This is a genomic window from Paracoccus rhizosphaerae (assembly GCF_026162645.1).
Lineage (GTDB): Bacteria > Pseudomonadota > Alphaproteobacteria > Rhodobacterales > Rhodobacteraceae > Paracoccus > Paracoccus rhizosphaerae.
Genome location: NZ_JAOTBE010000025.1, coordinates 1 through 50458, shown reverse-complemented (window position 1 = coordinate 50458; position 50458 = coordinate 1). Strand labels below are relative to the sequence as shown.

The 50458-nt window shown below is 68.1% G+C and carries 50 protein-coding genes and 1 tRNA gene; 22 read left to right on the top strand and 29 right to left on the bottom strand.

What is annotated here, in order from left to right; genetic code table 11:
* Window positions 1-335: 335 nt before the first annotated feature.
* The 6 genes from infB to pip all read right to left on the bottom strand — a co-directional run bounded on the left by infB (window position 336) and on the right by pip (window position 7435).
* Window positions 336-2879 (bottom strand): translation initiation factor IF-2, encoded by a 2544-nt coding sequence (gene infB, locus OC184_RS10680; protein ID WP_265507182.1) that lies wholly within the window; start codon window positions 2877-2879, stop codon window positions 336-338.
* 8 nt (window positions 2880-2887) lie between these two features.
* Window positions 2888-3508, bottom strand: a complete 621-nt coding sequence (locus OC184_RS10675; protein ID WP_265507181.1) for an RNA-binding protein — start codon at window positions 3506-3508, stop codon at window positions 2888-2890.
* 22 nt (window positions 3509-3530) lie between these two features.
* Window positions 3531-5213, bottom strand: a complete 1683-nt coding sequence (nusA, locus tag OC184_RS10670; protein ID WP_265507180.1) for a transcription termination factor NusA — start codon at window positions 5211-5213, stop codon at window positions 3531-3533.
* Window positions 5214-5216: 3 nt separating this feature from the next.
* Window positions 5217-5852, bottom strand: a complete 636-nt coding sequence (gene rimP, locus OC184_RS10665) for a ribosome maturation factor RimP (RefSeq protein WP_265507179.1) — start codon at window positions 5850-5852, stop codon at window positions 5217-5219.
* Between the two features lie 129 nt (window positions 5853-5981).
* The gene (tspO, locus tag OC184_RS10660; RefSeq protein WP_265507178.1) at window positions 5982-6440 is read right to left on the bottom strand and encodes a tryptophan-rich sensory protein TspO; all 459 of its coding nucleotides are present in this window, start codon (window positions 6438-6440) and stop codon (window positions 5982-5984) included.
* The gene (gene pip / locus OC184_RS10655; protein WP_265507177.1) at window positions 6437-7435 is read right to left on the bottom strand and encodes a prolyl aminopeptidase; all 999 of its coding nucleotides are present in this window, start codon (window positions 7433-7435) and stop codon (window positions 6437-6439) included. The genes tspO and pip overlap by 4 nt, the downstream gene beginning before the upstream one ends.
* Before the next feature lie 47 nt (window positions 7436-7482).
* Between pip and ubiG the strand changes: the two genes are divergently transcribed.
* Window positions 7483-8214 carry a bifunctional 2-polyprenyl-6-hydroxyphenol methylase/3-demethylubiquinol 3-O-methyltransferase UbiG gene (ubiG, locus tag OC184_RS10650; protein WP_265507176.1) on the top strand — a complete coding sequence of 244 codons (732 nt, stop codon included), beginning with the start codon at window positions 7483-7485 and terminating at the stop codon, window positions 8212-8214.
* On the opposite strand, the gene OC184_RS10645 is transcribed toward ubiG, so the two are convergent.
* From OC184_RS10645 to OC184_RS10630, 4 genes are read right to left on the bottom strand one after another with little or no spacing between them, the layout of a single operon-like run.
* Entirely contained in the window at window positions 8211-8690 is a 480-nt protein-coding gene (locus tag OC184_RS10645) for a MarR family winged helix-turn-helix transcriptional regulator (protein WP_265507175.1), read from the bottom strand. The genes ubiG and OC184_RS10645 overlap by 4 nt on opposite strands.
* On the bottom strand, window positions 8665-9534 hold the full coding sequence (locus OC184_RS10640) for a carbon-nitrogen hydrolase family protein (RefSeq protein ID WP_265507186.1): 870 nt from the start codon (window positions 9532-9534) through the stop codon (window positions 8665-8667). Before OC184_RS10640 ends, OC184_RS10645 begins: the two co-directional genes overlap by 26 nt.
* 14 nt (window positions 9535-9548) lie before the next feature.
* Window positions 9549-9812 carry a glutaredoxin 3 gene (gene grxC / locus OC184_RS10635; protein ID WP_265507185.1) on the bottom strand — a complete coding sequence of 88 codons (264 nt, stop codon included), beginning with the start codon at window positions 9810-9812 and terminating at the stop codon, window positions 9549-9551.
* 28 nt (window positions 9813-9840) lie between these two features.
* Window positions 9841-10602 carry a double zinc ribbon domain-containing protein gene (locus tag OC184_RS10630; protein WP_265507174.1) on the bottom strand — a complete coding sequence of 254 codons (762 nt, stop codon included), beginning with the start codon at window positions 10600-10602 and terminating at the stop codon, window positions 9841-9843.
* Between OC184_RS10630 and OC184_RS10625 the strand changes: the two genes are divergently transcribed.
* Window positions 10601-11440, top strand: a complete 840-nt coding sequence (locus OC184_RS10625) for a methyltransferase domain-containing protein (RefSeq protein ID WP_265507173.1) — start codon at window positions 10601-10603, stop codon at window positions 11438-11440. The two genes, OC184_RS10630 and OC184_RS10625, sit on opposite strands and share 2 nt — an antisense overlap.
* Window positions 11437-12468 (top strand): ferrochelatase, encoded by a 1032-nt coding sequence (gene hemH / locus OC184_RS10620; RefSeq protein ID WP_265507172.1) that lies wholly within the window; start codon window positions 11437-11439, stop codon window positions 12466-12468. Before OC184_RS10625 ends, hemH begins: the two co-directional genes overlap by 4 nt.
* A 28-nt stretch (window positions 12469-12496) precedes the next feature.
* On the opposite strand, the gene OC184_RS10615 is transcribed toward hemH, so the two are convergent.
* Window positions 12497-13096 carry a L,D-transpeptidase gene (locus OC184_RS10615; RefSeq protein WP_265507171.1) on the bottom strand — a complete coding sequence of 200 codons (600 nt, stop codon included), beginning with the start codon at window positions 13094-13096 and terminating at the stop codon, window positions 12497-12499.
* Between the two features lie 205 nt (window positions 13097-13301).
* Here OC184_RS10615 and dalA point away from each other — a divergent pair, with 205 nt between their 5' ends.
* Window positions 13302-13817, top strand: a complete 516-nt coding sequence (gene dalA, locus OC184_RS10610; protein ID WP_265507170.1) for a divisome-associated lipoprotein DalA — start codon at window positions 13302-13304, stop codon at window positions 13815-13817.
* 34 nt (window positions 13818-13851) lie between these two features.
* Here the strand turns inward: dalA and OC184_RS10605 are convergent, their stop codons facing one another.
* The 6 genes from OC184_RS10605 to hslO all read right to left on the bottom strand — a co-directional run bounded on the left by OC184_RS10605 (window position 13852) and on the right by hslO (window position 20270).
* The gene (locus OC184_RS10605) at window positions 13852-14373 is read right to left on the bottom strand and encodes a L,D-transpeptidase family protein (RefSeq protein ID WP_265507169.1); all 522 of its coding nucleotides are present in this window, start codon (window positions 14371-14373) and stop codon (window positions 13852-13854) included.
* A 63-nt stretch (window positions 14374-14436) separates the two neighbouring features.
* A complete protein-coding gene (locus OC184_RS10600; protein WP_265507168.1) occupies window positions 14437-15660 on the bottom strand; it encodes a class I SAM-dependent RNA methyltransferase in 1224 nt (407 codons plus the stop codon).
* A complete protein-coding gene (locus OC184_RS10595) occupies window positions 15657-17501 on the bottom strand; it encodes an ABC transporter ATP-binding protein (RefSeq protein ID WP_265507167.1) in 1845 nt (614 codons plus the stop codon). Before OC184_RS10595 ends, OC184_RS10600 begins: the two co-directional genes overlap by 4 nt.
* On the bottom strand, window positions 17498-18661 hold the full coding sequence (locus tag OC184_RS10590; protein ID WP_265507166.1) for a CCA tRNA nucleotidyltransferase: 1164 nt from the start codon (window positions 18659-18661) through the stop codon (window positions 17498-17500). Before OC184_RS10590 ends, OC184_RS10595 begins: the two co-directional genes overlap by 4 nt.
* Window positions 18658-19251 (bottom strand): NUDIX hydrolase, encoded by a 594-nt coding sequence (locus OC184_RS10585; protein ID WP_265507165.1) that lies wholly within the window; start codon window positions 19249-19251, stop codon window positions 18658-18660. Before OC184_RS10585 ends, OC184_RS10590 begins: the two co-directional genes overlap by 4 nt.
* Window positions 19248-20270: an Hsp33 family molecular chaperone HslO gene (gene hslO / locus OC184_RS10580; RefSeq protein WP_265507164.1), complete on the bottom strand. Its 1023-nt coding sequence runs from the start codon at window positions 20268-20270 to the stop codon at window positions 19248-19250. Before hslO ends, OC184_RS10585 begins: the two co-directional genes overlap by 4 nt.
* 152 nt (window positions 20271-20422) lie before the next feature.
* Between hslO and OC184_RS10575 the strand changes: the two genes are divergently transcribed.
* Window positions 20423-20875, top strand: coding sequence for an NUDIX hydrolase (locus OC184_RS10575; protein WP_265507163.1), 453 nt, complete (start codon window positions 20423-20425; stop codon window positions 20873-20875).
* On the opposite strand, the gene OC184_RS10570 is transcribed toward OC184_RS10575, so the two are convergent.
* The 4 genes from OC184_RS10570 to OC184_RS10555 form a co-directional block, all read right to left on the bottom strand.
* Window positions 20872-22152, bottom strand: a complete 1281-nt coding sequence (locus OC184_RS10570; protein WP_265507162.1) for a PP2C family protein-serine/threonine phosphatase — start codon at window positions 22150-22152, stop codon at window positions 20872-20874. The two genes, OC184_RS10575 and OC184_RS10570, sit on opposite strands and share 4 nt — an antisense overlap.
* Window positions 22153-22236: 84 nt before the next feature.
* On the bottom strand, window positions 22237-23478 hold the full coding sequence (ilvA, locus tag OC184_RS10565; RefSeq protein WP_265507161.1) for a threonine ammonia-lyase IlvA: 1242 nt from the start codon (window positions 23476-23478) through the stop codon (window positions 22237-22239).
* 38 nt (window positions 23479-23516) lie between these two features.
* The gene (locus OC184_RS10560) at window positions 23517-23936 is read right to left on the bottom strand and encodes a hypothetical protein (protein WP_378927291.1); all 420 of its coding nucleotides are present in this window, start codon (window positions 23934-23936) and stop codon (window positions 23517-23519) included.
* Window positions 23937-23945: 9 nt separating this feature from the next.
* Window positions 23946-24245, bottom strand: coding sequence for a thioredoxin domain-containing protein (locus OC184_RS10555; protein ID WP_265507159.1), 300 nt, complete (start codon window positions 24243-24245; stop codon window positions 23946-23948).
* 93 nt (window positions 24246-24338) lie between these two features.
* Between OC184_RS10555 and OC184_RS10550 the strand changes: the two genes are divergently transcribed.
* Together OC184_RS10550 and mog are read left to right on the top strand one after the other, a co-directional pair.
* Window positions 24339-25565, top strand: a complete 1227-nt coding sequence (locus OC184_RS10550) for an argininosuccinate synthase (RefSeq protein ID WP_265507158.1) — start codon at window positions 24339-24341, stop codon at window positions 25563-25565.
* A 94-nt stretch (window positions 25566-25659) separates the two neighbouring features.
* The gene (mog, locus tag OC184_RS10545) at window positions 25660-26196 is read left to right on the top strand and encodes a molybdopterin adenylyltransferase (protein WP_265507157.1); all 537 of its coding nucleotides are present in this window, start codon (window positions 25660-25662) and stop codon (window positions 26194-26196) included.
* A gap of 78 nt (window positions 26197-26274) precedes the next feature.
* Here the strand turns inward: mog and OC184_RS10540 are convergent, their stop codons facing one another.
* Together OC184_RS10540 and OC184_RS10535 are read right to left on the bottom strand one after the other, a co-directional pair.
* Window positions 26275-26994, bottom strand: coding sequence for an LrgB family protein (locus OC184_RS10540; protein WP_265507156.1), 720 nt, complete (start codon window positions 26992-26994; stop codon window positions 26275-26277).
* The gene (locus OC184_RS10535) at window positions 26987-27358 is read right to left on the bottom strand and encodes a CidA/LrgA family protein (RefSeq protein ID WP_322630198.1); all 372 of its coding nucleotides are present in this window, start codon (window positions 27356-27358) and stop codon (window positions 26987-26989) included. Before OC184_RS10535 ends, OC184_RS10540 begins: the two co-directional genes overlap by 8 nt.
* 169 nt (window positions 27359-27527) lie before the next feature.
* On the opposite strand from OC184_RS10535, the gene OC184_RS10530 reads away from it, so the two are divergent.
* The 4 genes from OC184_RS10530 (at window position 27528) to OC184_RS10515 (ending at window position 33425) form a co-directional block, all read left to right on the top strand.
* Entirely contained in the window at window positions 27528-30977 is a 3450-nt protein-coding gene (locus OC184_RS10530) for a chromosome segregation SMC family protein (protein WP_265507154.1), read from the top strand.
* A gap of 46 nt (window positions 30978-31023) precedes the next feature.
* Window positions 31024-31479 carry a RidA family protein gene (locus OC184_RS10525; protein WP_265507153.1) on the top strand — a complete coding sequence of 152 codons (456 nt, stop codon included), beginning with the start codon at window positions 31024-31026 and terminating at the stop codon, window positions 31477-31479.
* Window positions 31479-32228: a glycerophosphodiester phosphodiesterase family protein gene (locus OC184_RS10520; protein WP_265507152.1), complete on the top strand. Its 750-nt coding sequence runs from the start codon at window positions 31479-31481 to the stop codon at window positions 32226-32228. Before OC184_RS10525 ends, OC184_RS10520 begins: the two co-directional genes overlap by 1 nt.
* A gap of 72 nt (window positions 32229-32300) precedes the next feature.
* The gene (locus OC184_RS10515; RefSeq protein WP_378926082.1) at window positions 32301-33425 is read left to right on the top strand and encodes a GNAT family N-acetyltransferase; all 1125 of its coding nucleotides are present in this window, start codon (window positions 32301-32303) and stop codon (window positions 33423-33425) included.
* 66 nt (window positions 33426-33491) lie between these two features.
* Here OC184_RS10515 and OC184_RS10510 read toward each other — a convergent pair whose 3' ends face one another.
* Window positions 33492-33977 carry a peroxiredoxin gene (locus OC184_RS10510; RefSeq protein WP_265507150.1) on the bottom strand — a complete coding sequence of 162 codons (486 nt, stop codon included), beginning with the start codon at window positions 33975-33977 and terminating at the stop codon, window positions 33492-33494.
* A 73-nt stretch (window positions 33978-34050) separates the two neighbouring features.
* On the opposite strand from OC184_RS10510, the gene OC184_RS10505 reads away from it, so the two are divergent.
* The 3 genes from OC184_RS10505 (at window position 34051) to copM (ending at window position 36348) form a co-directional block, all read left to right on the top strand.
* On the top strand, window positions 34051-35253 hold the full coding sequence (locus tag OC184_RS10505) for an NAD(P)/FAD-dependent oxidoreductase (RefSeq protein WP_265507149.1): 1203 nt from the start codon (window positions 34051-34053) through the stop codon (window positions 35251-35253).
* A gap of 64 nt (window positions 35254-35317) precedes the next feature.
* A complete protein-coding gene (rsmD, locus tag OC184_RS10500) occupies window positions 35318-35887 on the top strand; it encodes a 16S rRNA (guanine(966)-N(2))-methyltransferase RsmD (protein WP_265507148.1) in 570 nt (189 codons plus the stop codon).
* A gap of 77 nt (window positions 35888-35964) precedes the next feature.
* The gene (copM, locus tag OC184_RS10495) at window positions 35965-36348 is read left to right on the top strand and encodes a CopM family metallochaperone (RefSeq protein ID WP_265507147.1); all 384 of its coding nucleotides are present in this window, start codon (window positions 35965-35967) and stop codon (window positions 36346-36348) included.
* Window positions 36349-36373: 25 nt separating this feature from the next.
* Here copM and OC184_RS10490 read toward each other — a convergent pair whose 3' ends face one another.
* The gene (locus OC184_RS10490; RefSeq protein ID WP_265507146.1) at window positions 36374-37543 is read right to left on the bottom strand and encodes a pyridoxal-phosphate-dependent aminotransferase family protein; all 1170 of its coding nucleotides are present in this window, start codon (window positions 37541-37543) and stop codon (window positions 36374-36376) included.
* Window positions 37544-37840: 297 nt separating this feature from the next.
* Between OC184_RS10490 and OC184_RS10485 the strand changes: the two genes are divergently transcribed.
* The 3 genes from OC184_RS10485 to dinB are packed head-to-tail and all read left to right on the top strand — an operon-like array spanning window position 37841 to window position 41306.
* Window positions 37841-39505 (top strand): ABC transporter ATP-binding protein, encoded by a 1665-nt coding sequence (locus tag OC184_RS10485; RefSeq protein ID WP_265507184.1) that lies wholly within the window; start codon window positions 37841-37843, stop codon window positions 39503-39505.
* Complete coding sequence (gene ygfZ, locus OC184_RS10480) at window positions 39502-40221, top strand: CAF17-like 4Fe-4S cluster assembly/insertion protein YgfZ (RefSeq protein ID WP_265507145.1); 720 nt, start codon at window positions 39502-39504, stop codon at window positions 40219-40221. Before OC184_RS10485 ends, ygfZ begins: the two co-directional genes overlap by 4 nt.
* Entirely contained in the window at window positions 40218-41306 is a 1089-nt protein-coding gene (gene dinB, locus OC184_RS10475) for a DNA polymerase IV (protein WP_265507144.1), read from the top strand. The genes ygfZ and dinB overlap by 4 nt, the downstream gene beginning before the upstream one ends.
* Here dinB and OC184_RS10470 read toward each other — a convergent pair.
* Entirely contained in the window at window positions 41303-41638 is a 336-nt protein-coding gene (locus tag OC184_RS10470; RefSeq protein WP_322630199.1) for a DoxX family membrane protein, read from the bottom strand. The genes dinB and OC184_RS10470 overlap by 4 nt on opposite strands.
* Window positions 41639-41816: 178 nt before the next feature.
* Entirely contained in the window at window positions 41817-42380 is a 564-nt protein-coding gene (efp, locus tag OC184_RS10465; RefSeq protein ID WP_265507143.1) for an elongation factor P, read from the bottom strand.
* A 359-nt stretch (window positions 42381-42739) separates the two neighbouring features.
* Here efp and OC184_RS10460 point away from each other — a divergent pair, with 359 nt between their 5' ends.
* The gene (locus OC184_RS10460) at window positions 42740-43066 is read left to right on the top strand and encodes a DUF6280 family protein (RefSeq protein ID WP_042251710.1); all 327 of its coding nucleotides are present in this window, start codon (window positions 42740-42742) and stop codon (window positions 43064-43066) included.
* A gap of 58 nt (window positions 43067-43124) precedes the next feature.
* Here OC184_RS10460 and OC184_RS10455 read toward each other — a convergent pair whose 3' ends face one another.
* Both OC184_RS10455 and OC184_RS10450 read right to left on the bottom strand, forming a co-directional pair.
* The gene (locus tag OC184_RS10455) at window positions 43125-44078 is read right to left on the bottom strand and encodes a 1-phosphofructokinase family hexose kinase (protein WP_265507142.1); all 954 of its coding nucleotides are present in this window, start codon (window positions 44076-44078) and stop codon (window positions 43125-43127) included.
* Window positions 44075-44482 (bottom strand): metallopeptidase family protein, encoded by a 408-nt coding sequence (locus OC184_RS10450; RefSeq protein WP_265507141.1) that lies wholly within the window; start codon window positions 44480-44482, stop codon window positions 44075-44077. The genes OC184_RS10455 and OC184_RS10450 overlap by 4 nt, the downstream gene beginning before the upstream one ends.
* Before the next feature lie 78 nt (window positions 44483-44560).
* Between OC184_RS10450 and gltX the strand changes: the two genes are divergently transcribed.
* The 4 genes from gltX (at window position 44561) to OC184_RS10430 (ending at window position 50197) form a co-directional block, all read left to right on the top strand.
* A complete protein-coding gene (gene gltX / locus OC184_RS10445; protein ID WP_265507140.1) occupies window positions 44561-45883 on the top strand; it encodes a glutamate--tRNA ligase in 1323 nt (440 codons plus the stop codon).
* A 186-nt stretch (window positions 45884-46069) separates the two neighbouring features.
* Window positions 46070-46146 (top strand) — tRNA-Met (locus OC184_RS10440).
* Window positions 46147-47094: 948 nt separating this feature from the next.
* The gene (locus tag OC184_RS10435; RefSeq protein WP_265507139.1) at window positions 47095-49842 is read left to right on the top strand and encodes a PAS domain-containing protein; all 2748 of its coding nucleotides are present in this window, start codon (window positions 47095-47097) and stop codon (window positions 49840-49842) included.
* Complete coding sequence (locus tag OC184_RS10430) at window positions 49835-50197, top strand: response regulator (RefSeq protein WP_265507138.1); 363 nt, start codon at window positions 49835-49837, stop codon at window positions 50195-50197. The genes OC184_RS10435 and OC184_RS10430 overlap by 8 nt, the downstream gene beginning before the upstream one ends.
* Window positions 50198-50458 lie beyond the last annotated feature (261 nt).

The following is a 50458-nucleotide window of genomic DNA, read 5'->3' as shown; positions in this document are numbered from 1 at the left end:
GGCGCTGAATCCGGATGGATCGGGCAGCTGGGTGATGGTAGTCTCTGGCATGGGCATATCCCTTTCTCGGTTGAGAATTGACGGCGTTCTGATCACCGCCATGATATGCCGCCCCCCCCCCCCCGAGGCATCACCAACTTTCGCTCATTACTCCCAGTTTCTGCTCCATGCGCAGTGTCTGGCGGATACGAAATCGGGCTGTGGTTTCACGGCCGACCCAAGTGCATGCCCTCCGTTGGCCACGCAAACCAACCTCAAGATCGGACAAGCGCAGCATCGGCTGCAAAGACAAAGGGCGGCCTGATGGCCGCCCTTGCTCGTCTTGAAGGGGAAGGTCAGAGCGTGCGCTCGACTTCCTCGCGCTCAAAGATCTCAATGACATCGCCCGGGCGGATGTCGTCGTAGTTCTCGAAGGCCATGCCGCATTCCTGACCGGACTGCACTTCCTTGACCTCGTCCTTGAAGCGCTTGAGGGTCTTCAGCGTCCCTTCGTGGATCACCACGTCGTCGCGCAGCAGGCGCACACCGGCGGACCGGCGAGCAACGCCCTCGGTGACCAGGCAGCCCGCGACCTTGCCGACGCCGGTGACCTTGAAGACCTCCTTGATCGAAGCATAGCCGATGAAGTTTTCGCGAACCTCAGCTGACAAAAGGCCGGATGCGGCGGCTTTGATGTCATCCACCAGATCGTAGATGATCGAGTAGTAGCGGATCTCGACCCCCTTCTGGTTGGCGGCATTGCGGGCCGGAGCGTTGGCGCGGACGTTGAAGCCGATGACCGGCGCACTGGACGCTTCGGCCAAGCCGATATCCGATTCGGTGATCGCGCCAACGCCATAATGAAGGACGCGGACGCGGACCTCGTCGTTGCCGACTTTTTCCAGCGCCTGGACGATCGCCTCGGCAGAGCCCTGCACGTCGGCCTTCACGACCACCGGCAGTTCTGCCACGTTCACGTCGGCCTTGGCCTTGGCCATCAGTTGTTCCAGCGTCGTCGCGGCACCGGCGGCGGCGCGCTTGTCCTTGGCCTGCTGGACGCGGTAATCCGCGATCTCGCGCGCCTGGGCTTCGGTCTCGACGACGTTCAGAACGTCGCCCGCCTCGGGCGTGCCGTTGAGGCCCAACACCTCGACGGGAACCGAGGGACCGGCTTCCTCGACGCGCTCGCCCTTGTCGTTGATCAGCGCGCGGACCTTGCCCCACTGTTCACCCACGACGAAGATGTCGCCGCGGCGCAGGGTGCCGTGCTGGACCAGGACCGTCGCGACGGGGCCACGGCCCACGTCCAGCTGCGCCTCGATCACGGCGCCTTGCGCGGCGCGCTTGGGATTGGCCTTCAGTTCGAGGATCTCGGCCTGCAGCGCGATCGCCTCCAGCAGGTTATCAAGTCCCTGGCCGGTCTTGGCCGAGACCTCGACATCCTGCACGTCGCCCGACATCTGCTCGACCACGACCTCGTGCTGCAGCAGGTCGGTACGAACCTTGTTCGGATCGGCCGAGGGCTTGTCGACCTTGTTGATCGCCACGATCATCGGGACACCGGCGGCCTTGGCGTGGTTGATCGCCTCGACCGTCTGCGGCATCACGGCGTCATCGGCCGCGACCACCAGGACGACGATGTCGGTGACCTGAGCGCCACGCGCCCTCATCGAGGTGAAGGCCGCATGGCCCGGCGTGTCGAGGAACGACAGCACGGCGCCGGATTCCGTCGTCACCTGATACGCGCCGATATGCTGGGTGATGCCGCCGGCCTCGCCCGAGACGACGTTGGCGTGACGGATCGCGTCCAGCAGCGAGGTCTTACCGTGGTCGACGTGGCCCATGATCGTGATGATCGGCGGGCGCGACTGCAGGTCTTCGTCCTTGTCGGTGACGGTGTCGATCACCTGCTCGACGTCCGAATCGCTGACGCGGACGGCGCGGTGGCCGAATTCCTCGATCACCAGCTCGGCGGTGTCGGCGTCGATGGGCTGGTTCATGCTGACCATCATACCCATCTTCATCAACGACTTGACCACGTCGGCGGCGCGTTCCGCCATCCGGTTGGCCAGTTCCTGCACGACGATGGTTTCGGGCAGCTGGACGTCGCGGACCTGCTTTTCGGCCCGGACCGACTGGCCCATCGCCTTCTGGCGGGTGCGCTCCTGCTTGCGCTTCATCGCGGCCATGCTGCGCTGGCGGCCGCCTTCGCCGTTCAGCGCCTGGTTCAGCGACAGCTTGCCCGAACGGCGGTTGTCGTCGCGGGTGGTCTTGGCGGTCTTGTCGCGGTCGGTGCGCTCGACCCGTTCGGGCTTGCGAGCAACCGCGGTCGAAACGCCCTTCGTCTCGGCGCGCGCGGCGGCGGCCTCGATCGCGGCCTGATCGGGCGCGGCCGGCTTGGCGGCGGCGGTCGGCTTGGCGCGCGGCTCGGCCTTGCGCTTGGCGGCTTCCTCGGCCTCGCGCGCGGCGCGGGCTTCTTCCTCTGCCTTGGCCTTCAGCGCCTCTTCGCGCTCGCGCTCCTCGCGGGCCTTGGCCTCGATCTCGGCGCGGCGACGCTCGCGCTCTTCCTCGCGGGCCTTTTCCTCGGCGGCGCGGCGGGCGGCGTCATCGGCCTCGCGCGCCTTGGCGGCGGCGAGGGCCTTCAGGCGGCGCTCCATCTCGGCATCCGAGATGCCCGCGGGGCGCTTCGAGGGATCGCCTGCCATCCGGGCGGTCAGGGGCGTCTTGGTCTTGTCGGCGACCTGGGTCTGGGCGGCGCCCGCCTTAGGCACCACGACGCGCTTGCGCTTTGTCTCGACGACCACGCTTTTCGTGCGGCCGTGGCTGAAGCTCTGCTTGACCTGGCCCGAACGGCCGCTGCCGCCGAGACCCAGGGGGGATTTTCCGTCTTTATCGCTCATCTGCGTCTTCATTCCTTCCCGACGGCCGCATTGCCGTCGTCATGCCCGCGCAGACCCGTCAGTCTGCCGGCTTCCAAGATCACCTTGTCCGTCAGGCCACCCGCCGCAAGCGCGCCGTGTATGACATGATCGCGCCCAAAGGACAAACCCAATTCTGATGCGGTCAGGCAGCCGAACCACCGTCCGCCGGTGGGCGTCCACAGCTTGCCCTTGCCGCGGTCCGACCCGTCGCTGGCCTGCAGCAGGACCTTGGCGCGCCCTTCGGCCAGCCAGCCCTTGACCTTTTCGAACCCCGCAACCGCCCGGCCTGACTTGCGCGCCAGCGAGATCAGGTCGACCAGTCGCCGCGCGACCCCGGCCTCGACCAGATCGGCCAGGTCCGGCGCTGCGTTCACCTGCGTCCGGGCCGCGCGCGAGAACAGGCCCTTGGCCACGGCCCGGTCCAGTGCCGCCCGGTCGGCGGCGACCCAGATGCCGCGGCCCGGCAGCTTCTCGGCCAGGTCAGGCACCACCTGCGCCTCGGGGCCGATCACGAAGCGGATCAGCCCGCGCTTGGGCTGAACCTCTCCGGTGGCGATGCACCGGCGTTCCGGGTCGTCCCGGTCCTTGTCACGTCCACCGCGGCTCAAGCTTTGCACAGAACCGGGGCGATCAGGCCCCGGCCTCCTCGTTGTCGTCGTCCTCTTCGGCCTCGTCCGCCTCGGGCTCAAGCTCGGTCGGATCGACCCAGCCCAGCAGGACGCGGGCGGTCATCACCATGGTCTGGGCCTCTTCCAGGCTGATGTCGAAGGGCTCCAGCAGGCCCTCGTCCTTGACGCGCTGGCCATTCACCGTGGTCCAGCCGCCGGCCAGTTCCCAGTCGGCGCAGGTGGCGAAATCTTCCAGCGTCTTCACGCCGTCCTTGGCCAGTGCCTCCACCATCTGGGGTGTCAGCCCCTCGAATTCAATAAGGCTGTCCTCGGCGCCAAGGGCGCGGGCGGCCTCAAGCGCGGCCTTGTTCTTCGCCTCCAGCACGTCGCGGGCACGGGCCTGCAACTCGGCCGCAGTGCCCTCGTCCACGCCGTCGATGGTGAGCAGCTCGTCCTGTTCGACGTAAGCCACCTCTTCGAGGTTGGTGAAGCCCTCGGCCACCAGCAGCTGGGCGAAGAATTCGTCCAGGTCCAGCGCCTCCATGAAGAGGGCGGTGCGGCTGTTGAACTCGGCCTGGCGACGCTTGGATTCCTCCTCATCCGTCAGGATGTCGATATCGAGGCCGGTCAGCTGGCTGGCCAGGCGCACGTTCTGGCCGCGCCGACCGATGGCCAGCGACAGCTGTTCGTCCGGAACGACGACCTCGATCTTGTTCGCCTCTTCATCGAAGACGACCTTGCTGACCTCGGCGGGCTGCAGCGCGTTCACTAGGAACGTCGCCTGATCCTCGTTCCACGGAATGATGTCGATCTTCTCGCCCTGCAGTTCACCCACCACGGCCTGCACGCGGCTGCCGCGCATGCCGACGCAGGCGCCGACGGGGTCGATCGAGTTGTCATAGCTGATGACCGCGATCTTCGCGCGGCTGCCGGGGTCGCGGGCCACGGCCTTAATTTCGATAACGCCGTCATAGATTTCCGGCACCTCCATCTTGAACAGCTCGGCCATGAACTGCGGGTCGGTGCGCGACAGGAAGATCTGCGGCCCGCGCGTCTCGCGGCGGACGTCCTTGACATAGGCGCGGATGCGATCGTTCGGGCGATAGCTTTCGCGGCCGATCTTCTCGTTGCGGCGCAGGATCGCCTCGCCGCGGCCTACGTCGACGATGATGTTGCCGTATTCCTCGCGCTTGACGACGCCGTTGATGATGGTGCCGGCGCGGTCCTTGAATTCCTCGTACTGGCGGTCGCGCTCGGCCTCGCGGACGCGCTGCAGGATCACCTGCTTGGCCGACTGCGCGGCGATGCGGCCCAATTCGACCGGGGGCACCTGCTCCTGATAGACGTCGCCGACCTGCGGACCGCCGGCGAAATCCTCCAGCCGCGCATCGTCGCGGGTCCAGAAGTTTGCCGGGTCGCGCTGACGCTCGAAATAGGGGCGGGCCTGTTCGGCGGTGAATTCGGCCTGATAGTTCTCGACCGCGTCGTCCTCGACCACGGTGCGCACGCGCGTGAAGGTCGCGTTGCCGTTCCGGCGGTCGATCTTGACGCGGATGTCCATCTCGGCCCCGTAGCGCGACTTGGCGGCACGGGCGAGGCTGTCCTCCATCGCCTCGATGACCAGCTCGGGCTCGATCATCTTCTCGCGGGCGACGGCTTCGGCCGTCTGCAGCAGTTCAAGCTGGTTGGCAGAGGTGATCGCCATCGCTCACTCCTTGGTCTCGGCGCTCTCGGCGCCATCGTTGTCGTCGGTTTCGATCGCGTCGAAGGCGGTTTCGTCCAGGTTGTCGATCTCGACCCCGGCTTCCTTCTTCTGACGCAGCATTTCCTTGATCAGCTCGTCCGTCAGGACCAGCTTGGCGTCGGCCAGCAGGTCGAAATGCAGGCCGATGGTGTGGGTCTCGCCCTGCTCCTCGATGTTGATCAGGACCTCCTCGCCCTCGACCCCGGCCAGCGTGCCCTTGAAGCGCTTGCGACCATCGATGGGCTGGGAAAGGTCCAGCCGCGCCTCATAGCCCTCGAAGGTCGCGAAGTCCTTCAGCCGGGTCAGCGGGCGGTCGATGCCGGGGCTGCTGACCTCGAGGTGATAGTTGTCGGCGATCGGGTCCTCGACATCCAGCGTGGCGCTGACGGCGGTCGAGATGTCGGCGCAGTCGTCCACGTTGATGCCGCCCTCGGGGCGGTCGGCCATGATCTGCAGCGTCGCGGTCTTGCCGCCCTGCATGCGGATGCGCACCAGCTCGAACCCCAGATCCTCGATCACCGGCATGATGATCTCGGCTAGGCGGCGGTCGATGGCAGTCTTCGCGATCAGATCGTTCGTGGAAGGCAGATCGGTGGACATGGGATCCTTTCGGACATGAAAAAGGGGCCGTCAGCGGGCCCCATGCGGAAGTTCCGGTGGGCAGGGTTTGGACGCCTGCACCGCTGTTGAAAGCCATATAGCGCCGCGGTCGCCGGAATGCAAGCGGACTCAGCTGTCCGCCGCACCGGGGTTGTCGCGCCAGATGCACCAGTTGAGCGCAGTGGCGACGACCAGCCACGCTACATAGGGCAGCAGCATCGCCCCGGCCCAGCCGTCCAGCTGCCAGAAGGCCGCCGTCATGCTGGCCACCGTCACCAGCAGCGTGACGATGACCACAAGGCCACCCGCCATCTGCCGCGCCCCGAAGAAAAGCGGCGTCCAGAGGGTGTTGAGCGCGATCTGCGCCGCCCACAGCGCCAAGGCCACGCCCGCGCCGGGCAGCACCGCCACCCGCGCCGCGGCAACGGCCGACAGCAGGTAGATCAGCGTCCAGGCCACCGGAAATGCCCATTTTGGCGGCGTGAAGGACGGCTTCTTCAGCCGGTCATACCAGGGGCCGGGCTTGAAGATCACGCCGGTCGAGGCCGCGGCGACGCTGGCCAGCAGGAAGATCAGGAACAGGGTCATCGGCGGGCTTTCCGGTTGCGGTCGCGGTCCTCGTCCCGGATCGAATCCATGACGGCGACCAGTTCGGCGGTGATGCGGGGTTCGGACAGGGCATGCCCCGAAGCAGGGACCAGCCGCAGGTCGCAGTCCGGCCAGCCCTGCGCCAGCGAATGGGCGCCGATCGGCGGGCAGACCATGTCATAGCGGCCCTGGACGATCACCGCCGGCAGATGCTCGATCCGGGAACGGTTGCGCAGAAGCTGGCCCTCCTCGAGGAAGCACCTGTTGCTGAAATAGTGGTTCTCGAGCCGCGCGAAGGCGCGGGCATATTCCGGGGGCGCGTGGCTCAGACCCGCCGCCTGCAGCCCGGCCAGCGCGTTTTCCCACATGAGCCAGGGCTGAGCATATCGCGCCTGACGCCCCAGGTCGTCGTCGAAAAGGCGCCGGTGATAGGCGCCGATCATGTCGCCGCGTTCGGCTTGGGGGATCGGCTCCTGGAACTGCGCCCAGAGGTCGGGGAAGAACCGCGCTGCTCCGCCGCCATAGAACCAGTCCAGCTCGGCTTGCGTCCCCAGGAAGACGCCGCGCAGGATCAGCCCGCTGACGTGATCCGGATGCGCCTCGGCATAGGCCAGCGCCAGCGTCGCCCCCCAGCTGCCGCCGAACAGCAGCCAGCGGCCGACGCCCAACTGCGCGCGGATCGCCGCGATGTCGGCCACAAGATGGTCGGTGGTGTTCGCCTGAACCTCGGCCGTCGGGCGCGACCGCCCGCAGCCGCGCTGGTCGAACAGCACGACCCGGTAATGGGATGCGTCGAAGAAGCGCCGCATGAACGGGCTGCAGCCGCCGCCGGGGCCGCCGTGCAGCACCAGGACGGGCCGTCCTTCGGGATTGCCGCATTCCTCGACATAGAGGCTGTGGCCGTCGCCGACCTCGATCGTGTGCCGCGCATAGGGCTCGACCGCCGGGTGAAGGCGGCCATGTGACGCGGAGATTTGTCCTGCCAATCGGTCCATCCTCCTACTATAAGGCCCATTGACGCCGCCCGCCAGAAGGAGCCGCCATGACCAGCATCGACCCAGCCGAGATCGCCAAGTTCGAGGCCATGGCCGCCGAGTGGTGGGACCTGAACGGCAAGTTCCGGCCCCTGCACCTGATGAACCCGCTGCGGCTGGACTACATCGCCGACCAGATCGCCGCCGAATTCGGCCGAGACCGGCGTGGGCTGAGGCCGTTCGAGGGGCTGCGGGTGCTGGACATCGGCTGCGGGGGCGGCCTGGTCAGCGAGCCGATGGCGCGGCTGGGGGCCGAGGTGGTCGGCGCCGACGCGACCGAGGTCAACATCGGCGTCGCCCGCGCCCATGCCGACCAGCAGGGGCTGGAGATCGATTACCGCGCCACCACGGCCGAGGCGCTGGCCGACGCGGCCGAGGTCTTCGACGTCGTCCTGGCGCTGGAGATCGTCGAACATGTCGCCGACCCTGCCGCCTTCGTCGCCACCTGCCAGCGGCTGGTGCGGCCCGGCGGACTGGTGATCGTCTCGACCCTGAATCGGACGGCGCGCAGCTTCGGCGCGGCCATTCTGGGTGCGGAATGGATCATGCGCTGGCTGCCGCGCGGCACGCATGACTGGGCGCGCTTCATCACGCCGGACGAACTGGCCGCCAAGGCCGAACGCGCGGGGCTGGTCGTGGCCGACCGCCGGGGAATGGTCTTCAACCCGATCACCTTCGGCTGGCGGCTGTCGGACCGGGACCTGTCGGTGAACTATATCCTGACGGCCCGGCGGCTCTAGTCGCCGCCTTCCAGCTGCGCACGCAGTTCGCGCAGGACGGGCAGGGCGCCGCGCACCTTCTCGGCGCCGATCTTGCGGACGACGCCACCGATCAGCGGCATGAAGGCCGCCAGCGCGCTGTCCCGCGCCGCACGGCCCGCCGGGCTGATCGACACGAACTTGCGCCGCGCGTCGTCCCAGTCGGGGCGGATATGGACATGCCCCGCCCATTCCAGTCGCGACAGGGTGTTCGTCATCGCGCCGCGGGTGACGTGGAACGCCTCGGCCAGCTGGGCGGGGGTGCGTTCCTCGTTCACATGGGCCAGAAGGTTCAGGACCGAAAAGTGGGAAATCTGCATGCCGCGCGGCAGCGCCTTGCTGATCAGGTTGCGCGACAGCTGCTCGGCGATCAGCACCTCGGCGAAGAGGCTGGCGGCCAGGCGCTCGGTCGCCTGCGATCCGCTGCGGTGGTCAGGTTCTGTCGTGCGTGCGGTCATCGGGCTCCGGGGCCGCGAAGGGCCGGTCATGCGTCAGGGACGGAATGCGGGACCGTGCCCCGTCAACGGCGGACAGGTCAAGGGTGACGACCACGGGACCCGGCGTCACACCCCCGTCGGACAGCACCTTGCCCCAGGGGTCGACGACCAGGCTGTGGCCGTGGCTGCGGCGCGGCCGGCGGTCCGGGCTGTTCGGGGCGGGATGCGTGCCGCATTGTGCAGGGGCGAGGACGAAGCACCCCGTCTCGATCGCCCGCGCCCGCAGCAGGGTTTCCCAATGCGCCTCTCCGGTGGCGGGATTGAAGGCCGAGGGCACCGTCAGGATCCGCGCCCCAGCCTGCGCCAGCCGCCGATAGAGATGCGGGAAGCGGACGTCATAGCAGATGGTCATGCCGACAGGAACGCCCGCGGCCCGCGCCAGGGCGGCCCGGTCGCCGGGACGATAGGCAGCGCTTTCGCGGAAGGTCTCGGTCGCGCTGATCGCCACGTCGAACATGTGCAGCTTGTCATAACGCGCGGCGATGGCCCCATCCGGGGCGATCAGCAGGCTGCGGTTGGCAAAGCGGCCGTCCGCATCGTCGGTGGCCAGGGCCAGCGATCCGACCAGCAGCCAGATGCCCAGGTCCTGCGCCTCAGCCCGCAGGGCGGCCAGGGTCGGGTCCCGATCCTCGCGCTGCAGGACGCGGGCCTGCCAGGCGCGATCCGGCGACAGCAGGTTCGTCGCCTCGGGCGTCAGGACCAGCTGCGCGCCTTGCGCGGCGGCGTTGCGGATCATCGCGACCGTCGCGGGCAGGTTGACGGCCGGATCGTCGCCGACCGTCAGCTGGATCAGCCCTACGGTCAGCGACGAGGGCGCCATCAGGCGGCGCCCTTCAGCAGCGGGTCCAGCTTGCCCGCACGGTCCATCGCATAAAGATCGTCGCAGCCGCCGACATGGGTGCTGCCCACGAAGATCTGCGGCACGGTGCGCTTGCCATTAGCGCGCTGCGTCATAGAGGAGCGCAGCGACGGGTCGGTGCCCACGTCGATCTCGTTGTAGTTCACGCCCTTCTGATCCAGAAGCTGCTTGGCCCGGATGCAGAAGGGGCAGGTGCGGGTGGTATAGATCTCGACGGTCATGATGTTCCTTTCGGGTCGTGTCGCGTCCTATCTAGTGATCCTTGACCGCCCGTGCCAGAACCGCGACCGAAACCGGCCCCGATCCCGCCGCCAGCAGCGCCATCGCCGCCGTCGTCATCGTCGCGCCAGAGGCCATCACGTCGTCAACCAGCAGAACGGGCCGACCCTGCAGCAGACTTGCGCAGCGCCGATTCACCGCCAGCGCGTCCTGCTGATTGAGAAACCGCTCGGCCGCGTCGCGGTGGTCCTGAGAGGCGGTGTGCCGCGCGCGGACCAGCAGGTCCGCCCGATGATCCAGCCCCAGTGACCGCGCGACGCGGGCCGAGACCTGGGCGGCCTGGTTGTACTTGCGCCGCATCAGCCGGCGCAGGTGCAGTGGCACGGGCGCCACGATCATGCCCGGCTGGACCAACGAGCGCGCGGCCTGCGCCAGCCAGCCCGCCATCGGCGGGGCCAGGTCCAGGCGGTCGCCGTGCTTCAGCGCCAGGACCAGCCTGCGTGCCGTGCCGTCATAGACCAACGCCGCCCGCCCCCGCGACCAGGGCCGGACGGCGGTCAGGCAGTCGTCGCAGACCAGAACCTCTTCCTGCCCCAGGCCGTCGTCGGGAAGGGGAACGCCGCAGCAGTCGCAGCAGGCGCCGGTGATGAAGCGTGCCTCGGGCCAGCACTCGGCGCACAGGTGCACGCCGCCCGTGTCGCCAACGCCCGCCCCGCAGGACAGGCATTGCGGCGGATAAAGCACCCGCAGCCCCGCTTTTATCGCGCCCGAAAGCACCCTATGTTCCAGCCCCATGAAGATCCCCGCGCCCGAACGCCCCGCCCTGACAGATCGTGATGCCCTGCTGCGCCAGCGCGACCGCGCCCGGCGGATGGGCGTGGCCGACCTGTTCCACCAGATCGCCGCCGACGAGGTCGAGGATAGACTGGCCGAGGTTAACAGAACCTTTACGGCGCCGGCCATCGTCACCGGTTTCCCCGAGCTCTGGCAGCCGCGCTTTCCGGATGCGCGCATCGTGGCCGACGATCCCGTGCTGGACCTTCAGCCGGGGGCGCATGATCTGGTCATCCATGCCATGTCGCTGCATTGGGCCGACGATCCGGTGGGCCAGATCGTCCAGTCAGCGCGCGCGCTGCGCGAGGACGGGCTGTTCATCGCCGTGTGCTTCGCCGGCCAGACGCTAGCCGAGCTGCGCGCCGCCTTGGCACAGGCCGAGGCCGAGGTCCTTGGCGGCCTGTCCCCGCGCGTCCTGCCGATGGGCGAGATCCGCGACCTGGGCGGGCTGCTGCACCGGGCTGGGCTGGCCCTGCCGGTGGCGGACCTGCTGCACCAGCGCGCCAGCTATCGCGACCTGGCCCATCTGGGCCGCGACCTGCGCGCCATGGGCGAGGGGAACGCGATGGCCGCGCGCCTGCGCCGCCCGACGCGCCCCGAGGTCATGGCCCGCGCCGGCGCCCTGCTGGCCCAGGCCAGCCCCGACCGCGACGATCCGTCCCGTGTCGCGGTGACCTTCGATCTGGTCTTTCTGACCGGATGGGCGCCGTCCGACAGCCAGCCGAAGCCCCTGCGGCCCGGTTCGGCGCAAAAGTCCCTGGCCGATGCCTTGCAAGAAATCAGGAAGAAAGACAGATGAGACCGACTCATGCGCCCGCCGACCACCCCTCGATCAAGCCCGGCAAGACCGGCATCCTGATCGCCAACCTGGGCACGCCGGCTGGCTATGACTATTGGTCGATGCGCCGCTATCTGTCCGAGTTCCTGTCGGACCGCCGGGTCATCGACATCGCGCGGTGGAAGTGGCAGCCGCTGCTGCAAGGGATCATCCTGACCAAGCGGCCGTTCAGTTCGGGCAAGAACTACAAGCTGATCTGGAACGAGGAGGCGAACGAAAGCCCCCTGATGACCATCACCAAGTCGCAGACGAAAGCCCTGGCCGACCTTGCGCAGCAGGAATGGGGCGACCAGGTCGTGGTCGATTTCTGCATGCGCTATGGCAACCCGTCCACCGACGACGTGCTGGACCGGATGGTGAAGGCGGGCTGCCGCAGGATCGTCTTCCTGCCGCTTTATCCGCAATATGCGGGGCCGACCTCGGCCACGGCGAACGACCAGCTGTTCCGGTCGCTGATGAAGCAGACCTGGCAGCCCTCGGTCAGGACCTGCGATCCGTATTTCGATCGGCCCGATTACATCAAGGCGCTGGCCGACAGCGTGCGGCGCACCCTTGGCGACCGCAAGCCGTCGAAGCTGGTCGCGTCCTATCACGGCATGCCCAGGCGTTACCTGATGCAGGGCGACCCCTATCACTGCCAGTGCCAGAAGACCTCGCGCCTGCTGAAGGAGGAGCTGGGATGGGAGGACGGCATCATCGACACGACCTTCCAGTCGGTCTTCGGCCGCGAGGAGTGGCTGCGCCCCTACACGGTCGAGCATGTCGCCGAACTGGCCCGGCAGGGGCACGGCGACATCGCAGTGATCTCTCCGGCCTTTGCGGCGGACTGCATCGAGACGCTGGAGGAGATCAACGGCGAGATCCGCGAAAGCTTCGAGGAAGCCGGCGGTCACGGCTTCACCTATATCCCCTGCCTGAACGACGACCCGTCGCACATCCGGGTGATGCTGGAGGTGATCCGCGAGAATATCCACGGCTGGGTGGCATGACGAAGGGGGCCCCGCGGGCCCCCTGAGATCAGGTCATCACCAGGACCTGCGTCCCGATCTTGGCCAAGCCGAACAGCTCGGCGATGTGTTCGTTGTAAAGCCCGATGCAACCGTTCGAGGACTTGCGCCCGATCTTGCGCGTGTCGTGCGTGCCGTGGATGCGGTAGTACTGCCAGGACAGCCACAGCGCGTGAGTGCCGAGCGGGTTGTCCGGCCCCGGCGGCACGAAGTCCGGCCAGGAGGGGTTGCTTTCCTTCATCTGCGGCGTCGGCGCCCAGGACGGCCCCTCGACCTTCTTGATGATCTCGGTCCGGCCCGTGCGGGTCAGGTCGGCGCTGACCGGGATCGAGGACGGATAGACGCGATAGGTGGCCTCGTCCTCGGACCAGAAATGCACCGCGCGGGACGTCAGGTCGCACAGGATCGCGCCGTTGGTCAGGTTCTGGAAATGCGGCCGCCAGTCCTGCATCCGGAAGCTGGAGATGTTGTGCTGTGGCCCGGTGTTCATCGGTGCGGCGGGCGCGGCCGGGATCTGCTGGCCCAGGGCCGGCAGGGCCAGACCGGCGGCGGCGATCGCGGCGGCGGCACCCAGGAAGGCGCGGCGGTCGAGTTTCGGGGCGGTGCTCATGTGCCAGGGGTCCTTCGTTCGGATCGCCGCTCTTGTGGCGGCCTTCTGCTGGTGCCGAATATAATCCCGCGCGTGCGGGCGGGCAATTCAAACGGCCGGGATGGAAGGCACTTGGGAAGCAGGCGGCACGCTCACGCGAAGTTGCGTTTGAACAGCTTGGGGCCATTCGCTAGACCTGACGCAAAACCGGCGAGGGATGCGGAAAATGAAGCATATCAATGCAGTTGCGATTCTGGCGCTGGTGGTGGCCGGGGCCTGCGCGCCGCGGCACCTGCAGCAGGCTCCGATGGCAGACCCCGTGGGACAGGCCGCTCCGGTCGCCCCGCCCGTCGATGACAGCGCGGTGATTTCCGCGCGCGTGTTGCAGCAGATCAACACGCTGCGGGGCAACCTGTCGCTGGCGCCGCTGAGCCCGAATCCCCAGCTGGACGCCGCTGCCCTGGCGCATTCGCGCGACATGTCGGCACAGAACCGGGCGTGGCACTGGGGCTCGGACGGGTCATCCCCCCTGGACCGGACGCGTCGCCAGGGCTTCAGCGGGCACCTGATCGGCGAGAACATATCAGAGACTTACGAGAACGAGATCGAGACCCTGTCCGCCTGGATGGGCACCCGCGATACGCGCGACGTGATCATGGACCCCGCCGCGACACAGCTTGGCTTCGCCTGGTTCAAGGAGCCGTCTGGCAAGGTCTGGTGGACGCTGCTGACGGCCAACTGAACGGACCGCCCCGGTCGCGCCGGGGCGCCATGCATCACGGATAGATGACCACCGGCACGCCGGGCATCAGCGCCGCGTAGATCTCCTGGATCTCTTCGTCGGTGACGGCGATGCAGCCGGCCGTCCAGTCGCGCTGGCGGGGGAACAGGTTGTTCCCGTCCGGTCCGCGGCCGTGGATGAAGATGTCGCCGCCCGGATCGCGCCCCTGCGATGCGGCAAAGGCCCGGTCGGCTGCGTTCGGATAGGAGATCCCGACCGACAGGTGATAGGCGCTGCGCGGGTTGAACCGGTCGACGTAGTAGATCCCCTCGGGCGTCTTTCCGTCGCCCGAGAACTGCTTGTGCCCAACGGGCTGGTTGCCCAGGCTGATGTCATAGGACTTCACGACGGTGCTGCCGCTGAGCAGGTGCATTCGCCGTTCGCCCTTGTTGATTGAGACTTGGGTGATCGGCGCGCCTGAATAGCGTTCGAACTTGCTGGGCTTTTGCGGCCGGCCGCATGCGGCCAGCAGGGCAAGCGCCGAAATGGTGAAGGTCCGGCGGGTCGTAATGCTCATCACTGCCTCTGACGCGTTTTTGTTTTTTGTAATCCGGCAATATCACGGATAGGCCGGAACCTGCTAGCGAAGCGTTAAGCCCGCGACGATTTCGACATGGGGGGAATGGCGGAACTGGTCCACCACCCACAGCCGGTCGATCCGATACCCGGCGTCAGCCATAATCCGCGCATCCTTGGCGAAATTCACCGGGTCGCAGGCCACCATGGCGACGACGGGCACCCGCGCGGCAGCGATCTGACGGCTTTGCGCCTCGGCCCCGGCGCGCGGCGGGTCGATCACGATCGCGTCAAATGGCGCCAGCTCGTCCGGCAGCAGGGGGCGGCGGGCCAGGTCACGCACCTCGGTTGTGACGCGGTTCAGGCCCGGCGTCTGACGCCGGGCCGAATCAAGCGCCGACAGCGGGGCGGACAGCCCCTCGACCGCGTGAACCGAGGCCGTTTGAGACAGCGGCAGCGTGAACGTCCCGCAGCCGGAGAACAGGTCGACGATCCGCCCGGCCCCCGCCACGGTCCGGTGCACGGCGTCGAGCAGCGCGGCCTCGCCCTCGGCAGTGGCCTGCAGGAACGCGCCGGGCGGCGGCAGCACCTGCGCCCGGCCCATCGGCAGCAGCGGCGGACGGCGGGTGATGGCGTAGCCGTCCCAGTCCAGCCGCGCCAGATCGCCCTCGTCGGCCAGCGCCGCGAGGGCCTGGAACAGCGCCGCATCCATGGGCTTGCCGCCCCGCACCGACAGGTCCAGCTCGGCCGGTCCGTGGATCACGGTCAGAGTCACCTCGGCCTGTCGGGACGCGCCCGCCGCCACGATCCGCCGCAGCAGCGGCAGGGCGGCGGTGATCTGCGGCCGCATCACATGGCATTCCTGCAGATCCACGATCACATCCGAGGCGCGGGCGTGAAACCCCAGCAGCGCCCCCTTCTTCGTACGCCGCCCGGCAAGCACCGCCCGCCTGCGCGACTGCAGGGGCGACACATGGATCCCCGCGACGGGCGCCGAAAGCCCCTGGGCGGCCAGTGCCGTCTCGACGACCTGCCGTTTCCACCCGGTCGTGAAGGCGTCCGAGGCATGCATCAGCGAACAGCCCCCGCAGGCGCGGTAATGCCCGCAGATTGGCCGCACGCGCTGGTCAGACGGCTGAAGGATGCGGGGCGCGGCAATTCGGCCGTCAACGGCCTCGCCCTCAATCACCTCGCCCGGCAGGGTCAGGGCGGCAAGGGCGCGGCCAGCCTCGCCCTCGGCCACGCCATCGCCCTTGCGGCCCAGGCGCGTCACCGTCCACTGGCTCACTCGGCGGCCTCCTCGGTGCCGAGAAAGCCGCCGGACTGGTGCGACCAGTACCGGGCATATCGGCCTTGCCGCGCCAGCAGTTCGTCGTGGCTGCCCTGTTCGACGATGCGCCCGTCCTCGATCACCAGGATGCGGTCCAGTTCGGCGATGGTGGACAGGCGGTGCGCGATGGCCAGGACGGTCTTGCCCTGCATGGCGCGGGTAAGGGCGTCCTGCACCTGCGCCTCGACCTCGCTGTCCAGGGCGCTGGTGGCCTCGTCCAGGACCAGGATCGGCGCGTCCTTCAGGAAGGCGCGGGCCAGCGCGATCCGCTGGCGCTGACCGCCGGACAGCTTGACGCCGCGTTCGCCCAGATGGGCGTCATAGCCGGTGCGCCCGGCATGGTCCTGAAGCGTCAGGATGAAGTCATGCGCTTCGGCCGCGCGGGCTGCGGCGACGACCTCGGCCTCGGTCGCGTTGGGACGGCCATAGAGGATGTTGTCGCGGGCCGAGCGGTTGAACATCGCCGTTTCCTGCGTGACCATCGCGATCTGGCGGCGCAGGCTTTCCTGCGTCACGTCGCGCAGATCGTGGCCGTCGATGCGGATCGCCCCCCGCTGGACGTCATAAAGCCGCAGAAGCAGCGCCACCATGGTCGACTTGCCCGCCCCGGACGCGCCGACGACACCGATCTTCTCGCCCGGCGCGATCTCCAGCACCATGTCGCGAATGCCGCCGTCGTCGCGGCCATAGGCGAAACCCACGTCGTCGAAGGTGATGCGCCCCTGCACCCGTTCCAGCACGTGGGCGCCGGGGTCGTCGGTCAGGTCGTGGGGCGGCGACAGGGTCCGCATGCCGTCCTCGACCTCTCCGATATTGCCCCACATCCCCATCAGCGCCATGCTGACCCAACCCGTCATCTGCGACAGCCGCATCGCGATCGCGCCCGAGGCCGCGACGTCGCCCACCGTGGCCGCGCCATCGCGCCACAGCATGATCGTGCCGCCGACCAGGATCACCGGCAGCAGGCCCGCCACGATCATCAGCGACAGGCGGAACCAGGTCGAGACCACGCCGAAATCCAGCGCGCGTTCGCGGAATCCCGCCATGGCCCCAAGCGCGGCCTGATCCTCGTGCCTGGCATGGGCGAACAGCTTGACGGTCTTTATGTTGGTGATCGTGTCGACGACCTGCCCGGTCACGTTCGCGCGGGCCGAGGCGCGTGCCCCGGACTTGGCGCGGATGCGCGGCAGGAAGAACCGGATCAGCGCGAAATAGGCCGCCAGCCAGACCAGCAGCGCCAGCGCGCCCCAGCCATCGACCGCCAGCAGGAATGCCGCCGACCCGATGACCGAGGCGAGCGCAAAGGCCACCACGTTCACCGTCTCGGACGCGACGTCGGTCACGGCGCGGGCGGTCTGCATCTGCTTCTGCGCCAAGCGCCCGGCGAAGTCGTTGTCGAAGAACGTGACCGCGTGGCCCATGGTCCAGCGGTGCAGGCGCGACAGCACGAGGGGAAGGATGTTCGGGCCGATGATCACGTTCGAGCTGGCGGTGGACAGGCCGAAGATCGCCGGGCGGATGACCAGGAAGAAGCCGGCGAACAGCAGGACCAGCGGCCAGTTGTCGGCCCAGAAGGTCCCTGCCGTGCTGCCGGTCACGGCATCCACGACCAGGCCCAGAAGCATCGCCGAGACCACGTCGGCCGCGCCGCCCAGGGCCGAGGCGACGGCCGCAAAGCCAAGGCCCTTCCATGCCCCGGACAGGCACCACCGGAAGAAGGCCAGCAAGGTGCGGGGCGGCGGCCCTTCGGCGGGGCGAAAGGCATCGACCATGCGTCCGAAACGGGCGTGCAGGCTCATGCTGTGTCCTCTCCGGCCAGAAGGGCCGCGTCGATCAGGGCGGGGGCGGGCAGCGAAAAGCCCGACTCGATCCATGCATCTTCGGCTGCCTTCAGGCCACGGCCCAGGGCGGGACCCTGCAGATGCGGCTGAAGATCGGCCGCGGAAACCGGCAGCGGGTTCGCCCTGCAGGCGGAGCGGGCCTCGGGCCATCCGGGTCGGGGCATGGGGTGGTCGGCGGCGGTCTGAACCAGCCGCGCCGCATCCTCGGCCAGGGAGCTGTCCAGCCGATAGGCGATGCGGCTGAAGGACCAGTCCTCGACCAGCGCGGCGACCAGCTTGCGATGGTCGCGCGCCTCGGCCCGCGACAGCCGAAGGACGTTCGTGAGGTCGGCCTGAGACAGCGCCACCAGTCGTGCCAGCCACCCTGTCTGGCCGGGAAGGCTCTCCAGCGCCCGAAGTCGCCCCAGGGTCGCATCGGGAAGCACCTTCTGCAGGACGCCGGTTTCCGACATCAGACGAAGGGCGGGAAGCGGGTCGGCAGCGGCCAGAAGCTTGCGCATTTCCTGGCCGATGCGTTCGCAAGAGATATCGTCCAGACCGTCGCGACCGTCTTGGCAGGCCTGCAGGGCGTCCCGGTCGGCATGTCGGCCGTAGCGGGCGAAGAAGCGGAAGAAGCGCAGGATGCGCAGGTAGTCCTCGCGGATGCGCCGAGCCGGGTCGCCCACGAAGCGCAGGCGCCGGTCGCGCAGGTCGGCCAAGCCGCCCACGGGGTCAATGACCGTGCCATCGGCATCCGCATAGAGCGCGTTCATGGTGAAGTCGCGGCGTGCCGCATCCTCGGCCATGTCGGTCGAGAAGGCGACGACGGCATGGCGGCCGTCGGTCTGGACGTCGCGGCGGAAGGTGGTGACCTCGAACCCTCGGCCTTCGGCGACAACGGTGACGGTGCCGTGGTCGATCCCTGTCGGTACGGCGCGCAGGCCGGCGCGGGCGGCCAGGGCCACAGTGCGGTCTGGCATTGCGTCGGTGGCAATGTCGATGTCATCGACCGGCTCGCCCAGCAGGGCGTTCCGGACCGCGCCGCCCACCAGGTAGGCTTGATTTCCCTGCGCCTCCAGCGCGTCCAGCACCCGGTGCAGGACCGGGTCGGCCAGGATGTGGTCAGGTAACCTGGTCACGGCGCCAGCCTTTGCGCCAGCCCGAGGAGGATCCGCGCCGTCGCGCCCCACAGGTAATATGGCCCGAAAGGCGCTGCGTGATAGCTGCGCCAGCCGCCCCGCCAGCGCCGCCGCTGGGTGCGATAGCTGGCGGGGTCGGCGACATGGGCGAAGGGCAGAGTGAATGCCTCCTCGACCTCGCCCGCTTCGGGGATCGGGGTGAAGGGGCCGTCGATGATGGCCACGACGGGCGTCACCGAAAACCCCGTGACCGTGCGGTGCGGCGGCAGGCAGCCCAGGATGCGGACCTGCGCCGGGTCGAGAGCAATTTCCTCGTGCGCCTCGCGAAGCGCCGCGGCGGTGGCGTCGGTGTCGATCGGCTCGACCTTGCCGCCGGGCAGCGCGATCTGGCCTGGATGATGGCGCAGCCCCGATCCGCGCTTCGTCAGGACCAGCCGGCCGTCGCCGGCGTGAAACGCTGCCAGAACCCCCGCCGCCCGCAGCGTCGTGTCCGGCGGCGCGACCTCCGGGTTCAGGTCATAGTCCGAGCTTGGCCCCGACGCTGACGCCAGCGCCTCGCGCAGCCTTGTCTCGGACCAAGGCAGGCTCACTCGGCCGCCTTGTCGCTGTCGCTCAGCGGATTGCCATCGGCATCTACGGTCGCCTCGAAGCCCAGGCTTTGGGGGTCGAACTCGTAGTGCGCGCCGCAGAACTGGCAGTCGGCGGTAACGATCCCTTCGTCGGTCGTCATGTGGCGGATGTCCTTGGCGGAATAGATCGACAGCGTGTCGCGCACACGGTCCGCCGTGCAGGAACAACCGAACTCGACCCGCTGCGCGTCGAAGACCCGCGGCGTCTCCTCGTGGAACAGCCGCAGCAGCAGGTCGGTCGGCCCGACCGAGGGGCCGATCAGTTCCAGCGTCTCGACCGTGTCCAGAAGCAGGTTGGCACGGTTCCAGTTCTCGGATTCGCCGCCCTGCAGGATGTCCGCGGCCTCTATCAGGCCGCCTTCGCCCGATCCGCCCTCGCCCGTGGCGACTGGCTGGGCGGGCAGGGTTTGCAGCATGACGCCGCCCGCGCGCCACTGCGCCGCCCGACCGACCACCCGCGACAGGCCGGAGGCCAGCTGGAACCGCGTCGGCAGCTGTTCGGACTGCGCGAAATAGGTCTGCGCGCAGGCCGACAGCGACCCGCCGGCCAGCGGCGTGATGCCCTGATAGGGCGTGCTGCCCTGGCCCTGGTCGATCAGGATGGCGAAATAGCCCTCGCCGATCTGTTCGAAGGGCGCGCGGGTGTCCAGGCGGTCCGCGTCATAGCTGGCCCAAGCCCGGACGCGGGCGGGGGCGCCCTCGGATTCGGGAGCGTAATAGTCGGCGGCGATGGTCCGCACAGCGCCATTGCCGCGAACCTGCAGGCTCAGCTTCCAGCGCAGCTTGATCGTCGGGCCGATCAGCGCCGTCAGCAGCGCGACCTCGGCCACCAGGGCGCTGACGACCGGCGGATAGTCGTGACGCGACAGGATGTGGTCCAGCACCCCGTCCAGCCGCACGACGCGGCCGCGGATGTCCGAGCGGTCGAGTTGGAAGGGCAGGACGGTGTCGTCCCAGGCGATCTGGTTCAGCGTGTTCATCAGCGATCCCTGAAATGTCGGTGGCGCCGCCAGGCGGGCCGGGTTGCGCCCTATATAGGAAATTCCCCGGCGATCCCAAGGGGGGCCGTGGTCCCGCCTTTCGCACTGCCGCCCTTCGGGGTATGACGGTGCCGCCGCAACAAAGGTGCACGATGATCCCGCGCTTTGGACAGATCCCGGACCGCCAGACGTCCTATCGCCGGCGTCCGGGCGCCTATGCCATCCTGACGCGGGGCGGACGGATCCTGCTGACCCATCAGGCCGCGCCCGAGCCGGAATTTCAGCTGCCTGGCGGGGGGGTCGATGCTGGCGAATCGCCCCTGGCAGCGCTGCACCGAGAGGTGGCCGAGGAGACCGGCTGGACCATCGGCGGGGCGCGGTTCCTGGGCAGCTATCGCCGGTTCTGCCATATGCCCGAATATGACCTGCAGGCCGAGAAGCTGTGCCAGATCTGGCAGGCGCGGCCGATCCTGCAGCTGTCTATGCCGTCCGAGCCGGGCCACAGCGCGCACTGGGTCGCGCCCGCCGAGGCGCTGCGGCTTCTGGTCGATCCCGGCTCGCGCCACGCGCTGCGCCGGTGGCTGTCGCTGGGGACGCGCGGCTAGTCCAGGCGCAGCAGCAGCGACTCTGCCCGGTATTCCAGCAGAACGGCGGACATGTCGTCCTGCCGTTCACCGCGGCAGTATTCCGACACCGACCACGCCATCGATTCGAGAAACGAGTGACCGTGCAGGAAGGCGTTGGTGCGCATCACCGCCTCCAGCCCCTCATTGCCCAGTTGCCGGCCGTTCGGGGTCTGCGCCTCGGTGATCCCGTCAGATGCGATCAGCAGGCGGTCGCCGGGGTTCAGCGTCACCTCGATTTCGTCGAAGATCGGTTCATCCATCACGCCGATCGGCATCCCGCCCCGGCCCAAGTGCTGGATGGTCCCGTCGCTGCGCTGCAGGACCGGGTGCGGGTGGCCCGCCTGCACCATCCGCAGCTGGCCCGTGCGGTGGTTCAGCTCGCCATAGATCATGGTGAAATAGCTGTCGGTATTCATCTCCTCAAGCATCATGTTGTTGAAGAAATGCGCCAGCGCCGCTGGACCCGCCGCGTCCTGCCCGCTCTGCGCACCGCGCAGCGCGACGTTCTGGTCCGACGATCCCGACAGATGCACCGACAGCTGCGCGGTCAGCAGCGCGGCCGTCACGCCATGGCCCGAGACGTCCAGCGCATAGATGCCGATGCGATCGTCACCGATCGGGAAGAACCCCACCAGGTCACCGCCCACATGGCCCGCCGGGCGCAAGAGCAGGCTGATTTCAACCCGGCCAAAGCGGCCAGAGCGTTCGCGCACCAGCCCCTGCTGCAGCTTGCGCGCCTCTTTCAGGTCATGCTCGATCACGGCTTGGGTGTCTGACAGCTTGGCCAAGGCCTCGCGCAGCTGCCGGTTGCTGGCGCGCAGCTCCTCCTCGACCCGGATGATGCGTTCACCTGCCGAGAGCCGAGCCAGCAGCTTCAGCGGAACGATCGGCTTGGCCAGGAAATCGTCTGCCCCGGCTTCGAGCGCGGCGGTGATCTCGGCGGCGGCCACGGTTCGTGTCAGGATGACGAAATACCCGTGGTTGCTTCGCTGCATGGTCCGGAACGCGCGGCAGAACTCGACCCCCGTCATGTTCGGCATGTCCCAATCAGACAGCACAAGGCGGGGCGACAGTTCCTGGCAAAGCGCAAGCGCCTCGGCGCCATCTCTTGCTTCGACCACATCGTATCCGCCGCGTCTGAGAAGGCGGGCCAGCAGGCGGCGTTCTTCGTCGTTATGATCGGCCAGCAGAACCAGCCGCCGGTCGGGGGCGGCGGGGTCGTCGGCGGCGGGAAGGGGTCGATTCGCGGGCTTCATGCCCTTGTGTCTATCGCCCCTGCCGTAAAGATCGGGTAAACCGATGCACAGCGTGTAAGTTGATCTTTGAAAGCTGCCCCGACGTCAGACCAGCAGTTCGGCCAGGATCTTGTCGTTCGTGATGTCGCGATAGGCGATGCCGGCCTCGTCCAGCCGCGATTTCAACGCAGCAATGTTGTCCGACCGGCTGGTCTCGATCCCCAGAAGGATCGAACCGAAGTTGCGCGCCGACTTCTTGAGGTATTCGAACCGCGCCACGTCGTCATCCGGTCCCAGAAGGTTCAGGAAGTCGCGCAGGGCGCCCGGACGCTGCGGCAGGCGCAGGATGAAATAGCTTTTCAGGCCCGCGAAGCGCTGCGCACGTTCCCTGACCTCTGGCAACCGTTCAAAGTCGAAGTTCCCGCCCGAGCAGACGCAGACCACCGTCTTGCCGGTCAGGTCGCCAAGGTCGCCAAGCACGTCCAGCGCCAGGGCGCCGGCAGGCTCCAGCACCACGCCCTCGGTGTTCAGCATCTCCAGCATGGTGCAGCAGATGCGGTCCTCGGGCGCCAGATGCACGTCGGCGGGGGAGAACCGCGACAGCGTCTCGAAGGGCAGGGCGCCGATGCGCGCGACGGCGGCGCCATCGACGAAGCTGTCCACCGCCGGAAGGGCGACCGGCGCCCCGGCCTCCAGCGCAGCGCGCAGGCTGCCGCCGCCCAAGGGTTCGGCAAAGGCAAAGGCGGTGTCGGGCGCTTCGGTCTGCAGAAGGCGCGTGACGCCCGAGGACAGGCCCCCCCCGCCCACCGGCAGCACCACCAGGTCGGGCGCGCGGCCCAGCTGGGCCAGCATCTCCATGCCCACGGTCGCCTGGCCCTCGATGATGTCGGGCGCGTCGAAGGGCGACAGGAACTGCGCGCCTTCCTTGGCACAGAATTCCTGCGCGGCCGCCAGGGTCTGATCGAAATAATCGCCCGTCAGCACGATCTGGACCGCGTCGCCGCCGAAGATGCGGGTCTTGTCGATCTTCTGCTTGGGCGTCGTCACTGGCATGAAGATCGTGCCGCGCGCGCCGAAATGGCGGCAGGCAAAGGCCACGCCCTGCGCATGGTTTCCGGCGCTGGCGCAGACGAAATGACCCGGTTTCCCCGGCCCGACCAGCTTGCGCATGGCATTGAACGCCCCGCGCAGCTTGTAGCTGCGCACGGGCGTCAGATCCTCGCGCTTGAGCCAGATGTCAGCGCCATACTTGGCCGACAGGTGATCGTTGCGCTGCAACGGGGTAGGCTCGAACAGGTCGCGAAGCGCGGCCTCGGCCAGACGGACGGAGGCGACAAAGTTTTCCATGCCCCGCCCATGCCGCGAAACTTGCTGTTTGGCAAGCGTCAGCCCGACTTCAGAACGGCCCGCAGCGACTTCTTGATCTGGCCGCCGCAATAGGCGTAGCCGAAACGGGCGTCAGTGTCCTGCCTCATCCGGCGCAGCGCGGGGCTGTCCATCAGGCGGTGCGACATGGCGTGGACGCGGGGTGCGGCATCGCGCAGCAGTCCGTCCAGCACCGGCAGCTTGTCGGTCATGGTGGCCCACAGGACCGCCGTCGTCAGGTCCGCCAGCCCCGGCGCGTCACCGCCCAGCAGCAGATCGCCGTCGCCGTGGCGGCGGGCGGTGTCCTCCCAGATCGCCATCCAGCGTTGCAGGCGGGGACGGTATTCGGCCCACGTGTCGTCGGTCCACATCTTCTGGCCGCCGTTCAGCGTGATCTCGTCCAGCACGTCGTTGGCGTCGTTGACGACCTTGGTGGTCAGCGCGGCGCGCTAAGGCTCAGTGGGCATCAGGTCGAACCGGCGGCCCAGGTGGAACAGGATCGATGGCATCTGCGCAATGGCGACGCCGCCTGCCTCCACCAGCATCGGCGGGGCCATGAAGGGGACAGGTTGATCGGCCGGTTCGCGCGACATCATGTCCGACACGGCATCGGCATCTGGTTCGTCCCAATCGGCCCCGGCATGGGCCAGCACCGCGCGGATGAACTGCCCCCTGAACGGCAGAGGCCAATAATAAAGCGTGAAGTCGGCCATCGTGTCCCCCTGGCTGTCGCGATGTCCGGTCAACACCTGTTGGGCCTGATGGTTTCGCGCCGCCTCTGCCCTTGTGACGTGGCGCGAATGGCCGTATTCCCGCGAAAACTTGAATGAGGGGTTGACCGCATGACCGACGCGCCGAAGAAAGTCGTCCTGGCCTATTCCGGGGGCCTGGACACCTCGATCATCCTGAAATGGCTGCAGACCGAATACGGCTGCGAGGTCGTGACCTTCACCGCCGATCTGGGCCAGGGCGAGGAGTTGGAACCTGCGCGCCAGAAGGCCCTGATGCTGGGCATCAAGCCCGAGAACATCCACATCGTCGACGTGCGCGAGGAGTTCGTGCGCGACTTCGTGTTCCCCATGTTCCGGGCCAACGCCCTCTATGAAGGGCTCTACCTGCTGGGAACGTCCATCGCACGGCCGCTGATTTCGCAGCATCTTGTTCGGATCGCGCAGGAATCGGGCGCGGATGCGGTGGCGCATGGCGCGACGGGCAAGGGCAACGACCAGGTCCGGTTCGAACTCAGCGCCTATGCGCTGGACCCGTCGATCAAGGTGATCGCGCCCTGGCGTGAATGGGACCTGACCAGCCGCACCAAGCTGATCGAGTTCGCCGAGAAGAACCAGATCCCCATCGCCAAGGACAAGCGCGGCGAGGCGCCCTTCAGCGTCGACGCGAACCTGCTGCACACCAGCAGCGAGGGCAAGGCGCTGGAGAACCCTGCCGAGGCCGCGCCTGATTACGTCTATCAGCGCACCGTCAACCCCGAGGATGCGCCGGACACGCCCGAGTTCATCGAAGTGACCTTCGAGAAGGGCGATGCGACGGCCATCAACGGCGAAGCGATGTCGCCCGCCACGATCCTGACCAAGCTGAACGAACTGGGCGGCCGGCACGGCATCGGGCGGCTGGATTTCGTCGAGAACCGCTTTGTCGGCATGAAGTCGCGCGGCATTTACGAGACGCCGGGCGGCACGGTCCTGCTGGAGGCCCATCGTGGGATCGAGCAGATCACCCTGGACAGCGGCGCGGGCCACCTGAAGGATTCGATCATGCCGCGCTATGCAGAGCTGATCTATAACGGCTTCTGGTTCAGCCCCGAACGCGAGATGCTGCAGGCCCTGATCGACAAGTCGCAGGAACATGTGACGGGGACAGTGCGGCTGAAGCTCTACAAGGGTCTGGCGACCTGCGTGGGCCGTTGGTCGGACCATTCGCTGTATTCCGAGGCGCATGTGACCTTCGAAGACGATGCAGGCGCCTATGACCAGAAGGATGCGGCGGGCTTCATCCGCCTGAACGCGCTGCGCCTGAAGCTGATCGCGAACCGCAACGCCCGGGTGAAGTGACCGGCACCCACGCCACCCCAAGGCCGCGGCACCCCGCGGCCTTCTCCCTGACCGGCCTTTTCCCACGGTAGCCGGCAGCAGCAGAAGGCCAACCATGACCGATCGACCTGCCCGCATCGCCATCGTCACCGTCAGCGACCGTGCGTCCCGCGGCGAATACGAGGACAAGGGCGGCCCCGGAGCCGAGGCGTGGCTAAGAGACGTCGTGACCTCCCCGATACAGGTCGAACGCTTAATCATCCCCGACGGGCGGGACGGCGTGGCCGCAACGCTTAGGGACCTCGCCGACGGCGGGGCCGACCTGATCCTGGTGACCGGTGGCACCGGCCCCGCGCCCCGTGACCAGACGCCCGAGGCGGTGATGGACGTCGCCCACAAGGAACTGCCCGGCTTCGGCGAGGAAATGCGCCGCGCCAGTCTGGCCGAGGTTCCGACCGCAATCCTGTCGCGCCAGACGGCGGCGATCCGGGGTGCGACGCTGATCATCACCATTCCCGGCAAGCCCTCGGCCATTGCCACATGCCTGAACGCGGTCTTCGCCGCCGTGCCCTATTGCCTTGACCTGATGGGCGCGGCACGCATCGAGACGGATCCGGCCAGGATCAAGGCGTTCCGACCCGGTTCCGGCTGATCCCTGCTGCAACCGGCGCAGTGGGTATTTGCGCAAAGAAGAAGCCGATTTCTCTTTTGTTCAAATACCCATTGGCGCTCAGCCCCCGAACAGGTGCAGAGCCAGCGGGGCGATGATCGCCGTCAGCACGGCGTTCAGCCCCATCCCGATGCCAGAGAAGGCGCCGGCGGTGGCATTCACCTGGAACGCCCGGGCGGTGCCGATGCCGTGGGCCGCGACGCCCACCGCGAAGCCGCGCGCGCGCCAGTCACGGACTTTCAGCATGTTCAGAAGTGGCGTCACGACGATGGCGCCGAAGATGCCCGTCAGCAGCACCAGGGCGGCGGTCAGCGTCGGCTGCCCGCCCAGCTTTTCGGCAATGCCGATGGCGACGGGGGCCGTGGTCGACTTGGGCGCCATCGAGGCGAGGACCGGCCCCTGAATGCCGAAGGCCCGGGCAACGGCCAGCGCCGACAGGACCGCGACCGACGATCCGGCGAGAAGCCCTGCGAGCATCGGCAGCGCCGCCCGCCGCACCCGCGGCAGGTTGTCGTAGAGCGGCAGGGCCAGCGCGACCGTCGCCGGCCCCAGCATGAAGTGGACGAACTGCGCGCCCTCGAAATAGGTGGCGTAGTTCGTGCCGGTGGCCCAGAGCAGCAGCGCCAGCAGCATGACCGCCAGCAGGACCGGGTTGGCCCAGCTGGCCCGACCGGCGGCGCGGAAGGCGGCATCGCCCGCCAGATAGGCGACCAGCGTCGCCGTCAGCCACAGCAGCGGCCCCTGCGACAGGTAGGACCAGATCAGGACGGGGTCACTCATGCCCGAGATCCTTCAGGGCCTGAGGCTCTTCGGTGCCGGTCAGGCGCGCGACGAGCGTAAAGGCCCATGCGCCTGCCGCGATCGCGAAGACGGTGGAGGCCATCAGAGCCGCCGTCAATCCGATGCCGTGCATGCGCAGCAGGTCCCAGTGCGCGACGATGCCCACGCCTGCCGGAACGAAGAACAGCGACAGGTGCGACAGAAGCCCTGTGGCGGCCGGACGGATCGCCTCGGCCACGGCAGGTCGCAGGATGCAGGCGCCGACCAGCCCCACCAATCCGACGACCGGGCCCGGCAGGGAAAGGTCCAGGGCGCGCGAGATCACCTCTCCGGCCAGTTGGAATCCGAGGATGATGGCAAGCATGCGGATCATCCGCGCAGATTAGCAAGCCGTCACCTTCCGCACCAGATGGCTTTGCCGCCGAGCATCTTGTAGGAACCCTGCCGCCCGACGCGACATTTTGGGGCGCGGTTGACTTGCAGGGTTCCTGCAGGGACAATCCGCCATCGTTCCGAATCTGACGGATGCACCCTTGCGCTTTGACCGCCTGCGCCTGAACGGCTTCAAGAGCTTTGTGGACCCGACCGATCTGGTCATCCGCGAAGGCCTGACGGGCGTGGTCGGCCCCAACGGTTGCGGCAAGTCCAATCTGCTCGAGGCGCTGCGTTGGGTCATGGGCGAGAACCGTCCCACCGCCATGCGTGGCGAGGGGATGGAGGACGTGATCTTCGCCGGCACCACCCGCCGCAGCGCCCGCGCCCATGCCGAGGTGTCGCTGACGCTGGACAACCGCGACCGGCGCGCACCGGCGGGCTTCAACGACGAGGACCACTTCGATATCACCCGCCGCATCACCCGCGACGCAGGCAGCGCCTACAAGATCGGCGGCAAGGACGTGCGGGCGCGCGACGTGCAGATGCTATTCGCCGATGCCTCGACCGGGGCGCACAGTCCGGCCCTGGTGCGTCAGGGCCAGATCAGCGAACTGATCAACGCCAAGCCCAAGAGCCGCCGCCGCATCCTTGAGGAGGCTGCGGGGATCTCTGGTCTCTATGCGCGCCGCCACGAGGCCGAGCTGAAGCTGAACGGCGCAGAGGCGAACCTGCTGCGGGTCGACGACACGCTGGACCAGCTGTCGGCGCAGGCGGCGACGCTGGCGCGGCAGGCGCGGGCCGCTGCCAGATACCGAGAGATTGGCGCGGCGCTGCGCCTGGCCGAGGGGCTGCTGCTGTTCCGTCGTTGGTCGGATGCCGAGGCCGCCCGTCTGGCCGCCGCGCAGGCGCTGGCGCAGGCGGTGCGCATAGCATCCGAAGCGGGCACTGCGGCCGGCGAGGCTGGCGCGCGCCGGGCCGGGGCCGATGATGCCCTGCCGCCTCTGCGCGAGGAAGAACAGATCGCCGCCGCCCTTCTGCAGCGTGTCGCCGTAGAGCGCGACGTCCTGGACGAGGCCGAGACCAGAGCCGCCGAGGTCATTGCCGGCCTGACCGCTCGCATCGCCCAGCTGGACCGCGACATCGACCGCGAGGAGGTCCTGAACCGCGACGCCGGAGAAGTGGTCGAACGCCTAGCCTGGGAGAAGGCCGAGCTTGAGAAGGCCGGCGAGGGCCATGTCGACCGGTTGGACGCCGCGGCCGAGGTTGCCGATGCCGCCGCCGAGGCCCTGCGCGAGGTCGAGGCGCGGCTGGCAGAGTTGACGGACGAATCCGCGCGACTGGCTGCACGGCATCAGTCGGCGGAGCGGCTGGCGAGCGACCTGCGCGCCATGTTCGACCGCGCCGACCGCGCCGCGACCGAGGCGGCCGAGGCCGTGGCCCACGCGGATGCGGCGGGCGAGGCTGCGGCCGCTGCGCTGGACCAGGCCGATGCCGCGCAGGATCAGGCCCGCGACAGGGTCGAGGCGGCCGAGGAGGCGCTGGCCGAGGCTGAAGCCGCCCGTGCCGACGCCGAAGGACGGGAGGCCGCCGCCCGCGCCGCCCGCGCCGAAGCCGAGGGCGAGGCCGCGGCGCTTGGCGCCGAGATGGCGGCCCTTCGCCGCCTGGTCGACCGGGGCCGGTCCGGCGGCGCGACGCTTCTGGATCGGGTGCAGGTCGCCAAAGGTTATGAACCCGCCTTCGGCGCGGCACTTGGCGATGACCTGAACGCGGATGTGACAACCGACGGGACCGGGTGGCACGACCTCCCGGACTGGGACAAGCCGCAGCCGTTGCCTGACGGCGCGCAGCCGCTGGCCCCGCATGTGCACGGCCCCGCAGTCCTGGCGCGCCGCCTGTCGCAGATCGGGCTTGTGCCGGACGCGCCGCGGGGCGCCGCGCTGCAGGCGGTGCTGCGCCCAGGTCAGCGGCTGGTCACGCCCGAGGGGGATCTGTTCCGTTGGGACGGGATGCGCGTCATGGCCGGAGAGGCGGGCTCGGCCGCCGCGTTGCACCTGCAGAAGGTCAACGAACTGGCCGAGATTGCCGCCTTGGCCGACGGCGCGCAGTCCCGCGCCCAGCTGGCGGCCGAAACCCACGAGGACGCCAAGGCCGACCTGTCCGACGCCGCCCAGGTCGAAAGATCGGCCCGCGACGCGCGCCGAGAGGCCGAGAGGGTGCTGTCGGACGCCGCCCGCGCCGCCACGCGGGCCGAATCGGATCTGGCCAAGGCCGCCAGCCGCGCCGAATCTGCCCGAGGAGAGCTGGAGCGCCACCGCACGGATGCGGCTGATGCCCGCGCGCGCCTGACCGAGGCCGAAGCGCAACTGGCCGCGCTGCCCGATCGCGCCGAGGCGGCGGCGGCGGTGGAGCATGCCCGCACCGGGGTCGAGGCCGCGCGCATCGCGACGATGACCCGCCGCGCCGCCCTGGATGAGTTGCGCCGAGAGGCAAATGCCCGCGTGAAGCGCCTGCAAGAAATCGCCAAGGAGGAGTCCGGTTGGCGGCTGCGCCTGCAGCAGGCCGGAACGCGTGCGTCCGAACTGGTTGCGCGCCGCGATGCCGCGCAGGACGAGCTGGCCGAGGCTGGTGCCCAGCCCGCCATCCTGGCCGACCGCCGCGCCGCCCTGGCCGAGCGCGAGGCCCAGGCCGAAACGCGCCTGGCCCGCGCAAGGGACGCCTTGGCCGCGGCCGAGGACGCGGCCCGCGCCACAGCCCTGGCCGAGCGCGAGGCCGAGCGGCTGGCATCCGAAGCCCGCGAGGCTCGCGCCGCCTGCGAGGCCCGCGCCGAAGCCGCCCGCGACGCCGAAACCGCCGCCCGCGCCCGCATCGCCGAGGAGGCCGACCAGACCCCCGATACGCTCCGCGCCGCCTTGGGAGAGATCGACGAGGCCGCGCCCGTCGACACGTTGGAGGACCAGATCGCACGGCTGCGCGCGGCTCGAGATGCGCTTGGCGCCGTCAACCTGCGCGCCGACGATGACAAGCGCGCGCTGGAGGCCGAGCGCGACCAGCTTGCCGCCGAAAAGACCGATCTGGAAGAAGCCATCCGCAAGCTGCGCGCCGGGATCGGCAGCCTGAACCGCGAGGGACGCGAGCGGCTGCTGGCAGCCTTCGACACCGTGAACGCTAACTTCGCCACGCTGTTCACGACCCTTTTTGGCGGCGGAGAGGCGCGGCTGGTGCTGGTCGAATCCGACGACCCGCTGGAGGCAGGGCTGGAGATCATGTGCCAGCCGCCGGGCAAGCGGCTGTCCACGCTGTCGCTGCTGTCGGGGGGCGAACAGACGCTGACCGCGATGGCATTGATCTTTGCCGTGTTCCTTGCGAACCCCGCGCCCATCTGCGTCCTGGACGAGGTCGACGCCCCTCTGGACGACGCCAATGTCAGCCGCTTCTGCGACCTTCTGGACGAGATGACGCGCCGCACCGACACGCGCTTCCTGATCATCACGCACCATGCGGTGACGATGGCGCGAATGGACCGCCTGTTCGGCGTGACGATGGTCGAACAGGGCGTAAGCCAGCTGGTCAGCGTGGATCTGAAACACGCCGAGGCTCTGGTCGCATGACGCGGCCCGCGCTAGGGTCGCCCCCGAATCCAACCGCGAGGACATCATGAGCGTCGAACAGACCCTGGCCGACAAAGGCATCACCCTTCCCGAAGCCCCCATGCCCGCCGCGAACTATGTCCCTTTCGTGCGGACCGGCAACCTGGTCTTCGTATCGGGCCAGATCAGCGCCGATGAGAATGGCCTGATCACCGGCAAGCTGGGCGACGGCACCAGCGTGGATCAGGGCGCCGCCGCCGCCCGCCGCTGCGGTTTGGCGCTGATCGCGCAGTTGAAATCCGCGATCGGTGACCTGGACCGCGTGACGCGGGTCGTGAAGCTGACCGGCTTTGTGAACTCGACCCCCGACTTCACCGACCAGCCCAAGGTCATCAACGGCTGTTCGGACCTGATGGTCGAGGTGTTCGGTGATGTCGGCCGCCATTCGCGCGCCGCGGTGTCAGCCCCGTCGCTGCCCTTCGGCGTCGCGGTCGAGATCGAAGCCGTCTTCGAGGTCGCCTGATGCTTCCGCGCAGCTTCCTGACCACGCCCCTGGCCCATCGCGGGCTGCACGGGGCGGGGGTGCCGGAAAACAGCCTCGCCGCAGCCCGCGCGGCGATCGAGGCGGGCTATGGCATCGAATGCGACATACAGCCCGCCGCCGACGGTGCGCCGATGGTGTTTCACGACTATCAGCTGTCGCGGCTGGCCGGGCGTGACGGCTTCATCGCCACGACCGAGCGGAGCATGCTGTCCGGCCTGCGCCTGACCGGCAGCGACGAGCCGATCCCGACATTGGCGCAGTTCCTCGACACCGTGGCGGGGCAGGTGCCCCTTCTGGTCGAGATCAAGGACCAGGACGGAAGCTGCGGCGAAAACGTCGGCACCTTGCCCGCCCGCGTCGCCGAACTGCTGAAGGACTATGAAGGCCCCGTGGCGGTGATGTCGTTCAACCCTCACATGGTCGCGGCCTTCCGCATGGCCGCCCCTGACGTCCCCGTCGGCCTGACCACCTGCGCCTTCGGCCCCGACGACTGGTCGCATGTCCCGCCCGAACGGCGCGAGGACCTGGCGCAGATCCGCGACTTCGACAGCCTTCGTGCGTCATTCATCTCCCATGACCAGGGCGACCTGGCCAATCCCCGCGTCGACGCGCTGCGGGTGCAGGGCGTGCCGGTCCTGTCCTGGACCATCCGCAGCGAAGCCGAAGAACAGGCCGCCCGCCTGATCGCGGACAACATCACTTTCGAAGGCTATCGCCCGGCCATCTGACGTTTCCGGGGGCGCGACGTTCGCGCCCCTGACATTCCGCCGTGCCGCCCCTATCTTGCCGGGATGAGCGACATGCTGACACTGACCACCCACCCCTCCATCGACAAATTCGACCCGCAGACATGGGACGCGCTAGGCGACGGCAATCCCTTCACCACGCATCGCTTCCTGCTGGCCTTGGAGCAGTCCGGCTCGGTCGGCACCGGCACCGGCTGGCAGCCGCTGCACCTCAGCGTCGAAAGTGGGGGGCAAGTGGTGGGCGTGGCGCCGCTTTACGCCAAGTCGCACAGCCAGGGCGAATACATCTTCGACCATGCCTGGGCGCAGGCCTATTCTCGCGCCGGCGGCCGCTATTATCCCAAGCTGCAATGCGCCGTCCCCTTCACCCCCGCGACGGGTCAGCGCCTGCTGGCGCGGGACAACCAGGCCCGCGCTGCCCTGCTGTCGGGGCTGATGCAGGTGACCGAGCGGCTGGAGGTGTCCGGTGCCCACATCACCTTCTGCACCGAAGCCGAGGCCGCCCTCGGTGCGGATGCGGGCTTCCTGCCGCGGGTCACCCAGCAGTATCACTGGCTCAATCGCGGCTATGGCAGCTATGACGACTTCCTGGGTGCCCTGTCGTCACGCAAGCGCAAGGAGCTGCGCAAGGAACGCGCCCGCGCGCAGGCCTTCGGCGGGACCATCCGCCACCTGACCGGCGACGACCTGAAGCCGCATCACTGGGACGCCTTCTGGCAGTTCTACCAGGACACCGGGGCGCGCAAATGGGGCCAGCCCTACCTGACGCGCCGGTTCTTCGACCGCATCCACGATACCATGCGCGCTGACATCCTGCTGGTCCTGGCCGAGGAGGACGGCTACCCCATCGCTGGTGCGCTGAACTTCCTGGGGCCGGACGCGATCTATGGCCGCTACTGGGGCTGCGTGGCCGACCACGCGTTTCTGCATTTCGAACTCTGCTATCACCAGGCCATCGACCACGCGATCGCCCACGGTCTCTCTCGGGTCGAGGCCGGCGCGCAGGGCGACCACAAGCTGGCCCGAGGGTACGAGCCGGTGCCCATCCACTCGCTGCACTGGGTGCGCGATCCGGGCTTCCTGCGCGCGCTGGAAAGCTATCTCGATCAGGAGCGCGACGCGATGGGGGCCGAGATCGAGGCGCTTGCCGATTTCACGCCGTTTCGCAAGCCGGGCTGATCATCTTCTTTGGACAAATACCCTGCAGGGGGTCCGGGGGACGCAAGGTCCCCCGGCGGTCTCGGGTCAGACCTTCTCCAGCAGGCTCTCTCCGGCGCTGACGCTGCAGGCGCCGGGCGACTCCTCGACATCGACCGTCTTCACCACGCCATCCTCGACAAGCGCCGCGAAACGCTTGCAGCGCCCGAAGAACCCGGCCGGCGGCGCGTCGAAATTCAGCCCCAGGGCCTTCGTCATGCTGCCATCCGCGTCTGCCAGAACCTCGATCCCGGCATCCGCCGCGCCGGTGTGGTCCGACCACGCCTTCGCGACGAAGGGATCGTTGACGGTGATGCAGACGATGCGGCCGACGCCCTTGTCGCGAAACGCATCAGCGGTGCGCACGAAGCTGGGCATGTGGGCATTGGTGCAGGTGCCGGTGAAGGCCCCCGGCAGACCGAACAGCGCCACCTTGCCCTGCATCATCCCCTCTGTCGAGACGCTCTCGGGGCCGTTCTCGCCGACGCGCAGAAGCTGTCCGTCGGGCAGGGTGTCTCCGGCAGTGATGGTCATCGCATTCTCCTGAATTGCAACGGATTCGCCGCGACTATAGGCTGCCGCCGGCAGACAGGCAAAGGTGGACGGCATGCGGATCTTGATCGTGGGGGCAGGGCAGGCGGCGGCGTCGATGGCAGCCCGCCTTCGTGCCAAGGGCCATGACGGCGCCTTGACGGTGATCGGGGCCGAGCCTGCGCCCCCCTACCAGCGCCCGCCGCTGTCCAAGGCGTATCTGCTGGGCCAGATGGGACTCGACCGTCTGGTCCTGCGCACGGCCGAGTGGTGGCAGGACCAGGACATCGCCCTGCACCTGTCGGAAACGGCCGCCTCGGTCGATCCCGTGGCCCGGACCGTCACGACGGACCGGGGCACCCACGCCTATGACGCGCTGGCACTGACCCTGGGTGCCCGGCCCCGCCGCCTGCCGGCCGCCATGGGCGGTCATCTGCCCGGTACCCACGTCATCCGCAGCCTGGCGGATGTCGATGCGCTGGCGCCCGCAATGCAGCCGGGACGCCGACTGGTCGTCATCGGCGGCGGATACATCGGCCTCGAGGCCGCGGCCGTCGCCCGCAAGCTGGGCCTGACCGTCACTCTGATCGAGGCCGCGCCCCGCATCCTGGGCCGGGTCGCTGCGCCGCAGACGGCCGACCTGATCCGCGCGCTGCATCAGGCGCAGGGGGTCACCATCCTCGAAGGCACAGCCATCAGCCGCATCACCGGCGACGACCGCGCCACCGGTGTCGCCCTGACGGACGGCCGCGACATCCCTGCCGATCTGGTCGTCACCGGCATCGGCGTGCTTCCCGTCACCGACCTTGCCGCCAAAGCCGGGCTGGCGCTGGACGACGGCATCGCCACCGACATCCACGGCCGCACGTCCGATCCCGCGATCTGGGCCGCGGGCGATTGCGCCAGCATCCCGCACCAGGACGGTCGCCTGCGGCTGGAAAGCGTCGGCGGCGCCATCGACATGGCCGAATGCGTGGCCGACAACATCCTGGGCGCCGATCGCGCCTATGCCCCGAACCCCTGGTTCTGGTCCGACCAGTTCGACGCCAAGCTGCAGATCGCGGGCCTGGGCGCCGGTCACGACCGCATCGTGACCCGTTCCGGCGCATCGGATCATTCCGGTTCGGTCTGGTATTTCCGGCAGGACCGCCTGATCGCCGTCGACGCGCTGAACGACGCCCGCGCCTACATGATCGGCAAGCGCCTGATCGAGGCCGGCCGCAGCCCGGATCCCGATGCGATCGTGACCGCGCCCGATCTCAAGGCGCTGCTGTCGTGACGCGGTGTTTCGATCCCTGGTCCTCTCGCGCGGTGGGCGGGCCGGTCACCCGCCGGCGGTCGGCATGAGGATCGTCGGCGGTCGGATGCGCGGCCTGAAGCTGGCCGAAGTCGGTGCTGGCGATCCGTCGGCGCATCTGCGCCCCACGACGGACCGGGTGCGCGAGGCGATCTTCAACCTGCTGATCAACGGCAGCCACGGCAACCCGCTGCCGGGCGCGCATGTCCTAGACCTGTTTGCGGGAACGGGCGCCCTGGGGCTCGAGGCTCTGTCGCGCGGGGCGGCCTCCGTCACCTTCGTCGACGACGGCACCCGCGCACGGTCGTTGATCCGCCAGAACATCGAGAAGGCGCGGGCCAATGATGCGGCGCAGATGCTGCGCCGCGATGCGACAAGGCTGGGACCCAATCCCGGCGGCGGCTTCGGCGTCGTCTTCCTTGACCCCCCCTACGGCCAAGGGCTGGGAGAGCGGGCCATCGCCTCGGCCCTCGACGGCGGCTGGATCGCGCCAGATGCCGTCATCGTCTGGGAGGAGGCGCGCCCGCCGCTTTTGCCCGCGGCGCTGCAACTGATCGACCGGCGCAGCTATGGCGAGACGCTGGTGACCCTTGCGCGCCACGCCGCGCCCACATGACGCATTCGTGCGATGACATCAGTTGCCGCACGACCCGTCATCGGCCATCAACCGTCTGACAACGCAGGAGAACGAAGATGAAGATCCATCGATTCCTTCGGGCTGTCCCGCTCTTGGCGGCGGCCGCCCTGGCCGTCCCGGCCCATGCGCAGGATCACGGGGCGCATGGCAAGGATCACGCTGCCCATGCCGCCTCGCCCGCCGATGCGGCCTTCGCCGAGGCCATGCTACGGATGCATGAGGACATGGTGGTCCTGCCGTCAGGCGATCCCGATGTCGATTTCGTGCGCGGCATGATCCCGCATCATCAGGGCGCCATCGACATGGCCCGTGTGGTGCTGGAGCACGGCGACGACCCCGACATCCGCCGGCTGGCCGAGGAGGTGATCACCGCGCAAGAGGCCGAGATCGCGATGATGAGGGCTTGGCTGGCCGATAATGATCCCGAGGCGGCGCAGTAGCGCCGCGCCGGAGGACGGGCCCGCCCTATGCCGAGCTGGCGATGCTGGCGGCCGCGGCTTCCAGTGCACCGCCCCCGTGGGGGATGCGCAGGGCCGTCAGGCCCGCCTGCACGGCACCAAGCGCCCCCATGACCATCGCGGCATTGCAATGCCCCATATGGGCGATGCGCAGCGCCGCCGTCGGGTCTGGCGCGCCCAGGCCCACCCCCAACGTCACGCCGCATTCGCGCGTGACCCAGGCGCGCAAATCCTCGGCGCGGGGCATCAAAACCGCCGTGACCGATGCCGCGCGCGCCGCAGGGTCGGCCACCGGCAGGCGGATCCCGGTGCCGCCCGCGCTCCAGGCATCGACAGCCGCCCAGACTGTCCGCGCCAGGCGGGTATGGCGCGACCACACGGCCTCAAGCCCCTCTTCGTCGAGGATCATCGTTAGCGCCTCGGACAGGGCATAGATCTGCTGGACCGGCGGTGTGCCGCCCCAAAAGCGCCACAGCGCCTCGGCCCCCGCCCGCGCATGCCAGTCCCAGTAAGGCGACACCCGCGCCCGCCGCCGCGCCGCCGCCCGGTCCGAGAACCACACGAAGGCGGTGCCCGGCAGGCACATCAGCCCTTTCTGGCTGGCCGAGATCAGTACGTCCACGCCCCAGTCGTCCATCCTCATCGGCGAGCAGCCGAGCGACGCGATGGCATCGACGACCAGCAGCGCGGGATGATCGCCCATCGCCGCGCGAATGCCCGGAATGTCGGCCGAGGTCGCGCTGGCGGTGTCGGTCTGGCACAGCACCACGGCCCTGATGCGGCCTTGGCGGTCCTGCGCCAGCCGGTCGGCCAGCCGCTGCGGATCGGCGGGCAGGTTGCCGAAGTCCAGCCTCTCGACCGCAACGCCAGATGCTTGCAGCATGTCGGCCCAGCTGCGCCCGAAATGGCCGCAGGTGACGACCAGCGCGGCGTCGCCCGGATCGAACAGGTTGGCGGCCGCGGCCTCCCACCCGGCATGGCCGTTGCCGATATAGGGCGCCAGATGCTGCGACGTCCCGGCCAGCCGCTTCAATTGCGCCATGACCTGCAGGTTCAGCTGTGCCAGCGGTTCGGCGTAAATATCGGGCGAGGCGCGATGCGCGGCGTTCAGGACGCGCGCTGGCACCGGCGAGGGGCCGGGAATGGCGATCAGGTCGTGGCCGTGGGCAAGGCTCATCTGCGGGGTTCCTTCACATCGTGCAAGATCGGTATTCCCGCGCCTCGGCTGCGTCAACAGGGCGAAGGGGCGGCGACCTTGTGGCGGGGGGCGGGTCCGGGCTATGGCTGGGTGGACAAGGCCTGCACGGCCGCCCCAAGGAAAAGGCCGGTCACGCCCGTGGATGCGAAGAAGGACAGTCCCGCCCGTATCGTCGCCACGACCACCAGGCGGCGGCGAAACGCGCCATCGGCGGCCAAGGTGCAGGGCCTGCTGGGGCGGCTGTGGCGGGACTATCTGCGGCCCTATCGGGGCGGCATGGCGCTGGCCTTCCTGCTGATGACCGTCGAGGGGTCGACCCTGGCGCTGATCAGCTGGATGCTGAAGCCGCTGTTCGACCTCGTCTTCGTGGGCAAGCAGGCGGGCGCGATCTGGTGGGTCGGCTCGGCCATCTTCGGGATCTTTCTTCTACGGGCCGTCACGCTGATCGCCAGCCGGGCGCTGCTGACTCGGGTGTCGCTGTCGGTGTCGACGAAGATGCAGACCGACCTGCTGGCGCATATCCTGACGCTGGATCAGCGGTTCTTCCGCGACAATTCGCCGGGCGCCATGATCGAGCGCATTCAGGGCGACACCATCGCCGTACAAGGGGTCTGGGCGACGCTGATCACCAGCGCGACGCGGGACGCGATCTCTCTGCTGATGCTGTTCGGGGTGGCGCTGACCATCGACCCGGTCTGGACCATCGGTGCGCTGATCGGTGCGCCGATCCTGATCATGCCGGCGGCGCTGGTGCAGCGCTACATCCGCCGCAAGGTGCGCCAGAACCGCGCCGATGCCAGCCTGCGCGCGACGCGCCTGGACGAGGTTCTGCACGGCATCGCCTCGATCCGCCTGAACCGGGCCGAGGCCGCGCAGACCGCGCGCTTCGGCACCATCGTCGCCCGCATCCAGAAGGCGGGCACCAAGGTCGCCGCGACGTCCTCGGTCATCCCGGCGCTGACCGACATCGTGACCGGCATCGGCTTCGTCGCCGTCCTCGCCCTGGGCGGGAACGAGGTGATGCAGGGCGAGCGCAGCGTCGGAGACTTCATGGCCTTCTTCACGGCGCTGGCGCTGGCCTTCCAGCCGATGCGTCGCCTTGGCGGACTGGCCGGTACATGGCAGACGGCGGCGGCCAGTTTGGAGCGGATCTATCAGGTGTTCGACACGCAGCCGACCATCCGGTCGGGTGCTCACCTGTCCCCGCCCGGGACGACCGAGATCCGGCTGGAGGACGTGTGGCTGTCCTATGACGGCCAGCCTGTCCTGCACGGCCTGTCCTTCACCGCCGAGGCGGGACGCACCACCGCCCTGGTCGGCCCGTCCGGCGCGGGCAAGTCCACGGTCTTCAACCTGCTGACGCGGATGGTCGACCCGGACCGGGGGCGGGTGCTGCTGGGCGGGCGGCCGGTCGCCGACTATGACCTGGGGGTGCTGCGCGACCAGTTCTCGACCGTGGCGCAGGAATCGGCGCTCTTCGACGAAAGCCTGCGCGACAATGTGCTGATGGGCCGCCCCGGCGCCGATCAGGCCGATCTGGACGCCGCACTTGAGGCGGCGCATGTGACCGACTTCCTGGACGACAGCCGCAGCCTGGACAGCCGCGTCGGGCCGCGCGGGTCGTCGCTGTCGGGCGGGCAGCGTCAGCGGGTGGCCATCGCCCGCGCCCTGCTGCGCGACGCGCCGGTTCTGCTGCTGGACGAGGCGACAAGCGCGCTGGACACCGCCAGCGAGCGGCTGGTTCAGGACGCGCTGGACCGGCTGTCGGAAGGACGCACCACGCTGGTCATCGCGCATCGCCTTTCCACCATCCGCAACGCCGACAAGATCGTCGTACTGGATGCCGGCAGGGTTGTCGAAGAGGGCAGCCATGACCAGTTGATGGCCAAGGGCGGTGCCTATGCCCGCCTTGTCGCCCTGCAGTTCGGAGAGCAAGAATGACCCGCCAGATCATCCGCCTGACCGGAGAGGACCGCGTCGCCTTCCTGCAGGGTCTTGTTACCAACGACGTCGCCCGTGCGCCCTGCTGGGCGGCGCTGCTGACGCCGCAGGGCAAGTATCTGGCCGATTTCCTTGTCGTACCTGACGGCGACGCACTTCTGATCGACGTGGACGGGCGGCTGGCCGACGACCTGATGCGGCGGCTGTCGATGTACAAGCTGCGCTCCAGGGTGGCGATGGAGGCGGTCGAGATGCCCGTCGCCCGCGGCACCGGTCCCGCGCCCGACGGCGCCATCGCCGATCCGCGCCACCCGGCGCTCGGCTGGCGGCACTATGGCGCCGAAGGCGATGACGGCACCGACTGGGATGCCCTCCGGGTCGAACATTGCATCCCCGAGACGCTGGTCGAGCTGATCCCCAACGACACTTTCATTCTTGAAGTGGGGTTCGAGCGGCTGCACGGCGTCGATTTCCGCAAGGGCTGCTATGTCGGCCAGGAGGTCACCGCCCGGATGAAGCACAAGACCGAGCTTCGCAAGGGGCTGGTCGTCCTGCGCATCGAGGGCGCGGCCCCTGTCGGCACGTCCATCACCGCCGAGGGGCGCGAGGTCGGCACGCTCTTTACCCAATCCGGCGGGCGCGCCATCGCCCATGTCCGGCACGACCGCGTCGGCCCCGACATGCGGGCGGGCGAGGCGCGGCTGTATCCCGCATGACGCCCGACGCGCAGCCCGACCCCGGACTGCGCAAGATCATCCATGTCGATATGGACGCGTTTTTTGCCTCGGTCGAGCAGCGCGACTTTCCCGAACTGCGCGGCAAGCCGGTGGCGGTCGGCGGGTCCTCCGCCCGCGGCGTGGTCGCGGCTGCCAGCTACGAGGCGCGGGTCTTCGGCGTGCGCAGCGCCATGCCCTCGGTCAGGGCCGCGCGGCTCTGCCCCGACCTGATCTTCGTGCGCCACCGCTTCGACGTCTATCGCGCCGTCAGCCAGCAGATCCGCGCGATCTTCCACGACTATACTCCCCTGGTCGAGCCGCTGTCGCTGGACGAGGCCTATCTGGACGTGACCGACACGGCCGGTGGCCGCACCGCCACCGCCATCGCCAAGGAGATCCGCGCCCGCATCCGCGAAACCACCCAGCTGACCGCCAGCGCGGGTGTCAGCTACAACAAGTTTTTGGCCAAGCTGGCGTCCGACCAGAACAAGCCCGACGGCCTCTGCGTCATCACGCCCGACAGGGGCCCCGACTTCGTCCTGTCGCTGCCGGTCGGCAAGTTCCACGGCATCGGCCCGGCGACGGCCGGCAAGATGCAGGCCATGGGCATCCATACCGGCGCCGACCTGCGGGCGCAGGACCTGGACTTCCTGACCCGGCGCTTCGGAAAGTCGGGGCGGTATTACTGGAACATCTCTCGCGGGATCGATCACCGGCGCGTCAGCCCGGACCGCATCCGCAAGTCCGCGGGGGCGGAGAACACGTTCTCGGCCGACCTGATGACGCTGGATCAGGCCTGCGAGGCGCTGGTCCCTCTGGCGGCCAAGGTCTGGGCGGCAGTGTCGCGACATGGACTGCATGGCCGGACGGTGACGCTGAAGGTCAAGTTCTCGGATTTCCGGCAGATCACGCGGGCGCGCAGCCTGACCCGCCCCGTCGCATCCGAAGCCGAGTTGCTGGCCACCGCCGGCGATCTGGCCGCGGGGGTGCTGCCGGACCCGCGCGGGGCGCGGCTCCTGGGAATCGCCCTCTCGGGCTTCGAGCACGAGGACGCCTATGACGCGCAGCTGAGCCTGTTCGACTAGCGCCAGCGCACCCACCGGCCCGGTCCCTGCGCCGCCAAAATCAGCAGGCCGCCGGCGATCGCCCAGTTCTTCAGGACGATGGTGACCTGCCAGGGGTCTGCGCGCAGCTGCCAGTGAAACCAGCTGGTGCCGATGCAATAGACCGCCAGCACCAGCGCCAGGGTGCGCACCCGCGGTCCCAGCAACAGCGCCAGCCCCGCCGCAAGGTTGAACAGCGCGACCGGCCAGACCAGCGCCGGCAGCAGCCCGATGCCGCTCAGCATCCCCTGCACCTGAGCGGGATCGGTCAGTGTCTGGACGGCGCCGCCCACGAACAGGATCGCGATCAGCAGCCGTCCCGTCAGGTTCAGCGCATCGTTTATGGCAGGACCTTCGACAAGGGGCAGGGTGGGCGGACAGAATGCAGCATCCGGCCGATGGTCAATGCGGACGTGACGTCGCGGCGCTGGAACGGCAAACGCCCCGCGGCTGGCGCGAGGCGTCGGAAGGCAATCGCGGCAGGTACGACGATCAGGCGCGTTCGCTGTATTCGAACATCTCGGTGTTGACGATGATCGCCTCGCCCTCGCCGACGAAGGGGGGGATCATGATCCGCACGCCGTTGTCGAGGATCGCGGGCTTGTAGCTGTTGGCCGCGGTCTGGCCCTTCACGACCGGCTCGGTCTCGGCCACGGTGCAGGTGACCTTCTGCGGGATCGAGACCGACAGGGCTTCCTCGCCGTAATATTCGATCGTGGCGGTCATGCCGTCCTGCAGGAAGGGGCGGCGGTCGCCCAGCAGCTCGGCGTCAAGTTCGGTCTGCTCGAAGGTCTCGCTGTCCATGAAGACCAGCTTGCCATCGGCTTCATAGAGGAACTGCTGGTCCTTCTGGTCCAGGCGGACGCGTTCGACCTTGTCTTCCGACCGGAAGCGCTCGTTCAGCTTGCGGCCGTCGCGCAGGTTCTTCATCTCGACTTGGGCGAAGGCGCCGCCCTTGCCGGGCTTGACATGGTTGACCTTCACGGCGGCCCACAGGCCCCCGTCATGCTCCAGCACGTTGCCGGGGCGGATTTCATTGCCATTGATCTTGGGCATGGATCGCTTCTCGTGAGTTTGCGGGAATTCGGGCCGTCCGGGGGTTTGAACGGCAGGATCGGCCCCCTATATCGAGGCCTGCAGCATCAGGCAACCAGAACGGATCTGCGGCGTTGTCAAGGCGCCATCCATGGCAAGACATCGTTGACGCGCCGGATTTGGGCCGAAATTTCCCAAATTTTCACGTCATGCATGTATAGCATGGCAGGCATGCGGCAGAGGGGATACCGAATCGGCGGCGCAAAAGGCTAAGCCAAGCGGCACCGTCGGAGAAACGGAATTCAAGAAACAGGGGAAACGTCAAGTCTCCCCCCATGGTCCTGTCGCGCGATGGGACCGCAAGAAGTGGACGAAACAAGATGCGCGATTTTGTTGACGGCTCGGCCTTCAATTTCGAACAGGGCCAGCGGGCCCGCAAGCTGTTTGCAGCCGTTGTGCTGGCAGCGCTTGATGATGCCATTGCGGATGACAAGAAATACGGCAATGGCCCCGAACAGATTGCCCGGTGGGCGCGTTCGCGCGATGGTCGCGAGGTGCTGTCCTGCGCGGGCATCGACCCGAACGAGCGTGTCGTGAAGGGTCTGATGGAATTTGTGTCGAAAGGTGTGCGCACCTCGGTCGCGCTGTCGCGCGAAGAGAGCGAGCGTCGCATGGCGGCCGAGGCCGAGGAGGCCGAGGCGGCCTGACCTTCCGCGCATCGACGAACCCTTAGGGCCGCCCTTCGGGGGCGGCCTCTTTTGTTGGTCAAAGGCGGGTCACGACGCGCTGCGAATAGAAATGCCGCACGTCGTCGGCGTGGCAGAGTTCAGTCGCGGGCGTCATCACGGCAGCCGAGGCCGCCGCGGCGCCCAGTGCGAGCGCCTCCTGCACGGGCCAGTCGCGGGCCATAGCCAGAACGAACCCGGCGACGAAGCTGTCGCCCGCGCCCACGGCGCTGACCACGTTGACCGGCGCCGCCGCGGCGTGCCAGGCGACGTCGGGACCGGCGATGACCGACCCATCCGCCCCGCGCGCGACGATCACCGACCGCGCCGCGCCGTTGCGGACCAGGTTAGCCGCAAACGCTGCGCTGTCGCTGCGAAGGGGCAGGGGGCGCCCGGCCAGCCCCTCCGCCTCGTGGCTGTCCATGCGCAGCACGTCGACCGGGATCGACGACCCCGCCATCGCCCGCAGCGCATCGCCCGAGGTATCGACCAAGAGCCGTGCCCGCCCGTCCTTGAGCCGCACGGTCAGCATCTGTTCAAACCCGGCCGCGACGCCCGGCGGGTTCGACCCCGAGATCACCACCCAGCCCCCGGCCAGCGCGGCCTCGGCGATGGCGGCGATGGCGGTGGCCACCTGCGCAGTGTGCCATTCCGGCCCCGGCATGACGAAGCGGAACTGCCCGCCGGTCGCGCGATCGGTCACCGCCAACGACTGGCGGGTCTCGCCTGGGGCCGTCAGGCGCAGTACCTGCAAGCCGGCGGATTTCAGCATGTCCGCCAGCCGCGTCCCGGTCGGGCCGCCAAGCGCCACCATCGCCGATGACTGCCCGCCGATCACCTTGATCGCGCGGCTGACGTTGATGCCGCCGCCGCCCGGGTCCAGCCGCGGCTTGTCGCAGCGCAGCTTCAGGTCCGGGACGACGGCATCGGCGGCGGTCGAGACGTCCAGCGCCGGGTTCAGCGTCACCGTCAGGATGGGGGCCTGGCCGCTCATTCCCACCAGCGGTCGATTGTGGCGATGTCGTCGTCAGACCAGCCGAAGTGGTGGGCCATCTCGTGCGTGACGATGTGGACGACCAGATCGCCAAGGGTCACGTCGCCGCGCGACGCCCATTCGTCAAGGATCGGCCGGCGGAACAGCCAGATCGTGTCGGGCCCCCCCGGCTGGTCCGAGACCGACTTCTCGGTCATCGGGATCCCGTCATAGAGGCCGGTCAGCTCGAACGGGTCGTCGATCTGCAGTTCGTCCAGCATGTCTTCGGGCGCGAACTCGGCCACGCGAAGGGCGACCCGGGCGGCGGCCTCGCGGAATTCGGGCGGCAATCCGTCCATCGCGGTGCGGGCCATGGCCTCGATCTCGGCCGCATCGGGGGCCTTGCGCCCATCCCAATCACTCATTCCCGCCTCCTGCGTTCATGCCCCCGATATGGACAAAAATGCCTGGCTGTGAAAGAGCAACTGCAACAGGAGAAGCCCATGACCATCACCCGTTTCGCGCCTTCGCCCACCGGCCATATCCATGTGGGCAACCTGCGCACCGCGCTGTTCAACTATCTGATCGCCCGCAAGGCCGGCGGGACCTTTATCCTGCGGCTCGACGACACCGATCAGGAGCGCAGCAAGCAGGAATATGTTGACGGCATCAAGCGCGACCTGGACTGGCTCGGCCTCCACTGGGACCGAGAGGAGCGCCAGTCGCTGCGCCTGGACCGTTACCGGGCCGAGGCCGAGGCGCTGAAGGCGTCGGGGCGTCTGTATGAGGTCTTCGAGACACCGACCGAATTGGACCTGAAGCGCAAGAAGCAGCTGAACATGGGCAAGCCGCCGGTCTACGACCGCACCGGCCTGCACCTGTCGGACGCCGACCGCGACCGCCTGCGCGCCGAGGGGCGCGAGGGTTACTGGCGCTTCCTGCTGGAGCAGGAGCGGATCGAATGGACTGACGGCATCCTGGGCGACATCTCGATCGACGCGGCCTCGGTCAGCGACCCGGTGCTGATCCGCGCGGACGGGCAGGTGCTCTATACCTTCGCCAGCAGCGTGGACGACACGGACATGGGGGTCACGGACATCGTGCGCGGGTCCGACCACGTCACCAATACGGCGACGCAGATCCAGATCATCAAGGCCATCGGCGGCACGCCGCCGTCCTTCGCGCACCATTCGCTGCTGACGGGCGCCAAGGGCGAGGAACTGTCCAAGCGCATCGGCGCGCTGTCGCTGAAGGACCTGCGCGAGAACGGCGTGGCCCCTGAGGCGCTGATCAGCCTGATGGCGCGGCTGGGGTCGGGCGTGCCGGTGGAACTGGCGTCTCTGGACGAACTGGCGGCGGCCTTCGATCTGAGCCAGTTCGGCGCATCGCCCACCAAGTTCGACGCCGAGGACCTGTGGCCCCTGACTCGCGAGCGGAACCAGGCCCTGCCGCTGTCGGCCGTACGGGACCGCATCCTGGCGCTTGGCGTGCCAGAGGACCAGGCCGAACGCTTCTGGCGCGTCGCGTCGCAGAACATCACGCGGCTTGACGACCTTGAAGGCTGGTGGCGCATCTTCAGCGAAGGCGCCGAGCCGCAGATCGACCCCGAGGATGCCGACTTTATCGCCGAGGCCATGACCATGCTGCCGCCGCCGCCCTATACGGATGCGACCTGGGGCGAGTGGACTGCCAAGGTCAAGGAGGCTACGGGCCGCAAGGGCAAGGGCCTGTTCATGCCGCTGCGCAAGGCCGTGACCGGTCAGGGGCACGGGCCAGACATGTCGGACGTGATGCCGCTGCTGCAGGTCGTGAAGGCGCGCGGCTGATTGCGTCCCGCGACGGCGGGGGGCTTCCCGCCCCCCGCACCCCCCGGTGGCGGTTCGTGAACACGCCAGGGGGCCTGATTTCCTCCCGGGCACCGCTTCTGCATAGGCCATTCGAGACGAAGCCGAGAAATTCCACGAAAAGCGCTTGACGCCCCCGACCTGTTCGCTTACACGCCGCCTACTCGTGGCGGAGTAGCTCAGTTGGTTAGAGCAGCGGAATCATAATCCGCGTGTCGGGGGTTCAAGTCCCTCCTCCGCTACCACCGAAACTTTCGCAAATTGCGTCTGCGGTCTCGTGTCTTCACGGGGCTCTTCAGTGGCCGGTGTCGGCATGCCATATCGCAACCGCCGTCAAGACATCATAAGATCGCGTAGGTTATCCGTGACTGGGCAAGACTGCTGGAGCATGTGTTCTCGCCCATATGGCGATCTGGCACGATGGGTGCAGCGTCTTCTTCCGATGAACGCGTTTGCGCTTGATGTCCCGACGCTTGGAAGCGTCCTGTGGGATATTCCCGGAACTGCGGGACGACTTGGGACCCCCTGACGAGCACGACAGGCTACTGCCCGATGCTGCAGAACGGCTTGATGGAGGCGCGACCAGATGGCCCCATCCAAAGGCATACAATGCGGTACACCGGGAAGCTCAACTGGCTTGGCCTGAAGTGCCAACATCGCGCGGGGCCAGGGGGACGGTGACGACGGGTCGCGCTGTCGAGAGTGAGGCCAAACTGTCCGTGGCCCGCAGGGGGCAGCATGGTCTTCAACGAGAACTCGTAGAACAGTTTCTCTTGTGAAACTTGCCGCGGTCCCATCACGGCCGTCGCCTTTCTGTCTCAAGGACGTGGATCAGCGTACGAACTATCAAGGAACAGTGTTTTTCAACGCATCCGAAACAAAGGCGCCGCCTGAGTGTTAAGCAGCTCTCATCCGAGAGCTGCCACGAGGTGCCGTTGTCAGACTGTTTGTTCAAACCCTGAACCGCCCGCTCTTGGCCACAGCTCATATGGGCGGGCTGTGGTTTCTGATGCCAAGAGCCGCCGTCGGGGCGATCGCGGATTGCGCGGGATGCAGGCGACCGGCAGGCGTCTTGTGCGACTTGAGGCTGTTACCGGCGGGAAACTTGCCGCAAGACAGGACTGCCAGAGCTGGTGGGACATGACGCGGCAATGCACCCCTTTCGAGACTTCATCCGGCAAGGCGGGGTTGTCATGACGGCTAATCGAGAAACGGCGCTCTTGCGCCGACAGAAGGTTCTGGCGGATTTCGGCGATTTCGCCTTGCAGTCCGAGGATCTGGACGAGATCCTGACGCAGGCCTGCAAGCTGGTGGCCGACGCCATGGAAACCGGCAGGGCCAAGGTGCTTCAGATCGAGGAGGGTGGCAGCACGTTGCTGCTGCGGGCGGGGACGGGCTGGGCATCGGACATCGTGGGCAAGGCCCGCATCTCGATGAACGAGCGTTCCTCCGAGAGTTTCTCGATCAGGGAACGGCGGCCGGTGATCAGCAACGATGTCACGCAGGACGGGCGCTTTGACGTGCCGGGCTTCATGAAGGACGCGGGCGTCAGGGCGCTGGCCAACGTGCCGGTCCTTCTGCCGGGAGGGCGCGCGTTCGGCCTGTTGCAGGTCGATGCGTCGGAGCCGCGCGACTTCGACCAGGACGACGTCGAATTCCTGCGCACCTATGCCACCATCCTGGGACCCATCGTCGACCGCATCCTCAAGGTCTCGGCCCTGCGGCAAAGCGAGAGCCGCTATAGGGCCTTCGTGACGGCATCCTCGGACGTGGTCTATCGCATGAGCCCGGATTGGACGGAGATGCGCAGGCTTCACGGTCAGGGGTTTCTGGAGGACACGCCCGAACCCGCCTATGGCTGGATGGAGCAATATATCGAACCCGAGGACCGGGCCGAGGTCGCGGCGGCCATTTCGGCGGCGATCAGCAACAAGAGCATGTTCGACCTTCAGCACCGCGTTCGCCAGGCAGACGGCAGCATCGGCTGGACCCGATCGCGCGCGGCGCCGATCCTGGACGGGAATGGCGACATCGTCGAATGGCTGGGTGCTGCAAGGGACGTCACCGCGCAGCAGGCGGCGCAGGAGCAACTCGGCCGAAGCGAGACGCGTCTGAAGAACGTGCTGAACGGCATGGACGAGGCCTTCGGCCTGATGGACCACGATTTTCGCATCCTGGCCTTCAACAAGGCGGCTCAGCAGTTTGAAGGCCGCGCACCTGAGGAGTTCCTGGGGCGCAGCCATTGGGAGGTCTTTCCGGGAAGCGGGGATACCAAGGTTGGCCGCCTTCTGAGGCGGGCGATGGCCGAGCGTCGGTCGGCATCGCTCGAGCATCTCTACACCTGGAAAGACGGGACGAAGCGCTGGCTGGACATGCGCGCCTATCCCGTGCCCGAGGGCCTCGCCGTCTTTTGGCGCGACATCACAGAGCGCAAGGCGGCCGAGGAGCGGCTGCGCGAAGCGGACGAACGCTATCGCTCGGCCCTCGAGCGGCAGGTCCGGGAACGCACGGCCGAATTGAAGGCCAGCCGCGATCTGCTGGAGGCCACGATCAACAACTCGACCGATATGATCCAGCTGTTCCGGGCGATTCGGGATGCGGCGGGCGAAATCGTCGATTTCCGATGGGTGCTGGTCAATCCCGCGTCAAGGCAGATCTTCGGCGATGTCGAGGGTGAGAGCCTGCTGGACCGCAACCCCGGCGTGGTGCCGGCCGGCATCTTTGATGCCTTCAGGCGGGTCACTGAGACGGGCGAGCCGGAACAGGCCGAGCGCCACTATACCCACGAGCAGTTCGACGGCTGGTTCCTGCAATCGGTCGTCAGGCTGGGCGATGGCGTGGCGACGACGACGAATGACATCACCGAATGGAAGGCCGCCCAGCAGGAGGTCCTGCGCCTGCAGGAAGAGGTCGCCCAATCCCGCCTGCGCAAAAGCGAACGCCGGTTCCAGACGCTAGCCGAGGGCATCCCGCAGCTGGTCTGGCGGGCGCACATCTGTGGCCGCTGGACCTGGGCCAGCCCGCAATGGACCGCGTTTACCGGGCAGTCCGATGCGGACAGCCACGACTGGGGCTGGCTGGACCCGGTCCACCCCGACGACCGCGCGGGCGCCCGTGCCGCTTGGGAACGGGCAAGCTCCTCGGAGGGGTTCGAGGCGGACTATCGCCTCCGCGAGGCAATCACGGGGCATTATCGCTGGTTCCAGACCCGTGCCACGCCCGTCCAGGACGAGGCCGGTTCCGTCGTCGAATGGCTGGGGACCTCGACCGATGTGCAGGATCTGCGAGAGATGCACGATCGTCAGGGCGTCCTGGTGGCCGAGCTTCAGCACCGGACCCGCAACCTGATCACCGTCGCCCTGGTCCTGTCCGACATGACGGCCCGCACAAGCCGGGATCTGGAACATTTCCAAAGCCGCTTCGCTGACCGGCTCAAGGCGCTGGCGCGCGTTCAGGGCCTGCTGTCGCGACTGACGACCGAGACCGATCGCGTCACCTTCGACGAGCTTGTCCGGACCGAGCTTTCGGCGATGGACGGGGGCCAGGACCGTGTCACCATCAGCGGCCCCGCGGGCATCCGCCTGCGATCGTCGACCGTGCAGACGCTTGCCATGGCGCTGCACGAGTTGGCCACCAACGCCGTAAAATACGGCGCGCTCGGGCAGCCCGCCGCGCATCTGACGATCTCGTGGACGGTTGATGCATCGAGGCCTGACGACAAACCGTGGCTGCACATCGACTGGCGCGAAAGCGGGGTCGAGATGCCGCCCGATGGCACCGCGCCTGCCGGATCGGGGCAGGGCCGCGAACTGATCGAGCGGGCACTGCCCTATCAGCTGAGGGCCGAGACCACCTATGCCCTGACTCCGGACGGCGTTCATTGCACGATCGCGCTGCCGGTGTCGGCCACCACTGCCACCGAGACAAGCAAGAATGACTGAGAGCTTCCTGCAGAACCACAACGTCCTTGTCATCGAGGACGAATATCTGGTGGCGATGGATCTGCACGACAAGCTGCGCAATCATGGCGCGATCGTTGTCGGTCCCGTCGGCCGGCTCGACGAGGCGCTTGCCGTCATCGAGGCCGGCACGACCATCGACAGCGCCATCCTGGACATCAACCTGGGCGGCCAGGCGGCCTATCCAGCGGCCGATCTGCTGCAGCAGCGCAACATCCCGTTCGTCTTCACGACGGGCTACGACGACTCGGCCATTCCTGCGCGGTTCCACGATGTCGTCAGCCTGAAGAAACCGGTCGAGGCCAGGAAACTGCTGCAAGCGCTTGTCAACGCGTGAACAAGGTTTCGATGTGTCAGATTAGAAGTTGGATGACTGTCGGCCCTCCGTCACAGGGCCAGGGTTCGACCGAGCGTTGATCCGTCCAGACGGGCAGCCCCGGAACGACTCTGGCCGCGCGTTGGTCAAGCCTTGAGACTTGCCCAGCTGTCACATCCCACGTGATTGCAGGGCCGCTTCTTGAAGATCTCCGGTCTTTGTTTCTGCCAGTCCCTGAGCGCGTCGATGGGCGTTTGCCCCTTCAGCACTGATTGCGGGAGC

What these genes read in the sequence shown, in the direction of transcription:
- infB (WP_265507182.1), bottom strand. Translation starts at nt 2,879, where the DNA reads ATGAGCGATAAAGACGGAAAATCCCCCCTGGGTCTCGGCGGCAGCGGC.
- nusA (WP_265507180.1), bottom strand. Translation starts at nt 5,213, where the DNA reads ATGGCGATCACCTCTGCCAACCAGCTTGAACTGCTGCAGACGGCCGAA.
- rimP (WP_265507179.1), bottom strand. Translation starts at nt 5,852, where the DNA reads ATGTCCACCGATCTGCCTTCCACGAACGATCTGATCGCGAAGACTGCC.
- tspO (WP_265507178.1), bottom strand. Translation starts at nt 6,440, where the DNA reads ATGACCCTGTTCCTGATCTTCCTGCTGGCCAGCGTCGCCGCGGCCTCG.
- pip (WP_265507177.1), bottom strand. Translation starts at nt 7,435, where the DNA reads ATGGACCGATTGGCAGGACAAATCTCCGCGTCACATGGCCGCCTTCAC.
- ubiG (WP_265507176.1), top strand. Translation starts at nt 7,483, where the DNA reads ATGACCAGCATCGACCCAGCCGAGATCGCCAAGTTCGAGGCCATGGCC.
- OC184_RS10645 (WP_265507175.1), bottom strand. Translation starts at nt 8,690, where the DNA reads ATGACCGCACGCACGACAGAACCTGACCACCGCAGCGGATCGCAGGCG.
- OC184_RS10625 (WP_265507173.1), top strand. Translation starts at nt 10,601, where the DNA reads ATGAAGATCCCCGCGCCCGAACGCCCCGCCCTGACAGATCGTGATGCC.
- OC184_RS10630 (WP_265507174.1), bottom strand. Translation starts at nt 10,602, where the DNA reads ATGGGGCTGGAACATAGGGTGCTTTCGGGCGCGATAAAAGCGGGGCTG.
- hemH (WP_265507172.1), top strand. Translation starts at nt 11,437, where the DNA reads ATGAGACCGACTCATGCGCCCGCCGACCACCCCTCGATCAAGCCCGGC.
- OC184_RS10615 (WP_265507171.1), bottom strand. Translation starts at nt 13,096, where the DNA reads ATGAGCACCGCCCCGAAACTCGACCGCCGCGCCTTCCTGGGTGCCGCC.
- dalA (WP_265507170.1), top strand. Translation starts at nt 13,302, where the DNA reads ATGAAGCATATCAATGCAGTTGCGATTCTGGCGCTGGTGGTGGCCGGG.
- OC184_RS10605 (WP_265507169.1), bottom strand. Translation starts at nt 14,373, where the DNA reads ATGAGCATTACGACCCGCCGGACCTTCACCATTTCGGCGCTTGCCCTG.
- OC184_RS10595 (WP_265507167.1), bottom strand. Translation starts at nt 17,501, where the DNA reads ATGAGCCTGCACGCCCGTTTCGGACGCATGGTCGATGCCTTTCGCCCC.
- hslO (WP_265507164.1), bottom strand. Translation starts at nt 20,270, where the DNA reads ATGAACACGCTGAACCAGATCGCCTGGGACGACACCGTCCTGCCCTTC.
- OC184_RS10575 (WP_265507163.1), top strand. Translation starts at nt 20,423, where the DNA reads ATGATCCCGCGCTTTGGACAGATCCCGGACCGCCAGACGTCCTATCGC.
- OC184_RS10570 (WP_265507162.1), bottom strand. Translation starts at nt 22,152, where the DNA reads ATGAAGCCCGCGAATCGACCCCTTCCCGCCGCCGACGACCCCGCCGCC.
- ilvA (WP_265507161.1), bottom strand. Translation starts at nt 23,478, where the DNA reads ATGGAAAACTTTGTCGCCTCCGTCCGTCTGGCCGAGGCCGCGCTTCGC.
- OC184_RS10550 (WP_265507158.1), top strand. Translation starts at nt 24,339, where the DNA reads ATGACCGACGCGCCGAAGAAAGTCGTCCTGGCCTATTCCGGGGGCCTG.
- mog (WP_265507157.1), top strand. Translation starts at nt 25,660, where the DNA reads ATGACCGATCGACCTGCCCGCATCGCCATCGTCACCGTCAGCGACCGT.
- OC184_RS10540 (WP_265507156.1), bottom strand. Translation starts at nt 26,994, where the DNA reads ATGAGTGACCCCGTCCTGATCTGGTCCTACCTGTCGCAGGGGCCGCTG.
- OC184_RS10535 (WP_322630198.1), bottom strand. Translation starts at nt 27,358, where the DNA reads ATGCTTGCCATCATCCTCGGATTCCAACTGGCCGGAGAGGTGATCTCG.
- OC184_RS10525 (WP_265507153.1), top strand. Translation starts at nt 31,024, where the DNA reads ATGAGCGTCGAACAGACCCTGGCCGACAAAGGCATCACCCTTCCCGAA.
- OC184_RS10520 (WP_265507152.1), top strand. Translation starts at nt 31,479, where the DNA reads ATGCTTCCGCGCAGCTTCCTGACCACGCCCCTGGCCCATCGCGGGCTG.
- OC184_RS10515 (WP_378926082.1), top strand. Translation starts at nt 32,301, where the DNA reads ATGCTGACACTGACCACCCACCCCTCCATCGACAAATTCGACCCGCAG.
- OC184_RS10510 (WP_265507150.1), bottom strand. Translation starts at nt 33,977, where the DNA reads ATGACCATCACTGCCGGAGACACCCTGCCCGACGGACAGCTTCTGCGC.
- OC184_RS10505 (WP_265507149.1), top strand. Translation starts at nt 34,051, where the DNA reads ATGCGGATCTTGATCGTGGGGGCAGGGCAGGCGGCGGCGTCGATGGCA.
- rsmD (WP_265507148.1), top strand. Translation starts at nt 35,318, where the DNA reads ATGAGGATCGTCGGCGGTCGGATGCGCGGCCTGAAGCTGGCCGAAGTC.
- copM (WP_265507147.1), top strand. Translation starts at nt 35,965, where the DNA reads ATGAAGATCCATCGATTCCTTCGGGCTGTCCCGCTCTTGGCGGCGGCC.
- OC184_RS10490 (WP_265507146.1), bottom strand. Translation starts at nt 37,543, where the DNA reads ATGAGCCTTGCCCACGGCCACGACCTGATCGCCATTCCCGGCCCCTCG.
- OC184_RS10485 (WP_265507184.1), top strand. Translation starts at nt 37,841, where the DNA reads ATGGCGCTGGCCTTCCTGCTGATGACCGTCGAGGGGTCGACCCTGGCG.
- ygfZ (WP_265507145.1), top strand. Translation starts at nt 39,502, where the DNA reads ATGACCCGCCAGATCATCCGCCTGACCGGAGAGGACCGCGTCGCCTTC.
- dinB (WP_265507144.1), top strand. Translation starts at nt 40,218, where the DNA reads ATGACGCCCGACGCGCAGCCCGACCCCGGACTGCGCAAGATCATCCAT.
- efp (WP_265507143.1), bottom strand. Translation starts at nt 42,380, where the DNA reads ATGCCCAAGATCAATGGCAATGAAATCCGCCCCGGCAACGTGCTGGAG.
- OC184_RS10460 (WP_042251710.1), top strand. Translation starts at nt 42,740, where the DNA reads ATGCGCGATTTTGTTGACGGCTCGGCCTTCAATTTCGAACAGGGCCAG.
- OC184_RS10455 (WP_265507142.1), bottom strand. Translation starts at nt 44,078, where the DNA reads ATGAGCGGCCAGGCCCCCATCCTGACGGTGACGCTGAACCCGGCGCTG.
- OC184_RS10450 (WP_265507141.1), bottom strand. Translation starts at nt 44,482, where the DNA reads ATGAGTGATTGGGATGGGCGCAAGGCCCCCGATGCGGCCGAGATCGAG.
- gltX (WP_265507140.1), top strand. Translation starts at nt 44,561, where the DNA reads ATGACCATCACCCGTTTCGCGCCTTCGCCCACCGGCCATATCCATGTG.
- OC184_RS10435 (WP_265507139.1), top strand. Translation starts at nt 47,095, where the DNA reads ATGACGGCTAATCGAGAAACGGCGCTCTTGCGCCGACAGAAGGTTCTG.
- OC184_RS10430 (WP_265507138.1), top strand. Translation starts at nt 49,835, where the DNA reads ATGACTGAGAGCTTCCTGCAGAACCACAACGTCCTTGTCATCGAGGAC.